Source organism: Microcoleus sp. D2_18a_B4, assembly GCF_036702475.1.
Classification (GTDB): Bacteria; Cyanobacteriota; Cyanobacteriia; order Cyanobacteriales; family Microcoleaceae; genus Microcoleus.
The window spans coordinates 29660-87330 of record NZ_JAUBTL010000019.1 but is presented as its reverse complement, the minus strand read 5'-3'; the positions used below and the strand labels follow the sequence as shown (position 1 = coordinate 87330).

The window sequence follows — 57671 nt, the reverse complement described above, 5'->3', positions numbered from 1 at the left end:
GCTAATTTGCATTCCCCCAGCCTGCACTTGCTGTTGGAACTGCCTAATGTCAAGGGATTGAGCAACTTGCTCGACCATAAAAACGAACCCAATGAAATTATCCAACGATCGCATCTAGCAGATAATCTTTTTGTATTAACTGCCGGTCTCCCGAATCCTGGTACTGCCAGACGGCTGGCATCATCTCAGATGCAGTATTTAATGGAAGAACTTCAGGCAAAATTTGACTTAGTTATCTACGATACGCCGCCGCTGGCGGACAGTAAAGATACGAATTTTTTAGCGGCGCGCACCGATGGCATACTGATGGTTGTAGCAATTCACCAAGTCCCCTTTTCTGTAGTCAAAAAAGTTTTCAGTCAATTAGAAAATTTTGGCATACCATGCTTGGGCACAGTTGCGAATCATGCCCCTAAACGCAAGAAGTATCCAGCATCGAGATCGTCAGTTGTTGAAGATAAAAATGAATATTTGAATTTGACACCAGCACCGTCTCGTATCCGCAAACTAGCTCCTAAAAAAGAGTGATACCCAACAAAGATGACCTCCAAAAAAAAGGATACAAGCCCCCGACAGGAGTCATGGAAATCCCAAAATTTTAGACTCTTGTTCAATCTCCCAGATTCGTCTGTGGAGTAAATCGAAAATCTAAAATCTTTCGACTGAGCGCGACTTGACGATCGCGCTCGCCGAACCTCTTAGGCCGAAGTCTAAAATCTAAAATCTAAAATCTCAAATTGACTGATGGCGGACTAATTTCCATCGGGATTGGTAGGAAATGTGACGGTAAAATTAGTCCAGCCATTCCTGCTTTCAACCTCAATTTTTCCTTGCAACTGTTCGACAAGTTTTTGAACTAAAGCTAAACCCAAACCTGTACCTCCTTGTTTCCAAGGATCGGCGTTGGGAACTCGATAAAATTTCTCAAAAATTCGAGGCAATTCCTCTATGGAAATGGACGATTGATTGCTGAGTGTAAATTGGATTTCTGAAGCCACAGCACTTGCTTGTCGGGAATTTGTCCTTTGTCCTCCTGGTTCCCCCTCTCCGTTTTTGCACTCAACTTTCAGAAAAATTTCGCCGTCATTGGCAGTATATTTGCAGGCATTGTTGAGGAGTTCGGCTAAAATTCTTCCCAAACTAGCGCGGTTGGAACTGATCGTGGGGAGGTGGCGATCGCACTCTACTCGCAAATCCTGGTGGCGGTCGTGGGCCCGGGTGTAAAACGGGTCGATAATAGTAGGCAGCCAGACTTCTAAGTTTACTGGTTCGAGGTCGATCGGACAAGTTGCAGCTTCGAGCCGCTGCAAATCTAGCAAAGCATTAATCAAATCTGTTTCTCTAGTACATTCTGTTTCTAAAATTTCTAGATAAATCTGGCGCCGATCTGGTGTGGGAGAAATTCGCAGCATATGAATAGCCATTTTTATATTAGCTAAAGGCGTCCGCAGTTCGTGAGAAACTGTGCTGAGAAATTCATCCTTGAGGACGTTTAAATGCTGGAGTTCGTGAACTTTTTGCTGCAATTCGGCGGTGCGTTCTTGGACTTGGCGTTCGAGGTCGGTGTTGAGATTCTGGACTTGCTGATAGAGTTGGGCTTGCTGAATGGCGATCGCGATTTGAGTTGCCAGTTGCAGCAGCAAATCCACTTCCGAAGGCTGCCACTGACGGGATTGGGAACACTGATGAACACACATCATCCCCCACAAATTGCCGTCTTGCAAAATTGGTACAATCAAATAAGCTTTGATTTGCGCTTGCTGGAACCGGGCATATTTTTCGGCGCTCAAACTGGCTTGGTCGAGGTCTGGAACCGCATAAATTTCCTGTTCGACCACCGAAGCAGATTCTTGCCAAATATTATCCGGCATGATTTCTCCCAAGATTGAAGGCCAATTTTCGGCAACGGATTCTGCCACTACAATGCCGTAATTGCTGGACTCTAAATGCAGGATGGCTACTCGGTCAGCTTGCAAAACTTGGCGGACTTCATCGACGCTGGCGTTGAGAATTTCTTCGAGGTTTAAGGATTGGTGAATCCGCAAGGAAATGTGAGTTAACAGCCGATCGCGCTGCAATTGTTCGTGGAGTTTTGCAGTCCGTTCCCGCACCTGCTGTTCCAGTTTGGCATTGCGGCTTTGCAACAGTTCCACTTTTTCGGCTTGCAATTGATAAACCGACTGCTGCAACTGTTTGACAACTCGGTACATTTCGGTGGGGTCGAGGACTCTGAGCAAGCTGGTCTGAGTAATAATTCCCAACAGTTCTCCGCGCCCCCCGCACACGACCAACCGCTGCACTTGTTGCTGCTGCATTTCTTTGTGCGCCGTCCATAGGGAATCGGAAGGTTGAAGAAATTGCAGGGGAGTTCTCATGACTTTTTGAGCTGGGGTTTGCTTGAAATTTAGTTCGAGAAACTGTGCCTGCACAATGTCATATTCGGTAATAATTCCCAGGGGTTGGTGAAAGGAATAGTGAAAAATGGAGGTATAGTCATCTTTGGGCTTCTCCATTGTTAATTCTTTGTTTTTTGTAATCACTACGCAACTGACTTGATGCTCTGACATCAGTTCGGTTATGCTCAGCAGCGAGGCGGTGTGGGGCGCTGTAATTGGCGTAGTCATTAATTCTGCTACCCGCCGCAATTTAAGAATGTTTGAAGGCTGCAATACTTGGCGAATTCTTTCCCGTGTCAGCACTCCTACCAAGTGGCGAAATTGATTGACGATCGGCAAATAGCGAATCTTGTGCTGGCGAAATAAGGATAAAGCGGTAAACACGTCCTGGTCATCGGATTCTGTGAGGGAGACCGACACCGGGGACATCACTTCGGAAATTGGTATTTTGTGCAGGGCTACTTTGTGCTGGTTGTCTATTGTGCCAGAAGCTATCAGCCTCACTAGGTCGGCGGGAGTTAATATGCCGATTAACAGTCCGCGGCTGGGGTTGTCGGATAAGTTGCCTGTGGTAATAGTCTGCTGGTTCTGCACGACGAACACGCAGCGGGCCCGCACCTTTTCCGGCGCGGCTGTTTCGGTCATCGCCCCCCGGTCTGAGGGTACAGGTGTTTTGACTAGGGGACAACTGTTTTGCAACTGACTCATCAGCGCGATCGCCACTGCTAAGGAAGTTTCTGGCCCGGCAGTGAGGGGGTAGCGATCGATCGCTTGTTCTAAGGCTGAGGAGTAAAAGGGTGGGTGGTAGAACGGCATAGTGGATTGCAGGTTGTCAGAGGGCGGCTAACGATCGGGCAAAGCCTTAGGGAACGGCAGAAACAGTTCACAAAAAACCGGGCAATACTTGACATTACCGGATTTTTTGTGGCTCTTTTCGTACAGGTGAAACCCGTACAGGTGAAACTGCAAACACCTCTATACGGTTGCTGCACTCCTCAAAGGGTGAGTTTCCGTTTACTTTTATAATCATATTTAATGCTGCATTCACATCAGCATTAATCAGCGTTTCATTCCCCGACCGAAACAACCCACGTTTAACTCTCTTACCCTGGTAAGACTCTTGCTTACCGACAGGCTCTAAATCCAAAAAGCTGCACTTCCTTGTATAAGATTCTTCTGTAACTGTTACCTTTATCCCCACTAACTCAGCTTTGTAAGTAATCATTTCTATGAGCTTGGCGTGAGTAATTGCTACAAACGTCGGATTCGTTTTTTTTCCTAATTGTAAATTTTGTTTCCACCCCACATTTTTGCCAATAACTAACTGCCCGATTTGAGCGTTCACCAACTGCTTGACTATCAAACTGCTGGTTTGATGAAGATAGTTTTCAACTCGCTTGTTTCGCTTAAAGGTGATTTGCTGGATTTGAGGTGTGGTATATTTCCCTTTCTCAAGTTTTGACTGTAAAAATGCTCGGCGCTTATTGAAACCTTGATTGATTGATTTGAGATGTTTTCCATCATAGAGAGTAGGAGTAAATGTTGGCTTATTTGATGCTAAAGCGACGAGGTTATCAATCCCTAAATCTATACCTGCTATGAGTTGAGGGTTTAAATCCACCAACGTTACAGGCTTTTCATAAACAACCTCAACAACGTAGGTCGCTGTGGCAGGAACTATCCTTACCTCTATGACATCTTGGGCTTTTGTAGCAATTATTATGTCACTTTGAGATAAATGAAGTAGCCCATTATTTTTATTTTTTCCCCTTTGTCCTATCGATTGGTTATCATAAATTAACAAGTTACGTCCACAGGTTTTATGTTTGTATTTGGGAATTCGGGGGGGGGATAAAAATTGATGGATATCTCGGTAATAAGCCTTTATTGACTTTTTCCAAGCCTCCCAATCGTGAATAACTTGTTTGAGAACTTGATTGCTAATTTTAGCAGGTAAGGATTTATAGTCGGCTGTGGGTTTTAGGATGGCATATAACTGTTTTAGACTCCTGGCAGCGCCAACTTTTGACCCAGAGTTAAAAAAGTTTTGCCTCATGTAATAGTTACCATGATTGTAGAGATTTTTGGACAGGAAAGATAAGTCATCAAACTGTTTAAAAAACTGATGCTGCCGGTCTATGTAATGCCTTTCAACGACAATCATATTTTTGGGGGGGGGAGAAACGAAAAGTTTTTTGTTGCTTTGTTAAGCACTGTACAATAAAGTCTAGGGATTATCCGATATAGTGTAACACCTCGCCTGTGCTTGCGACTTAAATAATAGACTTTCTAATTGATTATTTCCATTAATCTGAGCTTCAGATTAATGGAAATAATCCGCAATCTCATTCATCTCAAATACGCAGGGCGGTTTTTACGGCCTGCTTTTACCCTGAGACTCCCCTATAATCAAAATAACCCGAATGTAAAGTTTTACTACAAGATTTATCCATAATGACAACTTTAAGCTTAGAGCAAATTGCAGCCAAGTTAGAAAGCCAAAATTCCGCCGATCGAATGGTGGCTTTGGCCAACTTGCGGAATGTGCCTGCTGCTGAGGCGGTGCCTTTGATTAAAAAGGTGTTGAACGACGAAAGTTTGCAAGTGCGATCGATGGCTGTGTTTGCTCTTGGGGTCAAACCGACAGCAGAGTGCTATCCCATTCTAGTCAAATTGCTAGAAACTGACCCGGATTACGGCATTCGCGCTGACGCTGCGGGTGCTTTGGGCTATCTCGAAGATATCAGAGCTTTTGATGCTTTGGTGCGCGCTTTTTACGAAGATACTCAATGGCTGGTGCGGTTCAGCGCTGCTGTTTCTCTGGGGAATCTCAAAGATCCCCGGGCTCGCGATGTGCTGCTGAAAGCTCTCGACAGCGAGCAAGTGGTGATCCAGCAGGCGGCAATTTCGGCTTTGGGGGAAATTAAGGAAATTGGGGCGATCGATCGCATCCTCAATTTTGCTCAGTCGGAAGATTGGCTGATTCGCCAGAGGCTGGCTGAAGCTTTGGGCAATTTGCCGAGTGTTAAGAGCGTTTCGGCTTTAAAATACTTAGAAAAAGACAGCAATTCTCAAGTATCTCAAGCGGCAACAATTTCTCTCGATCGTTTGTCAAAAGCAGAACTGTAAAAATTTGTAGAGGCGGGTTCACCTAAAATCTGTAATTTAAGTAGTAGAATCAGATCAACCCGCCCCGGCTGCGATGTTTGAAAAAATTATTGTTTTGAGAGAGGGAGTTAAATGCCCTACAGTCAATTTAGCATAGAACAAATTAAGGCAACTTTCGGCATCGCCTTTTCGAGCAAGATGGGCTTGTTTGCTGACATTCCCGCAATAGAACCAAGCAGTTTTTTGCAAGAAACTTTGCAATTCAATCTGCCTTTAGCACTAGAAATTAATTCCGAGAAAGCTCGCTCCGAGCTAATTGTCGCGCCAATATTAGTTGAGATAAAAAAACGGCTGCCACAACGGATGAGTTTATTTTCCGGTCGAGAATTCAATGTAGACGCTGCTAGGGGTTTGAGCGGTTATTGCGATTTTCTAATTAGCAGATCGCCGGAACAGCTAGTCATTGAATCCCCAGTTATCGCCTTGGTTGAAGCCAAAAATGACAACATCCAATCCGGCTTAGGACAGTGCATGGCAGAAACGATCGCAGCACAAATATTTAACCAGCGTCAAGAAAATGACATTCAGACAATTTATGGAGTTGTCACAACTGGTAGTATCTGGAAATTTTTCAAGTTAGAAGGAATTGCGATCGAGATTGACACCAGCGAATATTTTATTAATAATGTTGGTAAAATTCTCGGTATCTTAATAAATTTTATAGAGTCTTGAGTGAAACCAGAATGTATTATTTAAACTGCTGCGTGCAAATCGCAAGTTAATATAGTTGTAGATATCCTTTAACCAAAGCCAGCCATGAATCAAGCGCCCAATCCCTTTAACTCAAATCCCTCCAATCCGCTAGACCCCTTGGAGCAAGAAGTTGACGAGCAAGGTGAAGCATTGCCGAAACAGTACCACCCGGCAACTAAAAAAACTCTGCAAAAAGTCTTTATCATCCTCGTAGTTGTCGGGGCAATTATTGGGGGAATTCTATCTATAGGGGTGATTTCGCTGATGCAGAAGGCGGGACTGACAGATGTGCCGGCAAGGGTACAGAATCCTAAGTAATCAAGTCCGAAGAATCTGTCGATGCTGAATGCACTGATTTTCTGGGATGAAGCTTGAGAAACTATGATGTTTTGTATGGATGTTTTCTAAATAATTGATGCTTAAAAATTCTACGGCTGCGCCCGATCGCATTTCACAGCGACAGATTTCGGAAAAACTTGTCTCCGCAGGCTTTCACGCTCTTTCTGACCCCCTGCGGATTCAGATTCTGGAGTTGCTGCGAGAACAGGAGTTGTGCGTTTGCGATTTGTGCGATCGACTTTCTGTCCCTCAGCCTAAACTCTCTTTCCACCTCAAAACCCTAAAAGAAGCCGGTTTAGTCCGCAGCCGCCAAGAAGGCCGCTGGATTTACTACAGCCTCAATTTAGCTCAGTTTGTCGCCCTCGAACAGTACCTCGCCGAATACCGCCGCTTCAGCCAGATCCTGCCGGCGCGCCCTTGTTCCGACGCGGGTTAACCCATCAACATTTCTTAATCACTCAAATACTGATATGGCTGTTTTGAGGATTGACATATCAAATTTTATTGATATGATGGGAGGGAAAAAATTACTTGAGAGCGATGGATGCAACAGCTCATCGGTTAGCTTGTGCTCGGCCCGATTGCAGGCGAGAGGCGATCGCCGAATTTTTAGGTACATTTATTTTGGTTTTTGCAGGCACGGGTGCGGTGATGGTTAACAAAACTAGCGCTGGTTCCGTAACTCATTTAGGGATCAGTTTTGTATTTGGGGGAGTAGTAACTGCGATGATTTACGCCCTAGGACACATCAGCGGTGCACACTTTAATCCGGCCGTAACTTTAGGATTTTGGGCGAGCGGCTTTTTCCCAAAATACAAAGTTTTGCCTTACGTTTTAGGGCAGTGTGCGGGTGCAATCGCAGCTTCTAAAGTGCTGCTAATTACTTTAGGTGAAGTAGCAAATCTCGGTGCAACTATCCCTCTCAATGGTCACTGGTTGCAGTCTCTAATTTTAGAAACTGTTTTGACCTTTATCTTAATGTTGGTTATCCTAGGTTCGGGATTAGATAGACGCGCTCACATCGGCTTTGCCGGGATAGCAATTGGGTTAACTGTAGGACTGGAAGCCGCATTTATGGGGCCGATTACCGGAGCTAGCATGAATCCGGCGCGCTCTCTCGGCCCGGCTTTAGTTGGCGGCATTTGGGAACACCACTGGGTTTACTGGGTGGCTCCTATTTGGGGAGCACAATTAGCAGTCGCAGTTTATCGGGAAATATCTAACGGATTTCGGGATTTTAATTGAAAGTATCATGGCAAATTTTACGCACAAACCGAGAATTTTGTTTTTATACGGCTCGTTAAGAGAGCGTTCTTACAGCCGCTTGTTGGCGGAAGAAGCGGCGAGAATCATTGAGGATTTCGGTGCAGAAGTTAGGTTCTTTAATCCTCTAGAATTGCCGATTTATGGTAGCGTTCCCGATACGCATCCGAAGGTTCAAGAATTACGGGAATTGAGCCTGTGGTCGGAGGGTCAAGTGTGGTCTAGTCCAGAAATGCACGGCAATATTACTGGCATTATGAAAAATCAAATTGACTGGATTCCTTTAAGCATTGGGGCTGTCAGACCGACTCAAGGCCGAACTTTGGCGGTGATGCAGGTCAGCGGCGGTTCCCAGTCTTTTAATGCTGTCAATACTTTGAGAATTTTGGGCCGCTGGATGCGGATGTTTACGATTCCGAATCAGTCTTCGGTTGCTAAGGCTTATCAGGAGTTTAATGAAGATGGGACGATGAAGGATTCGCCTTATCGCGATCGCGCGATCGACGTGATGGAGGAACTGTACAAGTTTACCTTGCTGTTGCGGGAGCAAACCGACTATTTGACCGATCGCTACAGCGAACGCAAGGAACAAGCCGCTAAAGAGGCGATCGCACTAGCAAATCGCGCCCTTGAAACATCTAACTAACAACCACCAACTAACAACTAACAACCAACAAAAACCATGAAAAAAGTAATGTTTGTTTGCAAAAGAAACTCCTGCAGATCGCAAATGGCAGAAGGATTTGCTAAAACCATCGGAGCCGGCAAGATTGGAGTCACCAGTTCCGGGTTAGAATCAAGCAGAGTTCATCCGACAGCAATTCAAGTCATGTCAGAAATTGGCATTGACATCACCGATCAAACCTCCAACCCATTAAACGAATTCAATGCAGAAGACTACGATGCAGTAATTTCTCTCTGTGGCTGCGGCGTGAATTTACCCGAAGCGTGGGTATTGCGAGAAGTGTTTGAAGATTGGCAACTCGACGATCCCGACGGACAACCCATCGAAACTTTTCACCGCGTTCGAGATGAAATTAAAGCACGAGTTGAGAAATTAGTGGACTCTCTAAAGTAAGATTAGTGTCAAAATTAGAATTCTTGCCTTGTCGGTTTTAACTCAGCTCTTGCAGTATTGTCAATAAGCCTTTTCTGAACAGGCAAGATGCCTGTTCCACAACAAAATTCCTCTCCTGTGGAACAGGCATCTTGCCTGTTAATCGAGAATGGTGCAAGATGTCAGCTTTAACTGAGTTGTAGTATTGTCAATAAGCCTTTTCTGAACAGGCAAGATGCCTGTTCCACAACAAAATTCCTCTCCGGTGGAACAGGCATTTTGCCTGTTAATCGAGAATGGTGCAAGATGTCAGCTTTAACTGAGTTGTAGTATTGTCAATAAGGCTTTTCTGAACAGGCAAGATGCCTGTTCCACAACAACAAAATTCCTCTTTTGTGGAACAGGCATCTTGCCTGTTATTAAAAAGAGTGCAAGATGTGAGTTTCAATTAACTTTGTAGCGACCTGTTAAAATTTGGATCTGTCGCATCCAAAGAATTAGTGCTAAATTATGAGAGGCGTTCCGCCGGAACGCCTCTACATTCGTTGCGAGCACAGACCAAAAGGTTAGCACATGATTCAGACAGCAGTCACCCCTTTCAAAAACAAAATTAACTCAGCTTTAACTAAAAAGCAGATTACAGTTTTACAAATTAATCTCGGCAAACGCTGCAACCTCGCTTGCACTCACTGCCACGTAGAAGCTAGCCCGACACGAACAGAAGAACTTTCCCCGGAAATTTGCGACCAATTAATTGAAATAATTCGCCGCTTTCCTCAAATTCAAACTGTTGACCTCACCGGCGGTGCTCCCGAAATGCTTTACGGTTTTAAACCGCTAGCGGAAGCTGCCAGGGCGGCAGGTAAAGAGGTAATTGTTCGTTCTAATTTGACGATTTACTTTGAAAAAGGTTTTGAAGATATTCCCGACTATTGCGCGCAGCACCAACTCAGGATTGTGGCGTCGCTTCCCTGCTACCAAGCTGACAATGTGGACAAAATGCGCGGCAACGGTGTTTTTGACAGTTCAATTCGGGCGCTGCAAAAGCTAAATCAGTTGGGATACGGGAAAAACCCAAATTTAACTCTGGATTTGGTGTACAATCCACAAGTGCCGGCAACAGACAAGTTTTCGCTAACACCGGAACAAGGTAAGTTAGAGCAAGATTACAAGCTTTATTTAGCGGAACATTTTGGGATTTGTTTTAATCAATTGTTCGCGATTACCAATTTGCCGGTGGGACGAACTAAGTTCCATTTGGAACATAAGAAACTTCACAAGCCTTATCTGGGGTTTTTGGAGGATAATTTTAATCCCGGTACTCTGGAACATTTAATGTGCCGTAACGAATTGTCGATCGACTATTTGGGCAATGTCTACGACTGCGATTTTAACCAGATGGAAAATCTGCCGGCGAAAACTGGCAGCGGGGAAAAGATAACTGCTGCTAAATTGCTGGAATCTGGCAGTTTAGATGTGATTCAAGAGGTGCAAACGGCTGCTTATTGTTATGGATGTACGGCAGGTTCAGGTTCTAGCTGCGGCGGTACTTTGATTTGAGCAATACAGTAGGGACACTCCAAGAGCCCATAGGTGTCAAGTTAAGGTAGAACCCATAGTCCGGCAGGGGTTTAAACCCCTGCCTCAAAGCTAAAGTCCTCTAAAAGAGGACTGAAGAAGTTATTAGTCCTCTTGAGAGGACTTTCGCTATTAGACAGGGGTTTCAACCCCTGGCGGACTGGCGGGTGGGCGGATGGACTTGGCGGGCTAACAGCTTAAGTTGAGACTAATGGGCACGGCGCCGTGTCCCTACCCTGGAAACGACGGTATATGCAATGAATGAATGGGGAGTTTAAGTAATGAATGATTCGCGATCGCCCGGTGAAGATCCGCCGGCATCAAATAGGTGGAAACTGATTTTAGGGATTGGTTTAGCTGTGGCTTTAATTGCAGCGACCAGGTTTTTTAACTTCCAAGGAATTCTGAAAAATGCCTTGGAGTCGATCGCGAGTCTCGGCCCGTGGGGCCCGGCAGCTTTTATTTTAATTTACATTGTCGCAACGGTTCTATTTATCCCCGGTTCTTTGCTGACTCTCGGTTCTGGCGTTTTGTTCGGAGTCGTTGGCGGTTCGGTTTGTGTTTCCATCGGCTCGGTTTTAGGCGCAACTGGCGCTTTTTTGGTAGGGCGGTATTTAACTCGCGACTGGGTTTCCAAACAGATAGAGGGCAATCAAAAATTTAAGGCGATCGACTCCGCAGTTGCCTCTGAAGGATGGAAAATTGTACTGCTGACGCGGCTTTCTCCAATTTTTCCGTTTAATTTGCTTAACTATGCTTTTGGAGTCACGCAAGTATCTCTAAAAGACTATTTTTTCGCATCTTGGATCGGCATGATTCCCGGAACTGTCATGTATGTTTATATCGGTTCCCTGGCCGGGAGTTTGGCTGCACTTGGATCGCAAGGGCGATCGCGCACTGCTGCTGAGTGGACTCTCTACGGGATTGGTTTGCTAGCAACGATCGCCCTCACCGTTTATGCAACCCGCTTGGCTAAAAAAGCTTTAGACGAAAAAATTTCCCCTTGACACCACAGCGCAAATTAGTAAAATTGTCAATAAGTATTTACCTCTCCCTTAGAATACATTGCTAATTTAAAAAAGTCCGTATTTTCTCTGTGTTATTTACAATTATTTTGTTATACAAACGAGATAGAGATTAAAGATATCGTAAAGCAGTTACCTCAAGTAGGTAAACCGAAGGTCAAAATATAAAGCTGATGCCAAAATAGAAGGCAAGGGTGCGATCGGAATAAGAATTTTTTGCAGCCAGGAATGCAAGTCATACCATTTTAGATTTTAGATTTTAGATTGCGAATGACTGATGCCTAGCAGGGTTGGGATCACCGGCCTACAGTTGCATTATTTTCTGAAACTCGTCTCACGACTTGACTGATATTAATTCTGCCGCATGACCAATACCGTTTGATGAATTTGATTCGGAGAGAACATTTGATGATGCAAAACCCAGCAAATCAAGCCGGATCAGTGTCTGCGCCGCGGCCACACCAAGCAAAAAAGCTGCGCCAATTTTGGGCAAACATCAGCAATTCTGCTCAATCGCAGTGGCAGCAAGCGCACAGTCTTTGGCAACACAGACGGCAGCGCCGCCATTTGCTGACCCTGCTAATTCTGGCCACCACGGCTTTAACGATTAGCACAACTGCTTGCATCAGCTATTTTTTTGTGCGGGGGCTAATCCTTGACAATTTAAAGCAAATAGCACTATTAAAACTAGAAAAAGGCACCGATGAAATCGACCGCTGGCTCAGCAGCCGCAAAGCAGAAATAGAAACCATTGCTTACGATCCTACGGTGGGCACTCTCAATTGGCAATTAGTCGAGCCCCGGTTGCAAGGAGAAATATACAGATTAAAAGAGTATTTCATCCTGTCATTAACTCAACCAGACGGCTCATTTATAAACACTTTAGGCAACCGCGCGAACAGCAAAGACCGCCAACACTTTCAAAAAGCAATGGCCGGACAGCTCAACGTTTCCGACCCGCTGATCGGCCGCAGTACAAAAGTTTCTACGATCATCATTTCAGCTCCTATTTGGGCTTTGCCCCCCGCTCCAAATCAAGTAATTGGAGTCCTATCGGGCAGCATTAAATTAGACCGAGTAACATCTGTCGCTAACAGCTTGCTGTACGGTTCTGACAGTTATGCTTTTGCGCTCAATTCACAAGGAGTGCCAATTGTTCATCCCAACAATAACTTAATCGGAAATATCGACCTGCCGACCCCAAGCTTTTTACAGTCAAAAGACCCCGCACTCTCCACAATTGCGCGACAGATGATCGACCGCCAGACGAACATCGAACTGGTAAAAATAGATAACAAATGGGTGTATGTGGCCTATGCTCCCCTCAAGGAAGTTAACTGGTCGATGGCTTTAGTAATTCCCCGCGAAAATATTGAATCCCAACTGCAAGCATTAAATTTGCTGACATCCGTAGTCGCCGGACTGCTCATCCCGGCAATGCTAGCAGCCATTTGGCTAATTTACTCCTCCGAAAACAATCGCGCTCAAGCGGAGCGAGAAGCCATGCTCAACCGGATTGCTGGACGCATTCGCGCTTCCCTGGAATTAGACAAAATTGTGCAAAGTACAGTCGAAGAAATAGTAAGTTTGCTGCACCTAGAACGGGCGGCTTTTGGTTGGTACAAACCGCAAGAAAACAGGTTACAAATCCTGTGGGAATGTTGCCCATCGGATTCTCCCACAGAAGCGATAAAGTTTGAGTCTTACTTTCTCGAAAATGTGTTAGTACGGAGTGGTCAAGGCGAACCAATTATTCTTTCGAGCGACACTTGGGCGAAGGGTGTAACTCAACCGCCGGAACTTAAAGCTAATAGCTATTTAGCCGTACCTGTCCAGACTCAGAACCAGCCGCAGGGTTATTTAATTTGCAGCCACGCTACTCATTGGCTTTGGAGCCGGGAGGAAATCCAACTGTTAAAAGCAGTAGCAGACCAATTGGCGATCGCAATTACTCAAGCTCACCTTTACAGTCAAACCCAAGACCAAGTAAAACTGCTTAATAGTGCCTTAAATGAACTGAAAAAAACTCAAACTCATTTAGTGCAGAGCGAAAAAATGTCATCCCTAGGTCAAATGGTGGCTGGAATAGCGCACGAAATCAACAACCCCGTTAACTTCATTTCGGCTAATTTGCCTCACACCAGCAAATATACTAAAGATTTATTAGAGTTGGTGAGTTTATACAAAGAAGCCTTCCCAGAGGTTCCCCAGGAAATCGTAGATTTTACCGAAGAAATAGAGTTAGAATTTATCGAGGAGGATTTGCCGCATATATTGAATTCTATGAAAATAGGAAGCGAACGCATTCGCAGCATAGTTCTTTCTTTACGAAACTTTTCTCGCCTGGATGAATCTGACAAAAAGCTGGCGGACATTCACGAAGGTATAGAAAATACCTTGCTGCTGCTCTCCAACCGCATCAAGAATAGAATTTATATAGTCAAAAAATACGGAAAAGTGCCTTCAGTCGAGTGCTATCCGTCTCAGCTCAATCAGGTGTTTATGAACTTGCTGAGCAATGCGATCGATGCCTTGAACGAGATCGATCGCCTGGATAAAATTATTACTATTTCCACGGGAGTAGTTCGCGAACATGGCGCTAAATTTCTGAAAGTGGCGATCGCCGACAACGGCCCCGGCATTCCCGACAGCGTTAAAGACCAAATTTTTAACCCATTTTTTACTACTAAAGAGGTGGGAAAAGGTACTGGTTTGGGGTTAGCAATTAGCTACAAAATTGTAGTGGATGGACACGGCGGCAGCATCAAAATTTCTCAGCCTCCGGGCGGAGGCACGGAACTTTTGGTAAAAATTCCTATTAGTAACGGAAAGTAATACCATTGTAGATTTTAGATTTTAGATTTTAAATTTTAAATTTTAGATTTTAAATTTGGGAATGACTGATGAAATAAGAGTTGGGAGATTGTCTATAGTTGCATTATTTTTGAAAAAGGGTATAAGAAGGAAGTGGAAAGGAAGTCCACGGATTTTGTAACGTTGTAACGGAGGTAAGGGAGAGAAGGAAGAGAGAAGAGCGGCTCAACAGTTTTAATTAATGCTAAGTTGACGGCCGTTGGCTAAAATTAGAAGAGTTTTTGTTAAAGGTGTTTTATGGCTGTTGGCAAGGATACAATTTTCGAGCGCTTTTTGTCGCCCCTGATTCGACTGGCGATCGACGAAGAAGCACTGAAACGACTCTACGAAGGTATCGACTGGGAAACAGCGGGCGATCGCTACCGACAACCCGACTTAGTTTATCCCGAATATTACACCAGCCAAAACTTTCACGGCATTAAACGCGGCTACCTCAACCCCAGTGCCGCCGTTTCCTACGATCCAATCACGCAATATGTTTTGCCTCCCCACGAAACCGTCGTCAGGCAAGGCTTAATTGACGCTGTGCGGGTGAAACCGCGCCGAATCATCGATTTGGGATGCGGCACCGGTTCGACAACGCTCATGCTCAAGCAGGCTTTTCCCGAAGCGGAAGTTGTCGGGCTGGACTTGTCGCCTTATATGCTGGTAGTTGCCGACATGAAAGCGCAAAAAGCCGGATTAAATATCCAGTGGTTGCACGGAAATGCCGAAAGCGTTGCTTTTGGCGATGCCAGCTTCGATTTAGTCGCAGCTTCCTTGCTGTTTCACGAGACGCCACCTGCTGTATCGCGGGCAATTTTGCGAGAAAGCTTCCGACTGCTGAAGGTTGGGGGACAAGTGGCAATTTTGGACGGAAACCAAAAAACTTTGCGGCAGACAGAGTGGCTGACTGATATCTTTGAAGAGCCTTATATTAAGTCTTACGCTGCTGGCAGCCTCGATGCTTGGGCGGGGGCGGCTGGATTCGCGGCGGTGCAAACTCACGAACACTGGTGGGTGAATCAGGTGACGCAGGGTGTGAAACCTTTGCCGGGGGAAGATTTGGAACAGGCCAAGGTGGCGAGGGGGTGGAATTGGGGCGATCGAACTCCTGATGTTGATGGCGATTTACCGGGCATTCCAGCTCCTGCTTGATGTATTGTTGAGGTGTATTTTTCGCCCTTTGGGGGCGGGTTTCATAGATGGTTAGTTTTAGGTTGAGATGGTTGGTAAAACCCGCCCCTACTAACTTGCTAATGACTGATGATTAATGACTAATGATTAATGACTAATGACTAATGACTAATGACTAATGACTAATGACTCTAAAAGCAGTTTTATTTGATTTTAATGGCGTGATTGTTAATGACGAGCCAATTCACGAGAAAATAATCGCACAATTGATGCTCGATGAAAATCTCCAGCTCAAACGTGGGGAGTTTCGAGAAATTTGTTTGGGAAGGAGCGATCGCGCTTGCATTACCGAACTACTCCAGCGCCGAGGACGATTTCTGACAGAAACATATCTCGATCGACTGCTGCAGCGCAAGGCCCAAGCTTACAAAGCTCAAATAGATACTTTGGAGAAACTGCCGATTTATCCGGGTTTGGCAGAATTTATTGACAAAATTCGGGTTGCCGGACTGAAAATGGTCGTAGTTAGCGGGGCAATGCGATCGGATATAGAATTGGTGTTAGATCGGGCCGGTTTGGCAGCAAACTTTGAGTTAATTGTCGCAGGCGACGACTTGACGGCGAGCAAACCAGCACCCGACGGCTATCTATTGGCTGTGGAACTTCTCAACCAGAAATATCCCGACTTTAACCTGCAACCGATCGAGTGTTTGGCGATAGAAGATACTTTTGCTGGGATTGAATCGGCGAAAAAAGCGGGGATTCAGGTGGCGGGCGTAACTCACACTTACCCGTTTCACATGATCCAGCGCCAAGCTAATTGGACGGTGGACTATTTTGCTGATTTAGAGTTGGATAGAGTGGCGGCACTTTGCTCGATCGCCCCCACTGAGCAGGCTGCAGAAAACACTTGACCTTTTTAGCAGTTACGTGCTAGTGTAAGTGACGGTCTGCGAACGTGAGAGCAAGCAAAACCTGTCAGCCTTTTAGATTCGGCAATCCGGCATCTAAAATGCTAAATTAAAACTCAATCAGGGGAATTAGCTCAGTTGGTAGAGCGCTGCGATCGCACCGCAGAGGCCAGCGGTTCGAGTCCGCTATTCTCCATAAATCAGGGGCATTTCTACAGGTGACGATCGTACTCCAAGCGAAGTGCGATCGTCACTTGCTTTGATACTCGCCTATGCAAGTGCGATCGACCCGGTTGCTGCCTAACTGGTAGCATCTCACATTTGTAAAAACACTTCTTCTGGCTCCTTCCTTCTTCCTTCTTCCTCTTTTCTCCTCGCTCCTGACTCCTGACTCCTAACTCCAATTGCTAGCTGGGCTGCTTTCATTAAGATGCTCCCCTGCCTAACTGGTAGCATCAATAAGATAATTTCTGTAAAGAAACCGGGTTTCTAATGTCACACTAATTGCTGAAAAGACGTATTTTGGTGTCTAAACCCGGTTTCCCAAAAAAATCCGCTAAGCCCGCGATCCCAACCCTGATGTCATCAGTCAATCTAAAATCTAACAAGGTATCAGCCCGGTTTCTGCCGCAGTTGCCCTCAATCCCCACAAAACATTCATTTTGTCAAAAACAATAAGTTTTGTAGCTAAAAATACAACAGTCTGCTGGCGCGAGTCTTAATATCAAGTCACTATGTGTTATTATTCTCAATCATCAGACTCATCTGTTCAAGAGTAACAAGAAAAAATGACAAAGCGATTCGATCGGCGGAAATTTCTTTTATACGGTTCTGCTACCCTAACATCAAGTTTATTTCTAAAAGCTTGTAGAACTCCAACTCCAACAGCAACTCCCGCCGCTTCTCCTTCTCCAACTTCAACAGGAACACCAGCAGCAGCAGGTGGCGGAAACACGATCAAAGTAGGAATTTTGCATTCCTTGAGCGGCACGATGTCAATCAGCGAAAAAAGCGTTGTCGATGCCGAACAATTAGCGATAGAAGAAATTAATAAAGCTGGTGGCGTCCTCGGAAAACAAATCGAAGCAGTAGTAGAAGATGGCAACTCAGACTGGCCGACTTTTGCCGAAAAAGCCAAAAAATTGATCGACCAAGATAAAGTTGTCACCGTCTTCGGATGCTGGACTTCCGCCAGTCGCAAAGCAGTATTGCCGGTATTTGAAGAAAAAAATCATATGCTCTGGTATCCCGTACAATACGAGGGTCAAGAGTGTTCCAAGAACATCTTTTATACCGGCGCGGCACCAAACCAACAAATCGAACCAGCAGTTGACTGGCTGCTAGAAAATAAAGGCAAAAAATTCTTCTTAGTCGGGTCTGACTACGTTTTCCCCCGCACGGCAAATACCATTATCAAGGCACAGCTAGCAGCCAAAGGCGGCGAATTAGTTGGGGAAGATTACATTCCTTTGGGCGGGACAGAAGTCACGCCAATTATTACTAAAATTAAGGCCGCTTTGCCAGACGGAGGCGTCATTTTCAATTCCCTCAACGGCGACAGCAACGTAGCATTTTTCAAACAGTTGCAGGGTGCAGGTTTGGGCCCGGACAAATATCCGTCAATGTCGGTCAGTATTGCGGAAGAAGAAGTAAAGGCGATCGGCGTAGAATATCTTAAAGGTCATTACGCCGCCTGGAATTACTTCATGACTGTGGAATCTCCGGCTAATACAAAATTTGTGGAAGCTTTCAAGGCAAAATACGGCAAAGATAGAGTGACCAATGACCCGATGGAAGCAGCTTACATCATGGTTTACCTGTGGAAGCAAGCTGTCGAAAAAGCAGGGACAGCCGACGATTTGGAAAAAGTGCGGGCAGCCGCTTTGGGTCAAACCTTTGAGGCGCCGGGGGGCACAGTAACGATGGATGTTAACCATCACCTTTCTAAATTTGTGCGGTTGGGCGAAGTTAGAGACGACGGTTTATTTAACATCGCTTTTGCTACACCACAAGCAGTGAAGCCGGTGCCTTGGAATCAATTTGTCGCTGAAACAAAAGGCTTTGCTTGCGATTGGTCAGACCCCGCAAAAGGTGGCAAATTCAAAGCTTCATAAGTAGCTAATACCAATTTGGTTAACGTTGGTAACGTATCTTTTATCCCCCTAGGGTGTGTCTTTAAACCCGGAGATCCCCCCAGCCCCCCTTAATAAGGGGGGAGTAAGAGCATTCAAAGTCAATCTCTACTTCCTTAATAAGGGAAAACAGGAGTCTCCTGGCGTCACCCCCTACTCCCCTTAAGAAGGGGGAACTGGACTCTTCAAAGTCAACCCCTACTCCCCTTCTTAAGGGGGATTTAGGGGGATCTAGACTCGGCTACAAGCGAAATATACAGAGGGTTTTAGTTCTAAGTTGACACCAATAGGGTAAAACCAGCCCCTAATTATCCACAAACGAAGTTAACCGACTTGATGCAGGAGTAACAAAATTGGCGATATTAGATGGTTTATTTAACGGCATTAGCATCGGCGCTGTTTTACTAATTGCAGCCCTAGGATTAGCGATTATTTTCGGGCTTATGGGCGTGATTAATATGGCTCATGGCGAGTTGATGATGCTAGGGGCTTATACAACTTTCGTCGTGCAAAATGTCTTCAAAGGTATCGGAGGATTTGCTTTTGAAACCTATATTTTATTTGCGATTCCCCTAGCTTTTTTAGTAGCTGCATTGGTAGGATTAATTCTCGAACGCGGAGTGATTCGCTATCTTTACGGGCGGCCGCTAGAAACTCTGCTGGCAACTTGGGGCGTAAGTTTAATTTTGCAGCAGTTTGTCCGCAGCGTAAGTTGGGTTCTGGTAATTGGGATTGCGGTGTTTTGTTTGCTGTTTTTTGGCGGTTTGCGGGTGCTGAAATCTCGCCTTGATTTCGATCGCATTCGCAGCAAAGTTATCGCCCTAATTTTGCCTTTATCTTTGGGTATTTCCTGGGCAGTGAGCGCCTTTTTAGGGCAAACTTACAAACTGGCAGTAACTCAACCTTGGTTTGGCGCTCAAAATGTGGACGTGACTGCACCGAAATGGTTGCGGGGCGGGATACCGCTGGGCAATTTTCAGTTGCCCTACGCGCGAATTTTTATTATTGTCCTCACCGGAATTTGTTTGGCGGGAATTTACCTATTTTTGCAAAAGTCTGTGTGGGGATTGCGGATTAGATCCGTGACACAAAATCGCAGCATGAGTGCGTGTTTGGGAATTCCTACCGAACAAGTAGACGCGCTGACTTTTGCTTTGGGTTCGGGGCTGGCAGGTGTTGCTGGCTGCGCGATTAGTTTGATTGGTTCGGTAGGGTCAAATACCGGACAAAATTATATAGTCGATACGTTTATGGTGGTGGTTGTGGGCGGTGTCGGCAAGATTGTGGGGAGTGTAGTTGCTGCGATCGCGATCGGCACTGCAAATTACCTGATCGGTTCGGGAACATTAGCATTAATGTTCGCTCCTGTCAAGCCTTTAGCCGACTTCTTCACATTTTTCGCCACAACCAGCATGGCAAAAGTAATGGTATTCGCCTTAATTATGGCTTTTCTGCAAGTGAAGCCGGGAGGGATTTTCCCGCAAAAAGGGCGGACGGTAGAAAATTAAAAATTACAACTGCGAGTGTAGCGAAAAATGCAGAAAACACATCAGAAACCCTGGCTAAAAGAAGCGGCAATTGTCAGCGCGATCGCCCTCACATTCATCTTACTCCTCCCAGGAATACTCCCCGACGTTCGGCTCAATCAATTGGGGCGGTTTTTAGCACTAGCAATTGCAGCCCTCGGCATAGACTTGATTTGGGGATACACCGGTTTACTTAGTTTAGGGCATGGGGTGTTTTTTGCGATCGGCGGCTACGCTTTCGCCATGCACCTAAAACTGCAAATTCCCCCAACCGCCAGCAGTCAATTGCCAGAATTTATGAACCTCTACGGCGTTACCGAACTCCCCTGGTTTTGGCAACCATTTTATTCATTTCCTTTTTCAGCATTAGCAGTAGTTCTCATCCCCGCCATCTTGGGCGCACTTTTAGGTTATTTAGTATTCCGCAATCGAATTCGAGGCGTTTACTTTTCAATTCTTACCCAAGCAGCAACCATTGTATTTTTCAACTTCTTTAACGGTCAGCAAAAACTGATTAACGGAACCAACGGACTTACAGACTTTAAAACCTTGTTCGGAGCCACAGTAAATGACCGAGATACTCAATATATTTTCTACATTCTCACCATACTATTTCTAGCAGCAACTTACGCCCTCTGCCGATGGCTGACCAGCGGGCGTTTCGGCCGCCTGCTAGTAGCAATTCGCGACGACGAAGTGCGCCTGCGTTTCTCTGGTTACAATCCCACAGGATATAAAGTTTTAGTCTTTGCAATTTCCGCCGGTTTAGCCGGGATTGCAGGCGCATTATTTACCGTACAAACCGGAATCATTTCGCCAAAAGCAATGGATATTGCCTTTTCAATTGAAATGGTAATCTGGGTCGCAGTGGGAGGTCGCGCCACATTATCTGGAGCAATATTGGGAGCGCTGCTAGTCAACTTTGGTAAAAGTTTCTTGAGCGAACAATTCCCCGAAGTTTGGCTGTTTTTCCAAGGTGCGCTATTCCTCATAGTAGTCACAGTGCTGCCCGACGGCTTAGTCGGATGGCTGCAACATCAAGGTTTCGGTCAAATCCGCAGGTTGTTCAGAAGACCTAAGTACGCATCTACTTACCCCAGCCTGGAACAAGACCCCCAAGTGCAGCTCGAAAAAGAAGAACTTGAACATTGAGTAAAAAAATATCGTGTAATTTAGAAGGAGGCTGACATAAATAAATGTCACCTACAACAGACAAACAAAGCAATCGCCATAGACTTGGCAAAGGCTGCGTTTATCTCTGTCTGAGGAAACGCAATATATATGTCCACCTACTTAGATATCCGTAGCAAGTAGCTTCGTTCTTTAACTTGAGGGGCAACATATGGCAGATATTATTGACTACAAAATCTACGGCGACGATTTGCAACTTATCGAGATTGAACTCGACCCCAAAGAAGGTGTTAGGGCTGAAGCTGGAACCATGACATACATGGAAGGCGACATCCAAATGCAAACATCCACAGGCGGCGGCTTATTTCAAGGTTTCAAACGAATGCTGACAGGAGCTGGTTTTTTCATTACCACCTTTGTCAACGCCGGAAATCGTAAAGCCCGCGTAGCTTTTGCCGCCCCCTATCCGGGTAAAGTAATTCCCCTTGATTTAGGCCAACTTGGCGGTAAATTTTTGTGTCAAAAAGACTCATTTCTCTGTGCGGCCAACGGCATTGACATTGAGGTAGCATTCACCAAGCGGCTCGGTGCCGGTTTCTTTGGCGGAGAAGGTTTTATTCTGCAAAAATTGCAGGGTGACGGGCTAGCTTTTGTTCATGCGGGAGGAACAATAGTTGAGAAAAATTTGGGAGTTGGCGAAGTGTTGCGAGCGGACACTGGTTGTTTGGTAGCTTTTGCGCCGACTGTAGATTACGATATTCAGTTTGTGGGCGGGTTTAAAAATGCTCTATTTGGCGGCGAAGGCTTGTTTTTGGTCAAGCTAACCGGGCCTGGAAAAGTGTATTTGCAAAGTCTGCCGCTCTCGAAGTTAGCTGAGCGAATTATGGCTGCTTCTCCACCTCCAGTGTCGAGCAGTTCGAGCAGTTTTACTTGAGAGTCAAATAACTATTTATGTGCTTGTGTAGGGTGCGTCAGCCCGCAGATTTCCTGGCTTACCCAGAGACTGTTAACTGACGCACCTTCTAAGAGAAAATCAGCGCTGTCAGGTGCGTCAGCCAACAGATTTTCCGGCTTACCCAGAGACTGTTAACTGACGCACCCTACCCGGAGAAATCACCTATGAATGGAAAAGTATTAGAAATCGAAAACTTGACTGTGAGTTTTGATGGTTTTAAAGCCATCAACGGTTTAAATTTTAGTATGGATGCGGGGGAACTGCGAGTTATTATTGGCCCCAATGGTGCGGGAAAAACAACTTTTCTCGATTCAATTACCGGGAAGGTGCAGCCGACAGAGGGCAGGGTGTTATTTAAGGGACAAAATTTACGCAAGTTGTCGGAAGATAGGATTTCGCGCTTGGGAATTGGTCGCAAGTTTCAGACGCCGCGAGTTTACTTGAATTTAACGCCACGCGAAAATTTGGAATTGTCTTGCAGCCGCCATAAAAATGTTTTTTCGACTTTGTTCAAGCCTGCTTCTGCTGCTGAAAAACGCACGGTGGCGGGTTTGTTAGAAACAATTGGTTTAGTTGCTAAAGCTGATATTTCGGCGGGTTTGCTTTCTCACGGGGAAAAGCAATGGTTGGAAATTGGAATGTTGGTGGCTCAATCTCCTGATTTGTTGTTGGTAGATGAACCTGTGGCGGGTTTGACGGATGAGGAAACGATGTTAACTGGAGAGTTGCTAATTTCGCTGGCGGAAAGTCATTCGGTGTTGGTAATTGAACACGATATGGAGTTTGTGCGGCAAATTGCGCGGCAGGTGACGGTGTTGCATCAGGGTGCGGTTTTGTGTGAGGGGACTATGGATGAGGTGCAAAATGACGATCGGGTAATTGAGGTATATTTGGGAAAACCTGAAGAATAGTTATTAGTCAACAGTCAACAGTGAACAGTGAACAGTCAAAAGTCAACAGTCAACAGTCAACAGTCAACAATTATGCTACAAGTCTCTAATTTGAATGTTTACTACGGCGAAAGTCACATTTTGCGCGATGTCGATTTAAGCGTAAATGCTGGGCAAATGGTTTGCTTGATCGGCCGCAATGGTGTGGGCAAAACTACTATGCTAAAAACGATTATGGGGTTGCTGCAACCGCGCAGTGGCACTATTGCTTTTGGCGGAGAATCTATTGCTTCTAAGTTGACTTACCAGCGGGCTAGATTAGGCATTGGTTATGTGCCTCAAGGGCGTGAAATTATTCCACGTTTGACGGTAAAAGAAAATCTTTTGTTAGGTTTGGAAGCGAAACCAACCAAAACCAAAAATCCTGAAGTTCCTGATGAAATTTTTGAGTTATTTCCGGTTTTGAAAACTATGCTCGATCGCCTGGGAGGTGATTTGAGCGGGGGACAGCAGCAGCAGTTAGCTATTGCTAGGGCTTTGATGGGTGAGCCGCAGTTGCTGGTTTTGGATGAGCCTACGGAGGGGATTCAACCATCTATTATTTTAGATATTGAAGCTGCTGTGCGCCGTGTGGTTGCGACTAGGGGAATTTCTGTTTTGTTGGTGGAGCAACATTTGCATTTTGTGCGGCAAGCTGACTGGTATTATGCTATGCAAAAAGGCGGGATTGTGGCTTCTGGAAGCACTAGCGAGTTAAGTGATGAGGTGATTCAGAGGTTTTTGGCTGTTTGAATAGAATTGAAGGAAGGCACGACACGGATTTTGACGATGACAGCGAGCGCCTCAAAGAGCAAGAAGGGCAAGCGTTTAGATTTGAAAAATGGCTTATTCGTCTGGGTTCGCTTGGTATTCTGCGATCGCAGTTTGGATTTCCTCGGCGGAGACATTTGCTTGTTCTGATTTCGAGTAAATCAGGTGTAAAACAACTTGAGTCGGTGATTCAACTTGATAAATCAAGCGATAACCGCCGCTCTTACCAACTTGGGAATCACTGTTTTTAGCCCGGACTTTGTAAACGGTGTATTGAGTCCCTGTAATCTGGTTTCCTATGAAGTTTCCTTGGATAAGCTCATCAAGGACTGGCTGAATATCGGTTTGAATTTGGCGATACTTTTTAGCGAGTCCTTTGAGGCGACGTTTGAAAAGTACCGTGAACGTGACTTGGACTGACATATCAGACATTGATACCGTCCCAGAGTTCCGATATGGGAAAGGTTTGTCCCGCTTTGGCTTGGTGGAGGGAGGCTTTCAGATCGGCGAGGATTTGCTCGTTGGAGTCGGTATCTGAGTCAAAATCTGAGTCGAAGTCTGGGGCGATCGCGGATTGTTTCCGACTGGTCAAAAATTCCAGAAATGCCAGCGTTTGCTCTAAAAGTGGCTCAGGAGTCCGTTCGATCGCTTCGAGAAGGCGTTGTTTAATCGGCGACATAAGACTACCTCTATTATTAATTATTTTTTCTGCCGTCTGGCATTGTGGTGCCGGCCATGCTTGCTCGATCGATACTAGCGCCATCTATATTAGCATTGCGGAGGTTGGCCTCGGAAAGATTGGCATCTCTCAAGTCCGAAAATCGCAAGTCTGCACCGTCTAGATTTGTCTTTGTCAAGTTAGCTTTTCTAAGGTTAGCGTTGCTGATTCTCGCTCCTACTAATTCGGCTCCGCTTAAGTTTGTGCGAGCTAGATTGGTGTTGACAAAATCTGATATCTCGAAGCGACTACCGCTGAGGTTGGCATCTGATAAATCTGCTCCTGTAAGGATGGGATTTTTTAAGTTAAGGTTAACTAATTTTACTGCTCGGAGGTCGCAGCGGGAGCAGCTTTGAGTTAGCAGCAGCGTTTCGACGTTGGCGTTGATTTGGTCGATTTGTTGCTGGGAGAAATTTTCGGCAAATTCTGGGGAGACGTAGCCGAGGTTTTTGGGGTCGGCTGGTTTTGGTTGGGGTGTTTGTATTGGGGGTGTTTGGATTTGTTGGGGTGTTTGGATGGGTTGGGGTGTTTGTGGTTGGGGTGTTGGGATTGGTTGGGGTGTTGGGATTGTTTGGGGTGTTGGGATGGGTTGGGGTGTTGGGATTGTTTGGGGTGTTGGGATGGGTTGGGGTGTTTCTATTTGCCCGATCGCACTTAGTTGCAGCCCCACCTTCGGCAAATCGAGAGTTGCTGCAAAAATTAGTAGGGCGATCGACATTATTGTGAGTTTTTTCATAAATCTCTAACTTTTTGTTTGCCAAAATATCATTTATATGGTATGATACCTCGAAAAGTGAACCCCCTACATTTCGCTAAATAAATCAAAATTTAGATAAAAAACTTCGGAACCATCAGGTGCGCGAATTAACTTTTCTATTACCGGAGGCAGTTGCTGTTGACGGTACAATTCGGGAATCTCGCAGAAGCTTTCTTCGGTAATTTCCAAAATTTTTGGCATATCAGGAAGGGGAATCCCCAACCGATCGCTTTTATTTAAGGTACAAATAATCAGGTATTTGCAGTCAGCCATGCTCGGACTGCTGGGAAATATTGTGGATAAATTAATTATGGTAATCAGTTCTTCTTGATGCCGCAGTAAACTATTACCGTTAGGTAAAATGCCGTAGGCATTAAAGTTTTTAACAATGCGCTCCACTCGTTCAATAGCAACAGCATAATAAATTTTTCCTATTTCAAAGGAAACAAATTTTTTAGGGGCAATTCTAACAGTGGCTTGTTTCTGGCTCCGAAATCGGCGATTGTAATTGGCGTGAGTCATTCGATTTTAGATTTTAGATTTTAGATTTTAGATTGAGGATTATTGGATTTTAGATTGAAGATTATTGATTTTATCTCAACTCCCTTGGCATCTGAATTATTCATCTCTCTCTTCCCTTTCTCTGTATCCTCTGCGTCCTCTGCGGTTTAATCATTCCGATACAACCGGAATTGATATTAGGTTTTAGATTGAAAAATATTGGATTTTAGTAGGTGAGTCGGCTGCGTAGCTTCCCACTATAATTAGCGTACTCAATTACCTTTGAGCTAAGTTTTGTTTGAGATTAGGGATTATTTGAGTGGAGATTTGAGATTTTGGCTTAAATTATTGAGTGGTGGATTAATTTGGGGATAGCTTGTAAAAGTTGGGCTTCGCTGTAAGGTTTGGTGAAGTATTGATTTGCGCCTAATTCCATTGCCATTTGCCGATGTTTTGCCCCGCTACGGGATGTCAGCATGGCTACGGGAATCTTAGCAAACCGTTCGGTCGATCTGATCGATCGCAACAATTCAAATCCATCCATCCGGGGCATTTCAATATCCACGATCGCCAAACTGCAATCAAGACCATTTTGCAACTTTTCCAGGGCATCCACGCCGTCTTTAGCCTGTACCACCCGGTAGCGAGCACGAGTCAGCGTCAGAGACAGCAACTGGCGAATTGTATAGGAATCATCCACTACCAAAATCTGCGGTGACCGACTCACACTCGCCGGTATCTCCTGCACTTTACCGGAGATAGCGGCGATCGAACTATTTACCACAGGTTGCCGCACCAAATCGTCCACATCCAGAATATTCACCACGCGCCCGTCCCCCAAAATCGTAGTCCCCAAAACGCCGCGAGGCTTGGATAGAGGCGGTGGCAAAGGTTTAACCACAATTTCCTGCTGACCGATCAGCCGTTCCACGGCCACCGCCAGCATTCCTTCGGTAGAAGCCAAAACCAGGACAGGAATTTCGTCTTGGGTCAAAGGGTCAGGAGAGGGGGCATCCGGCCCGACGACGCTGTATTCGAGCAAATCTTGCATTCTCACCAAACGAATAAATTCCTCCCGCCACCACAGCATCGGCTGATTGCCGGCAATGTGAACTTCCGAGGCTTTAATGTGCAGAATTTCCTCGACTGCATCAAGCGGCACTGCTATTTTATTGTGATCGGTCTTCACCATCAAAGCATCAGTAATCGACAACAGCAGTGGCAGTTTAATGATAAAACTCGTACCTTTTCCCAGGCGAGAGTCTATTTTCACAGTCCCCCGCACAGTCCGCAAATTTGTTCGCACCACGTCGAGTCCGACTCCCCGCCCCGAAAGGTCGCTGACCCCTTCTGTAGTGCTGAAACCCGGCCAGAACAGAAAATCGTAGAGTTCGGCAATGGAAAATTCTTGAGCTTGTTCCTCCGTAGCCAAACCCTTTGTGACAATTTTACGGCGAATCATTTCCGGGTCAATGCCTTTGCCATCATCGGCGACAGTAATAATAGTTTGGCCGCCTTGGTGGCGGGCTTCTATTTCTATTTGACCGCTGGCCGGCTTGCCGCTTGCTTTCCGAACTTCGGGCATTTCGATGCCGTGGTCGAAAGCGTTTCTCACTAAGTGTATTAAGGGGTCGCGCAAAGCATCGAGCAAACTTTCGTCAATTTTGGTATCTCTTCCCACTAGCAGCAAGTTGACATCCTTATCGTATGTGAGACACATCTCCCGGAGCGCTCTGGGCAAGTGATCCACGGCGCGACTGAAACTCACGACTCGCAACTGCATGACGCGGCTGCGTAGTTGTTCGGTAATGCGGCGCAGTTGGTCGGTACTGCGCTCGAATTTCATGGCTAAGGTGTCTAATTTGGTGGCGGATTGAGAAATTGCTTGGGCAGTTTCGATGACTTCTGCGGCTGTCGAGTGGAACTCTGTATAACGATCCATCTCTAAGATATCGAAGTGAGCATGAACCGGAGAGGATTTGCCGTTAGCAATCATGGGGAATTCTGTTTCAGCAGCAGCAAGTTTTCCCAATCCAGAGTTCCCGTTTCCCCCTCTCCACTCTGCAAAGCTCAGTCTGTCGTATTCTTCTCGCAACTGGCCGCCGAATTGGTTCAAATCTACGATGTTGCGGCGGATGCGCTTGACTTCGCCGCGCAGTTCGGATTCTTGAAGTTCTAAATTTGTACGGTTGATGACTAATTCCCCGACTAGATTCACCAATTCAGTTAAGCGTTCTAAGTCTACCCGGATTGTCGGCCTTTGCGGGTTGGGGACTGGGAGAGTGGGGGAGGGGGAGATTTCGGGGGGAGTGGGAGAGGGGGAGATTTCGGGGGGAGTGGGAGAGGGGGAGAGTGGGAGAGGGGGAGAGGGGGAGTGGGGGGGAGTGGGAGAGATTTCGGGGATGTCGATCGCCCTTCCTTCCAATATTTGTTGGCGTGCGGTTTGCAAGTTTTGGGCGATCGCCCAACCGTCGGATTGCAACCGTTGTACAGTCAAGTCTGGAGAGTCAATCAAATCTCGGAGGGCTGCGGCGACTTTCCCAAAATCAGGCAACTGCAGCATTCCAGCCAAACCGGAGAGTTGGTAGTAAACCTGGTTGAGGGTGGTGACGCTTGTTGCCAAATCTGCTTCGGAAGCTTGGGAAAGCTCGGTTTCGAGGCGATTGAAGAGTGCCGGCACTTGCTGTTCAAAAATCAGTTTCAGGGTTTCGGGGGCGGGCCCTTGGCTGGCTGCGAGGACTGGCTGCTGTTCTGACTTGCCGTACTTGGCCTGGAACTGGGCGAAAATTTGGGCGATCGCCTCCAAGTTTTCCGTTTGATCCGGAGTTGTAATATCGGAGTGTTGAACTGATTCGATCGTAATCTTTTTGAGAGCATCCACCCCCTGCAGCAAAACACTCACAGTAGTCGGTTCCAGGGCCGCCAAGTCTGTGCGATCGCGCAAAATGACAAAACAGTCCTCCAGCGTGTGAGCCGCCGCCGATACGTTTTGAAAGCCCAACATCGAACCCGCACCTTTAATCGAGTGAGCCGCCCGAAACATTTCTTTAACTGCCGCTTGTCGCTCTTTCAAACCCGCAGCTTCCATCGCCAGCAGATTTGTTTCCATTGACTGGAGAAACTCTTCGCATTCTGCGGTAAAAGCATCTATTAATTCGTTTAAATCGTCATCATTCATATGAGCGGCCAAGATAAGCAGCCAGTAGTTTTGAACTCTTACCGATAACCTCGGTTCTTTGCTAATCGTTTGAACTCAAGGAATTTTCTAAGGAATTTTCTTTCGTTATTTCCGATCGCAAGCCAAGTTGTTGCCGCACTGCTTGCAATGATTTTCCTCTTTTTGCCTTCGGGCGATCGCTTGGAGGTGGCACATCGTCAGCCGAAATAACAGGTTTTTTTAGAGCAGCAAGGAGTTGGTTTAATTCTTCTTGAAGTTCTTCCACTGATTCTCCAAAAGGTGCGGTTTCTTTTTCAGAGCAGGCTGCGATCGCACCCTTATCGTCATAATACACCGTGCGAATTGTGTACCCGCCATCCTCAAAAAATACTCGATAATCCCAGTTCATCATAGTTCTTCCTCTGCTCCTTGAAATATGTATCTATTCCCCTGCTTGCCAGCGATGCGCTCTATAGCTGGTAAAAGTATAGTCATTTATAGACATGGGAGGCTTCAAGTCCCTCCCCTTTCACTTTTACTTTGAGCGGATTAACCCGCCTTGGCTGAACTACGCAGCTCCCTATCCCATCGCTGAAAGCATTTGGGATTGCTTTTCTGAGGATATTGTACGCTGCATTCACATCGGAATTAATTAACCGACCAGCCGATGTTTTGTACAAACCTCTTTTAATCCGCTTGCCAGTGAACACAGGCTCTTTATCAGTTTTTCCGTAAACAGGAATTGGGTCTAAACACAGAAAGTTGGCCCGTGAACTATAGGATTCTTCCTGCACAATTACCTTGATTCCCACCAGCCGAGCTTTGTATTCTAACATCTCAATTAATCTAGAGTGAGGAATACTGACAAAATTTTGGTTGGTTTGTTTACCTAGATTGATATCGGTTTTCCACTGTGCATTTTTGCCGATTACCAGCGTTCCAATTTGGTTCACTACCAAATGGTCAACAATCACACGACTAGCATGATGCAAATAATTATCAACTTTCTGGTTGCGACAGCGAGTTAATCGCTGAATCCTGGGTGAAGTTTTGCGATTCCCTTTCAATTGGGATTGTAATCGGGATTTGCGTTTGTTGTAGAACTGGTTAATCGATTTTAATGGTCGCCCGTTAATCAACAAAGGGATAAATCCCGGTTGATTTGAAGTTAACGCCACTAAATTATCCAGTCCTAAATCAATACTAGCTACAGAGTTGGCATTGCTGAGGGTGGACTCCGGTTCATCATAAATCACCTCAATTACATAGGAATCACATTTCGGAACCAGTCTAACTTGACAAATCTGGTTGGGATTGAGTTGGGTTTTAATTAAAAGTTCTGTACCCGAAAGTTTAATGATTCCTTTATTCAACTGTTTGCTACTAATTGCTTGAATCGTGTAGACGAGAAGGTTTCGCCCTTTAGTCTTATCTTTGTACTTTGGCAATTTTGGGCTACCCGTGAATTTTGAAGAGTCAGCTTTGTAAGCTTTAACGGCTTCAAAAAACGATTTCCAATTCTTGTCTAAAACCATTAAGATTTGCTGACTTACTTTAGCAGGCAAAGCCTTGTAGGCTTCATGAGATTTCATCAATCGGTTCATTTCGTTGTAATTGACATAGCCCCATCCATAAATAAAGTTCTGACGAATGACGTAATTGGCGGCATTGTAGAGGTTTTTGGATTTAAAGGCTAGTTCGTCAATTTGGGCGAAACGATGTTCCGTGGATTTAATGATGTGCCTCTCTGTTAATTGCATTTGAGATTTCCTTTCTTCAGGCTGTGCGTCTTCCTTATTCAACACTCACAACATAATACCATTATTGTTTATAATTGATTATAAACTCAATGAAGTTTTACAATACCGTCAACAATTACATTCTGTTCGTGTTTCTTAAACCACTGCAAATCCTCAATCGCTTGGTCTGTAAACTCAATCTCAAACACTATAGCCCCAACCTAAAAGTATTTCAAATACTCATCCATCTTACCATTCATCGCACACTGCCACAATACCCAGAACCCCGACTTCTTCAATAAGTCGGGGTTCTAAAATTACGAACGGAAATTCGCCACCGACTTTTGCAATTGGCCCAGAGAACCAGACAACTCGTCCAAAGATGCTTTTACATCCGCACCTTTTTGTGCGGTAGTATTCGCAATCTCGTTGACTTGCTGCATACTGTTAGCAATTCCCTCAGCCGAAACAGTTTGCTTGGCAGATGCGCTAGTAATATTCTGTACCAAAGCATTCATTTCTCGACTAACTTCGATGATGGCATTGAGGTGAGTTTTAGCTTCGCTTGCCAGCTTAGTGCCTTCCACTACCTCCAGCGTCCCGGATTCCATTGCCTTCATCACGCGGCTGATTTCTTCTTGAATTGTACCGACAATTTCCGAGATTTCCTCAGTAGCGCCGGCGGATCTTTCTGCTAATTTCCGCACTTCTTCGGCAACAACTGCAAAGCCTAAACCTTGTTCGCCGGCTCGCGCCGCCTCAATAGTAGCATTCAGAGCTAATAAATTAGTTTGCGAAGCAAGTTGAGAAATCGAAGTCACAATTTTGCCAATTTGCTGCGAAGATTCGCCCAAACGCTTCATCATTTTCGAGGTAGAGGCGATCGTCAACCGGAGCCCGTTAATACCTTCGACAGCTCGATCGACTGCCATACCGCCGACTTCAGCCGTTTGAGAAGACTGCTGAGCCACTGTTTCTGCCCGCACCGAAACATCTCGCACGTCGCGGATCGAATTCACAATCCGCTCGATTTCGCGCATGATGGCAGATATTTTTGCTGCTTGAATTTCTGCCTGTTGGGTGAGTTGACTGGTATTGTTAATTGACTCGGCGGTGGCAGATGTTACCTGTTCGGCTAAAGTTTGAATTCCCGTTACCACTTTCCGCAGAGAACCGATTAAGAAGTTGAAAGAGTCGGCGACAGCACCTAAAACGTCGTTAGTCACTTCCGCCCTGACTGTCAAGTCGCCTTGAGCCGCGCCTTTAATTTCTCCCAACAATTTAAGGACTTGCTGCGTCAGAGAATCAGCTTCAGCTTTACGTTCTGCTGCCAATTTTTCTAGTCGTTCTTCTGCCTCTTTGCGCTCGGTGATGTCAAAGCGAATGGCGATATATTTGACTATTTTGCCGCTGGTATCAAAGATGGGGGAGATCGTCGAATTAACCCAGTAAAACGAGCCATCTTTGCGTCGGTTTTTGATTTCCCCTTTCCACACCAAACCGCGAGAAAGTGTCACCCACATTTCTTCAAAAAATGATTTGGGATGGTAGCCGGAATTGACGAGGCGGTGGTTGCGGTGCAGGAGTTCTCCCATGCTGTAACCGGAGATTTCAATGAATCCGTCGTTGACGTAGGTAATCATGCCTTGGAGATCGGTCTCGCTGACGATCGCCGATTCGTCTAGGGCATTTTGCCGCGTTTTGAGTTCTTGCAGCAAGCGTTCCTGTGCCTCGGCCAACTGCTGCATTTGCTGCTGGGATGCTCTTTGTTCGGTGACGTTGCGGCAAACCACTACGCCGCCTTTAAGCGCCCCCGTTTCGTCTTTGAGCGGCCGGCCGTTAATTTTCACCCACAGGCCTTCTGGCTTCCCTCGGTGGCGGGTGAAAAGCTCTACTTCGTCACAGGCTTCTCCTCGAACCGCGCGCGATAAAGGTATGTCCGCTGGGGGATAGGGAGTTACGGTATCGGGCAAGAATAAACCGTATCTTGCCGACCATTCGTCGGGAAGAGTATCTGTCGAACCCGTGCCAAAGATATCTTGGGCGGCGGGGTTGAACAACACAAAATTGCTATTTTCGTCGGCAGCAATTATGCCGTCGCCAATGCTGTTTATTAGCAGTTGCAAGAGATTGCTTTGCTGCCGAAATTGGTCTTCGGAACGGGCTAATTGGGCTGTTGTTTTTTCCAGTTGCACCATCGCCTGTTTGCTTTCGGTAATGTCGCGAGCCACTGCATATATGAACTTTTGTTCGGCTTCAGGTCGCGCTTTCCACGACAGCCACTTGTAGGAACCGTCTTTGCAGCGGTAGCGATTTTCAAAAGCGATTGTTTCGATGCCGCTGGATAATTTGCCGGTTTCGGCTACTGTTTGTTCGCGATCGTCTGGATGGACGAAATTGAGAAAAGGTTGGTCTTCCAGTTCTTCTAGGGTGTAGCCGAGGCTGTTTACCCAAGCGGGATTGACGCGCTTGAATTTGCCTTCAAAATCTGCAATACAAAGCAAGTCGAGAGACAGGGTGAAAAATCGATCGCGCTCTAGTTCTGCTTTTTTGCGATCGGTAATTTCGATCGCCACACCGCCGACACCGATGGGTTTGCCGTCAGATCCGGGCAAAGGAAAATATGACGCCAGCCAATCTCGCATGACGCCCGGTTCGTTGACGGTTGTGCCCGACACCTCAACGTTTAAAAACGGTTGGTTGGTGACAAGAACTTGCTGCAACATCGGCTGTAGGGTATCGATCATTTCGGGTACAACTTCCCTCACCGTCTTGCCGAGGTGTTCGGCAACTGAGACGGCGGTGGTTTCCGCTAATTTCTCGTTGACTTGCACGAAGCGCAACTGCTCGTCAAAAATAAACATTGAGGCCGGGGCGGCTGCGAAAAATGCGTCAAAGCGACTTTGACGCAAAACTAATTCTCGTTCTAGCGCTTTGCGATCGCTGATGTCGCGGCCTTCTGGAATTAGCAGCACGACTTTGCCGCTGTCGTCTACGATCGGCTTGAGGGAGAAGTCCACAGTTATCACAGCACCCCCAGCAACGAGCACGTCGGCTTCGTAGCGGACTACCTCGCCGGCTGCAGCTTTTGTGAGCGCTGCTTGCACTTTTTGCTTGGCTTCTGGGGAAATTTGCCACCACAAATTATCTACAAACTGCGTGCCTACGAAGTCTTCGCGCTCCATTCCGGCGACGGCGAGGGCTGTTTGGTTGACTTCCAAAACGGTTCCGTCTGGTTTTAGCAGCCCCACTAATTGGAACGATTGGTCAAAAATGGCTCGGAACAGTCTTTCGCGATCGCGCACCATCTCTTCTGCGCGTTTGCGATCGCTGATGTCGCGAGTAACTGTTGCGAACCCCATAGGCTCATCGGTTTCTGGGTGTTTGACTGTAAATAGGGTGAAGTCAACCGGAAAGTCTTCGCCGGTTTGAAAGTTCCTCAAGCGGAATTCACCCTGCCAAAAACCGTCTCGCACAGTAGCCGGCACGATTTCTTCTTTGAAAATCTTACCATTTTCTACTGAGAAGAAGTCATACATACTTTTGCTTTTGACTTCTTCAATATTTCGCAATCCTGCTAGTTTCATTCCCGCGACATTCAGGTATGTTGCCTCTCCCTCCAGGGTGGCCGTGCCGATAAAATCCGAGCTGCTTTCTACGAGCGAAATCAATCTTTGCTTTTCGATTTCGGCTTGCTTGCGCTCCGTGATGTCGTTGTTAGTTTCTAAAATTGCTTTCGGTTTTCCCTGTTCGTCTCGCTGCAAATTCCAGCGACTGAATACGGTAATTTTGGTAGCATAATTGGTGGTGTGAATTACTTCTCCTTCCCAATAATCCTGCTCTTCTAACTGTGCCGAAATAGCGGCTAAAGGCTGGGGGAAAATGGTGTGCAATAGAGTATGGGTGATTTTCCCCAAGGCTTCTTTTTTTGTCCAGCCGTACATCCGTTCGGCTCCCTGACTCCAATAATTAATCGTGCCGTCCATATCCCGAACGATCAAGCCATCGCTGGCAAGATCGAGCATTTGCAAGTTCTGCTGCAATGCTTCTTCGGCGCGCTTGCGTTCTGTAATGTTGCGGGCGATCGTTGAGATAAATTCAACTTCTGAATTCTCGGATTTGTGGGCAACAATTACTTGAGAAACTGGTATTTCTTCGCCGTCTAAACTCTGCCAAACTGTCTCACCGCTCCACACCCCGTCCCGGCAAGCTGCAGGGATGCCGACGTTCACAAGAGTGTCGATACTTTTGGGGGATGTCAGGTCAGAAATGCGGATTCCGGTTAAATCGGCGTCAGAGCCAACTCCTAACATTTCTCTGGCTGCGCGATTGATATAAATGGTGCGCTGTTGGGTGTCGGCGATGCCTACCCAGTCTGTTGTGGTTTCTAAAATTGCTTTGAACCGCAATAGTTCTTGTTCAGATTTGCGGCGTTCTGTGATGTCGCGCGCGAAGCAGAGGATTCCTAAAATGTTGCCTTCTGCATCTTGGAGGGGCAATTTCTGGGTGTCGAAGGTGTGTACTTTGCCGTCGGCTAAGGTGGCTAGGTCGTTGGAGGCCGGCGCGAGGTGGTTGCCGGCCCGGAAGTTTTGGATTTGGTTCTGGGAATCGGTTTCGGGCTGGAAGTTGGCGAAGATTCGATCGACCGATATGCCGATTTCTGCGTCGTCTTTGCCGATAATTTCTGCTTGAGTTTTGCCGAATGCGGCGGCGAAACCTGCATTGACTAGGGTGTAGCGCAAGTTTCGATCTTTGACAAAAATGCAGTCTGGCGTAGCGTCAATGACTGTTCGCAGCAAGTTTTGGGAGCTTTCTACTTCTGCCAGTGTCTGCCGCAGTTGTTCTTCCATTTCCACGCGATTGGTGATATCTCTAATCGCGCAAACGAGAAATTTCCTGCCGTCGGCATCTACAAAGGTACATTTTTTGGCGGAGACAAAGCGGGTATTTCCTGCAGGATCTGTGAGGGTTTTTTGGATTTCGGTGCTGGTGTTTGTCAAGAAAACTAATTCGTCTTTTTCGCGATATGTCTCTGCTTCCTGTTTGGGCAAAAACTGGTCGTAGCATTGGCCAATTAGTTCTTCTCTGCTGTGACCTAGGTATTGACAAAAAGCATCGTTTAATATTATCCAGCGGTGCTGTTGGTCTTTGACGTAAATCGGGTCGGGGATGCTGTTGAGGATGTTGTTTAAGAATTGTTCTGAGGCTTTTAATTGCTCTTGTACAGCGGTGCGATCGCGAATTTCCTGTTCCAATTGTGCGTTAGTTTGCAGGAGCTGCTCGGTTCTTTCATTCACTCGCTGCTCTAGTTCTGCCGTTAGCTGCTGCAATGCGGATTCTGTCTGTTTGCGCTGGGTAATGTCGCGGCCTTCGGCGATGATTTGAAATACTTCTCCTGTTTCATTTAACAGCGGCTTAAACGACACGTCAATTACTGTCACCTGGTTGTTGAAGCCGGTGATTTCGTATTCTTCCCGGACAAACTTGCCGGCCGAGACTTGTTTAATGTTCATTTTTAGGCGCTGCTGGTTGGTTGGAGATGATGCCCACCCTGGTGTCAGCCAAAATTTCAGCCCCAGCACTTCTGATGCTTGGAAATCGCCCAATTCTAGCGCTGTCTGATTTGCTTCGATCAGAGTACCGTCGGGCTCCAATAATGCGATCGCTTGAAAAGCTTGGTCGAAGATTGCGTGAAATCGCTGGGTAGTTTCGCTCAGTGCTTGTTCTGTTTCTTTTTTAGAGTTAAGGATTTGGGTGGAACCTACTAAGAAGGTGTAGCGGTTGGACAAACTCAAAAAAGCGATCGCCGCAATTACAGTTATCCAATCCGACACTGTTTGCGCCACCGGAGAGTGTGGCAGTCCTAGGTATTCGGCTGCGTGGCCGCTATGGCCGAAAGCGCAGGTCCAAAATATGCAGGCTGTGACTGTGGCGAAGATGTCGAACCCGAATTGACGGTTTCGCCACAAAGCTAAGCTGATTAGCCAGGCGATGGCAAAGTAACACCCAGAAATGATGACATTAGCAGCCCCAGCTACCACCGATGAGGACAAGTCAGGCAATGTCAGGGTGAAAGTCGTTGCGATCCAGGTATAGAGAATTTCGATCATAAAATTAAGGATGGGCAAATAGGATGCGGGCGATCGTTAGTTAAAATTATTGATTGAAAGCGGTTGCAGACTTATCTGTATTGTTGATTTTTACCAGCGTTCGGAATGGGCGATCGCTTCTACATCGACAATCATTAGCAAGCGTCCTTCGGAATTGTATAAACCTTTTAAGAATGGAGCTAGGTCGGGACTGACATCTAGTGCTGAGACAATGCGATCGGGATGGAGAGGTAAAACTCCTTCGACGCGGGAGACGGCTAATCCCAGGCGCATTTTGGACAACAATCTTACGTCTCGTGGATCGGGCGCTTCTACCACTAAGATGCGACTGTTTGGGTGGTAGGTGTCAACCGACTCAATACCGACAAACAGTCCGAAGTCTGCTGCTGCTAAGATTTCGCCCCGCAAGTTGGTTAATCCCAGCAAAAATGGCTGGGTGTTGGGAACCAGGGAAATCGGTTGTTCCTTGAGGGAAAGGACTTCCCGCACTGCCTCTAATTCTATGCCGAACAGACTGCCTCCTTGACCGAACAGGAGAAATTGCTTTGTTGCACTTGTCTGATGCCCCCCAGCGGGGGGAGCCGTTATTTTCATGGCTTATTTTTAGTTTCTAGTGTACCTTACAAATTAGAGTTTTGCTTTGACCCTAAAGCCGATCGCCGATCGAGTTTTTCAGCATCAGTTTGGGTGGCTCAAAAGTTTCCGTTAAATAAATCTGGGCGGCGGCAAATAAGCAGGTTTCTATCATTAAAGATAAAGTTTTATGGGATTCCAAAACCCAGTTTATTAAAAAAAACGGGGTTTGTCGGTATAAGGTTTTTTGGGAAGTGGCCGATCGCTTTATATTCGGTTTACGCTGAAAGCAAGCGCTGCACTATGTGGACGAGTTGCTGAGGTTCAAACGGTTTGCTGACGTAAGCGTCGGCCCCTAAATCAGTTCCCCAAGCTTTATCGATCTCGGTGTTTTTATGAGTACAAAATACTACGGGCAATTTTGCAGTTGCGCGATCGCCCCGCAATTCTCTGATCACTTCAAACCCGTTCATTCGCGGCATCACTACATCTAAAACGACCAAAGCCGGAGGGGTTCTGCGGATCATGGCGATCGCCTCTTCGCCGTCGCCCGCCCGGAGCACCTCCAATCCGGCATCTTGAAGAATGCGGCAGATTATTTCTAGTTCGCTCTTTACGTCGTCCACTACTAAAATTTTGGACATGATTCCACACTTCCTTGCTGTTATTGACAGCGGACTATGTTTATTCAGAAGCTGACGCGATCGGCGGCGATGAGACTAGACCGCTTTCCCGACAAATTAATGTACTTCCAAATACAATATAGCCGATCGTATGGCTCAAGGTTAGCTGTCAGCGATAAAAAGCGATAAAAATTTACTTTGGTCACGGAATCGCTCTGAATAAATTAATCGGCAATTAGTAATTGATTCTTGGTAATTCGCTGTTTTGAAACCAACTGCTCTTAGTATAGCAATCCTTGCAGGAGTCGTAAATTTTAACCCCACCCCAACCCTCCCCTTAGCAAGGGAAGGGAGTAAGAAATTTACCAATAATTTAGGAGGGGGGATATAAAGACATATGCGAAAAAAAGCTGGTTTTTATACTTTTGTTTAGCTTTAATTTCAATAATTAACTTTGATGTATTGCCTAAATTGTGCTATATAAATTATTTAGCTAACGCCATAAAGCGCAATTAAAAACCAGCTCCAGCGGTGCTAGTCTGGAAAAAAAAGGTTGTTTTTAGGCCAGATACAGCACGCTATCGCTTAGGAATGAGAATTAAATAACTTGCATTTTTTGTAGGTTGGGTTGAGGAACGAAACCCAACAATCAAGCGTGGCGTTGGGCGGAGTGAAACGGAGGGTTGGTTCCACGGGCTCAACCTACGGAAGTTATTTAATCCACGATCCTTAGTAATCGCTATTACTGTATTAATTAAACCAGTTAAACTTGACTGATTTTCCAATGACATTTAATGAATCTTCTTGTGTGGATCTTATAATTAATTGCAAATCAATATCAATTCAGCTAGCATCGAAATAGTAAAATACCGTCAACAGTCAACAATCTAATTCATCAGCGTTAATTTGTGTTAATCTGCCTGTATCTGCGGTCAAAAAAAAGATAATTTTTTCACCGCAGATGACAAGAGATTGATGCAGATTAACGCCGATGAAAAGAATAGAGATAGGAATAATTCCGATGCTAACAGATTTGATATCAATGGGCCGCGCGACAGTCCCATTTTAGCCAGTAGAGGAGTGTTGGGTTCACCAAAACTGCTACCAGCAGGCAATCGCCATCCTTGAGCTTGATTGTGAACCCAGCCGCAAAGACTGCTGCAAGATGCGGTCAATCGATTTTAGATTTTAGAATAGAAGAAAGCGCTCCCACTGATAAATCCGGGGGCTGGTGATGAGCAGTCGGAGCTTTTTTCTGGCTTCACGGATGAATCCGGTGGCCCCGGACGAAATTGCTTGATTGTCAAATTAGTCGGTGAGGGAGAGACGGCGATCGGCTATAATAAAGGGCTAGAGGAAAAGAACACGCTCAGACCCGAAAATATGGTTGCCATCCAAAGAAATCTCAACATTGCCGCCCTAGAAGCAGAATACAGTCAAAAAACACCGCGAGAAATTCTCAAATTTGCCCTAGAAAATTTTGACAACATCTCAATTTCTTTCAGCGGTGCAGAAGATGTAGTTCTGATCGATATTGCCTCAAAAATTACCAAAAATTTCCGCGTTTTTACCCTAGACACCGGACGACTGCACTCAGAAACCTATCAGTTTTTGGATCAAGTCAGAAAACATTACGGCATTAAATTAGAAGTAATGTTTCCCGATGCAGCAGAAGTACAAGCCCTAGTTGAAGAAAAGGGATTGTTTAGTTTTTATCAAGACGGTCACAAAGAATGCTGTGGCGTGCGGAAAGTCAAGCCGCTGCGCCGCAAACTGAATACTCTCGATGCTTGGATCACTGGTCAGCGGAAAGACCAAAGTCCCAGTACCCGCAACGGTATTCCGGTCATTGAAGTTGACACTGCATTCTCAACTCCTGACCATGAATTAATTAAATTCAACCCGTTAGCAAACTGGTCTTCGGCAGAGGTTTGGGAATACATTCGCGCTTTGGATGTGCCTTACAACAAGTTGCACGAACGCGGTTTTGTAAGTATTGGTTGTGAACCTTGTACAAAGCCGGTATTGCCGAACCAACACGAACGCGAAGGTCGCTGGTGGTGGGAAGAAGCGACCGTAAAAGAATGCGGTTTGCACGCTGGTAACGCACAAACATAGTAAATCACTCAAGGAGTAAGGTGCGCTAGGCTCACCAAACAAATAGTAGGGTGCGCTAGGCGCACCTTACCCAAGAATAAATGCACTTCACATAAATCGTCGCCGAAGAATTCGCAATTAAAATAAACACAAATTAAGCTGAGCTTGCCCTAGAACTTTGATAGAATGATCGACATTCAGAAAAGTTTTTAAAGTAGGTACTATATGCTCGCGTCAACTAGCGAATTGCTGAACACGGCCTTGAGAAATGGTTATGCGATCGGCGCTTTTAACGTCTACAACCTCGAAGGAGTAAAAGCCGTGATCAATGCGGCCGAAGCGCTGCACAGTCCTGCTATACTGCAAATTCACCCCAGCGCCCTCCAATACGGACAATCGCCTTTAGTCGCGCTGTGCATCAAAGCGGCCGGCAAATCTTTAATGCCGATCGCAGTACACTTAGATCACGGCCCCTCAGAAAAAGACATTCACCTCGCCCTAGCCGCCGGTATCAAATCAATTATGGCAGACGGTTCTTTTTTGCCATACGAACAAAACTTAATATTTAGCCGGGAAATGACTAAATTAGCCCACGCTAACGGTGCGGCAGTTGAAGCAGAAATCGGCAGAATGAGTGGCAGGGAAGAAGGTTTGACAAGCGAGGAGAAAGCCGCAAGGATGACCGATCCCGTAGCAGCAGTAGAGTTTATCAAAGAAACTAAGGTGGATTTTTTAGCCGTAACAATTGGTAACGTTCACGGCAAATATTTGAGCGAACCGAAACTCGATTTTCCGCGTCTGGCAAAAATCCGGGCTGCTGTTTCAGTGCCGTTAGTGATGCACGGTGCTAGCGGTTTGCCGGAGTCAATGATTCATCAATGTATTAAACTCGGAGTATCTAAATTTAATGTGAATACGGAAGTTCGCGAAGCTTATATGGACGTGTTAAAAAGTAGCATTTCTGAGCCACATCCAGATTTGTTGGAAATAATGGAAAAAGCTATCGATGCCATGCGATGGGTCATTTCTGACAAACTGCAACTTTTCGGTTCTGTCGGTCAAGCTTATTTGCATCATTCTCCCTACAGGGATGACTTGACCGCAAAGAGTAGCAGCAACCAACAAACAAGCCGCAAGCAATCAAGTTGCGATCAAATCTTAAAGCCTGTGCGTAGTGAGGCCTTGAGTCTTATGTTGAAGTAAAAACAAACTACAGTCCTGACTGCGAACCAGTTTTTATATCATGTCCGATCCAGTGACCGCGATTAAAATGGCGGGTTTTTGAGATTGTCAATTATTGGTAGATATTTTTCGTGAACCCGCCCCTACCGTATTAGGGGTAATCAACCGGACATACTATTAGTCAGGACTTCAGTCCTCTCTAACCATTTAAAAATCGATCGGGATCGATGCCAGATTCCCGCAGCCGCAGAATTAAAGACTGCAATTGAGCTTCGGCTTGTTGAGCCCTAGATTCCGCTGACTCGGCCCGCTGCCGTTGCTGTTCCGCTTCAGTGAGAATCCAATTGCCATCAACATCATACCAGCGCAACCACAGTCGATCGATTCCCTGAAACTCTCCTTGCCACAAACCCAACCCCAAACTTAGGTCAGGAATCCACACTCGCGACTCCGGCAATTCTAATTCTTGATAGTGTCCGCCCTTCAATTCAAACACTCGCAATTTGTTAGTATAGCGACTGAAAACGGCATAAATAGGAACCCGCAAAATTTGCTCGTAAACCTCCCATTTTCTAGGCGGTTCCTCCTTCGTCTCCCGATCCAAAACTTGCCCGTTACCCGCAGCGTTTCCCGACTGAGGTGGCAACTTTTCTTCATCGGTATTGTCGCCTAAATCTTCTTTTTCTGTTCCCGGCGAAAGCAGTTCTACAATTACAAAAGGATTCACACCTTCCTGCCAAGTAACATAACTCATCCGCAGTTCAGAGCGATCGTAAAGTCGGGGAACTCCCACAACTCCAAACCAATCCGGCCGCTTGTGCCACAAAGTGTGATGCACGTCATAATAAAGGTTCATGTCGGTGCCGCTAAATATCTCAGAAGCCGGATAATTCCGAGGCCGAAACGTCAGGCTCAACAACTGCGGCTGTAAATCGTGAAATTCGTCAGGCAAACCAGGTTCCTCCGGGTCTTCGCTGGGTAAATCGTACATCGTCGGCAGCGTTTCTCTGGGCGATCGCGGCGGATCGGTTTGCGGCACAGGATATTTAAAAGGCAACATATAATATTGAGAAATGACTGCATTTATGCTAACATCATTTTAATACTTGCAGGACGAGCGCCAACACCCTGTAAAACGTTTATTTCAAATTTTTCTTCCTGTCTTTTGTGAAGTCAATCTCACCTCTCAAATCTCAAATCGACTGATCCGAAATTCTGCACTATGATCGACATTCCTCAACTGATTGCTCAAGAACTTTCCATTAATCTGTCTCAAGTCAATAATGCTCTGGAACTTTTCGCCGAGGGAGCCACTATTCCGTTTATTGCCCGCTACCGCAAAGAACGCACGGATTTGCTGAATGAAATTCAGTTGCGGGATATCTCCGATCGCTTCACCTATCTGACGGAAATTGAAGAACGCAAAAAGTCGATTTTAGAGACGATTAGCTCTCAGGGGAAACTCACTGAAGAACTGCAAGCCAAAATCGAATCGTGTTTGCAAAAAAACGAACTAGAAGACCTTTATCTGCCTTACAAACCGAAGCGGCGGACGCGAGCGACAATTGCTAGGGAAAAAGGTTTGGAACCGTTGGCAGAATTTATCAAGTCTCTGAACTTACCGACGGCTAAACCAGCAGACTTTGAGGCGGAAGCAGCTAAATACATTTCGGAAGAAAAGGGAGTGAAAACAGCAGAAGAAGCTCTCAAAGGTGCTGCGGATATTTTGGCCGAAGCGGTTTCGGAAAAAGCAGAATTGCGGGCTTATTTACGAGAGTTTTTGATGAAAACAGGAGTTTTTGTCTCGAAAATTAAAGAGGATTTCCCGGAAGGAAGCACTAAATTTGAAATGTACCGCAATTATCAAGTGGCAGCGAGAAGCGTTCAGTCGCACAATATGTTAGCGCTGTTTCGCGGGGAAACAGAAGGGGTTTTAGATTTGGAACTAGCTTTTGATGAATCCGCAGTGATGGCTTATTTGGAAGGTCAGGAAATTAGAACTAGGATACCGGAAGTTAAAGAGTTTTATCGATCGACTTTGAAGGATGCCTTCAACCGACTGATGAAGACTTCGTTAATCACGGAAGTGCGATCGCACAACAAAGCCGTCGCTGATATCGAGTCGATCGCCACTTTTGAAACCAACCTCCGCGAGTTGCTGCTGTCGGCACCGGCGGGAATGAAACCCACATTGGCGATCGATCCGGGATTTCGCACAGGGTGCAAAGTTTCCGCCCTCGATGAAACCGGGCAATTTTTAGAATATCAAGCAATTTTCCCCCACCAAGCGGCCGCTCAGCGACAACAAGCTGGTAAAATTGTCAAGCATTTAATTGAAAAATATAAAATTGAATTAATCGCGATCGGCAACGGTACAGCTTCCCGCGAAACAGACGAATTTGTTTCGGAAGTTTTGGCCCAAATGGACAGGAAACCGATTAAAGTCATGGTGAATGAATCCGGTGCATCGATTTATTCCGCAAGCGAGGTGGCGATCGCCGAATTTCCAGATCTGGACATCACCGTCCGCGGCGCAGTCAGCATCGGACGGCGCTTGCAAGACCCCCTCGCCGAACTCGTGAAAATCGACCCGAAATCAATAGGAGTCGGTCAATACCAGCACGATGTTGACCAAAAACTGCTCAAAAAGAAACTCGACGAAACAGTCGAAAGCTGCGTTAACTATGTCGGAGTTGACTTAAACACAGCCTCCAAAGAATTGCTGACATTTGTGTCAGGAATGACGGCAACAGTTGCCAAAAATATCGTTAATTACCGCAACGAAAACGGCGCATTTAAAAATCGTCGCCAACTCCTGAAAGTTCCCAAACTCGGCCCAAAAGCTTTTGAACAAGCAGCCGGATTTCTCCGCATTCGCGGCGGCGAAAACCCCCTGGACAATACAGCAGTTCATCCAGAAAGTTATCCTGTAGTGCAGGCGATCGCCAAGGATTTAGACTTGCCGCTGACAGGAATAACACAAATATCGGAAAAAATCAAGACTGTAAATATTAAGAAATATGTCACCGAAAAAGTCGGAGAACCAACACTCCGAGACATTATTTCCGAACTAGAAAAACCGGGAAGAGACCCGCGAGCCGAGTTTAAATATGCCACTTTCCAAGCAGGAATTAAAGAAATCTCCGATTTGCAAGTTGGGATGGAATTAGAAGGCATAATCACGAATGTAGCTAACTTTGGAGCCTTTGTTGATGTGGGAGTGCACCAAGATGGTTTGGTTCACGTTTCTCAATTAGCCGATCGATTCGTGGAAGATCCGAAACAGATTGTTAAAGTCGGACAAGTTGTGAAAGTGCGGGTTTTGGAGGTGAATGAGAAGTTAAAGCGGGTTAGTTTGACGATGAAGCTGCAAGAAAAACCGCAACCGCAAAATGGCAATAGTGCGAGGCTTCCTGCCCCGCGCCGACGTTAAAACTTTGCGGGAAAGCTCGATTTTTAGGCAATCTCAGCGGATTTAGGGGCTAAGGGGGATCGGCTTTGATATGATTGAACCGCGAGCCGTTCCCGTTCCCCGCAGGGGTTCCCGAAGGGTAGGGTAGGACACGAAGGAAGAGAAAAGAAGAAGAATAAGCTTATTTTAATGCTGTTCTGGGGCAGATTGGGAACAGCGATCGGTACGCCTCTAATCGATTAAAAACTAGACAGTGGTGCGACATTGCGGGCATAAATGTAACCATCAAAACGATGAATTACGTGGCAGTGCTTCCAACGAATGCTCTGCAATCGAACCTTTCCCACAGTCAAATCAAATGCACCGGATTTCCTGACGGTGACTTTACCAACGTGAGTACCAGCGTATTTCCCAGTAGGAACAATAGCTTTAACCATGTCACCAGTCTGAAAACCAAAGTAGTTTTTCTGTCGGGAGCGCTTAATCAGCTTACCTTCCTTACCACGCTTTGGAAAGCCAAATTTGTCAACTTGACACATTTGACGGTTGCCATAACCAACAGCCCTGATTGACAGCGGAATTACCCTTGAAACTTGGAGTTTGAGGGGTGTAGATGCCCCAACACAGGCAGCATCGAGCCAGTGAGTTTTAGGTAGGTTTTGACGACATCGGTTAAATTTTGTCCTCCCACCACTCCCAACTTCCACGGATAATCCAGTCTCTTTGAGTTGATTAAATAATGCCCAACGGGTAGAATTAACAGCCCCAGTGTCGGCTTTCTGTTGTTTTACTTGTCTCAGAATGCGCTGCAACAAGTCTGGTTTTTTGGCTAAAAACTCCCGAAGGTCTTGATTGCCTTTTCTTTGGTTGCAGTTCGTACAAGCAATGCCTAAATTACTAATTCTATTTGAACCGCCTTTAGACTTTGGTAAAAGATGTTCAATCTCCAGAGGAGTATTTTTATCCCCACAGTACATACAGGTACGATCGAATTTGAAAAGGAGAAATTCTCGGACTTCATAGCCCGCTAATTCCCCTTGTTGGTATTCGACTCCACTGATGTCTGGATTTTCCATGAGTTGAGTATCAAACTTGACTAATTCCTGAGAAATATCAGAAATTGACGCTAGCTTTTGTAACCGACTCACCCAAGTTACGATATTCTCAACTCGGCTTTGCAGACTGGGTGGGAGCCAGCCTGTAGGACGTTTACGGTTATTAAAGCGAGGTTGACGATACCGGGTTTGGCGATTGCGTCTCCCTCTTCTTAACTGGCGACGTTTGGTTAAAGCATCGCGGATTTGAAAGCCTCTATGTTCTAGTTCGGCGGCAACCGCTACTTCTCCTGTTGCATCATCTACCAATGCTAGCCCAGTGAATTTAGCACCGGGATCGATTTTTAATCGCAATGGTGCAACCTCAGCATTTGGTAATAAATCTTTCAGGATAATGGTAAACGGGTAGCGTTTCCAAACAGCGGCTTTTCCTTCTTTAAGAAGCATTCTAGCTCGGCCTGGATGGACAGGATTTAGAGGATTCTTGTTCGTGTTTACAACAAATATTTTGCTGATAAAAAGCCTCCGAATAATCGGGTTATTTTTGCCTTGGTAATGTTAAAAAGGCTTTTGAGGCTAGCAGCACTTCCTTAGCGAAATAAAGATGTTTAACTACTAGCGACAGAGCCTGGAGCTGGCAAGCACTCACAGGGTGTCGTGACCTTCTTAACGTAGTCTGTGGTTAGACTTAACCGGGCTATCTCTACCAAGGATTTGTCTGAATAGTCCAGGTTTGTCCAGTGGTTCGCGGATAGCAATATTTGATTCTGATTGCCCTGGCCATTGTTACTCAGTTTTAAACAATAACGGATTCTTGAGGGCGGGCGAATATCATGCGGCCGGCGCTTGTTTGCAGGGCGCTGGTGACTACGACTCTGGCTTCGCCGCCGACGTAACTGCTGCCTGCTTCTACGACAACCATTGTGCCGTCATCCAAGTAACCGATTCCCTGAGAGGGTTCTTTGCCTTCTTTGCGGATTTTTAGTTCGATCGTATCTCCCGGCAAATAAGTCGGCCGCACGGCATGAGTCAAATCGTTGATATTCAAAACCGGCAGTTTTTGGACGGTAGCTACTTTTGACAAGTTGTAATCGTTGGTGAGCAAAATGCCGTCGATATCCAAAGCAAAACGGACTAATTTCGCATCGACTGTGGCAATATCTTCGTAATCAGCCGAGTGAATTTGAATTCGTTCTGGATATGTTTCTTTGATGCGGTTGAGTACATCTAAGCCGCGGCGTCCGCGCACTCGCTTTTGATCGTTGGCGGAATCAGCTACCAGTTGCAGTTCTTGGAGCACGAATTGCGGCACGATAATTTGACCTTCGAGGAAACCTGTTTCTAGCAAGTTTTCAATTCGGCCGTCAATAATGCAGCTAGTATCGACAACTTTGGCAGTTGCTGGTTTGAAAGTACCTTCGGCTACCAACACCGTGTCAAAGCTTTTGGGGTTGATCAGCCGCAAGAAAGCGCGGCCGTGGGTGTCGGTCAAACTGACGCCTGTGAAGCCGAACATGACGCTTCCCAAGACTGCGACTAGAGGTTTGATGAAGCCGAACTCGCGCGGAATTGGCAGTAGGAAAAGCGGAGCCAGCATTAAATTCGCTACTAGCAGTCCGATGATTAAGCCGATCGCCCGCGTCAGCAACATCTCCACTGGCATATCGCGGACTTGTTTTTCCAGGCGCCGATAGGTTGTTTGAGCCACTAATCCCATCACGAAGCCGATTAATGCTCCAAACGAACCTAGTACAGAACTTAAACCTTGTATATTTGTAACTTGCTCCAGCAGCTCGGTCGGCAGGAGTTCGACTCCGTAATAGCCAATGCCTCCGCCTGCGATTACGAATGAGATTATTATGATTGCGTCTAGCATTAGTTCTAGGTTAATGAATTTATTCCCATTATATCTTTGCAGTGCTGATACTTGTTTTCATGCTTTGGTCGGATATCGCTATATTTACTCAGGAATTTTCATAAACTTATATTTCGCGGTTGTACCCTTTGGGGGATGTGCCAGGGAGTCGCTCGGAATTGACCACGCCCCACCGCAAGCAGGCACGAGGTGCGAATAGACCGCCCTGCGGGATGTCCGGGAATTGTGGCCGATCGAAACCGGTACGACGTTAAATTAAAAGAGCAGATCGTTCGCAGCGCTTTTTTGGTAAGGAAATGTCATAATATACATAATTATTCATGATTGTTTAATTAAAACTTTAGATTTGAAGTTGCGCTTTCGGCTTGATATGTAATGAACCCTCCCACAGATTATTTAACATTTGAATTAAAAAAAAGTGTGCAAGCGGCAAATTCCGGGATTCCTAGTTCGGCTTACCTGCACATACCTTTTTGTCGCCGCCGCTGTTACTACTGCGATTTTCCGGTTTTTGTGGTGGGCGATCGCAAAAATGGCGATAATTCCGGCACAATCGTGCAATACGTTGCTGTACTGTGTCAAGAAATTCAAGAAACTAAAAATTTAGGCGCATCTCTGAAAACAGTTTTTTTTGGTGGCGGCACGCCTTCGCTGCTTTCTGTCAGTCAGTTGAGCAATATTTTAGAGACTCTCGACGGCCAATTTGGGATTGATGCTGGGGCGGAAATTTCTATAGAAATAGATCCGGGTACGTTTACTTTAGAACAGTTGCGGGGATATGCAGCGGCGGGAGTAAATCGAGTTAGTTTGGGAGTGCAAGCTTTTCAGGATGAATTGCTGCAAGCTTGCGGGCGATCGCACTCTGTCGCTGATATTTTTGAAGCAGTGGAAATAGTGCGATCGGCTGGTATTGTCAATTTCAGTTTAGACCTAATTTCGGGACTGCCGCACCAAACTTTAGAAAACTGGGAAGCTTCCCTGAAATCGGCGGTGGAAATTTCCCCGACTCACCTGTCGAGTTACGACTTAATTGTTGAGCAGGGAACTGCTTTCGGGCGCTACTTTGAAGCAGGCGCGCAGCCGCTACCAGCAGATGAAACCGCTGCTGGAATGTACCGTTTAGCGCGGGAAATTCTGACGGGGGCTGGCTACGAACATTACGAAATTTCTAATTACGCTCGCGATGGCTATCAGTGCCGCCACAACCGCGTTTATTGGGAAAATCGCCCTTATTACGGTTTGGGAATGGGGGCGGCGAGTTACGTGGAAGGCCGGAGGTTGACAAGGCCGCGCAAAACTCAAGAATATTATCAGTGGGTGCGATCGATCTCTGGCCTCAATTCCCCAGCAACTCCTCAAATTGGGGGGGAAACCCAGCAGGATATTTACCCAGCAATTGAGCAAAATTTTCCAGTCTCAGAAAATGACGTTTTGTTAGAAACGCTGATGCTAGGTTTGCGTTTAGCAGAAGGAGTTAGCCTGTCGGCGCTGAGTCAAAAGTTTAGTCAGCAAACGGTTGATAAAATTTGGCGTTGTTTGCAGCCCTACTGGCGGCAAGGATGGGTGGAAATTATGACGGAGGATAGGGCGATTCCCTACGGGATAGCTCCGCTTCACGCAACTTTAGGCGATGCCGCGAAACTGCCGCTTGCGGGCAATTTGAGGTTGAGCGATCCCGAAGGTTTTTTATTTTCTAATACAATTTTAGCCGATTTGTTCAGCCAGTTAGGCGAGGATAATTAGCTCTCTCTGAGGAAGTATACCCCCCGGCAAGCGCGATCGGCCCTAAAGCCGGGGCCGCCAATGCGATCGGAAGCAAATTAAATTGCTCCCTCGCTTTATACTGTCAAAAATAATATATTTTCTATCGATCCCTCAACAAAACTTAAGGCGAACTAAGCCTTCAGATAGAGGCCACGACTGCACTTCAGCCGTCATACTTAAGACTGAACATTTAAAAAGTAATTTAATGAACACTATAACTATCGATCGCAACCAAACCCAAAACCAGCCCAGCCTTGTAATTAGCGAGCGCGGTTGCAATCCGGCTTCCAAGTGTAATTTTTGCGGTCACTACCAACAGGCAAGAGGTTCAGTCGGTCACTGTCAATTGTTGAATGCACCTGTTAAGGGAGGATGGAAATCTTGCACTTTAGCAATGCCGGCTTTTGCACCTTCTTGGGAATAGGGGGAAGGCGCTGATGTTTCCCCGGAGAAATTTATTAATTAACCCAAAGAATGTAAAAAAAATGTATAAAAAATTCTGTTTTAACTGGGAATCTGCTATAATAAGCTTAGGCCTTTCGCCACTCGCTCGCACCATTGCACAAACAAGTTAAAAAGATGAATTTGACACTAAATCAGGTAATTTCCGAAGGTCATACGCGCATTTTGTGTTGGTATCTAAATAATACTAGCAAAGTGCAAATCGCTCGCATTACAAATATTCCTAATTGGTATTTTGAGCGGACAGTGTTTCCGGGGGAACGTTTTTTGTTTGAAGCGCTGCCGGAAGCTCAGTTAGAAGTTTGCAGGAGTGCGGATACGGGTGGTATAGTGTGCGAGCGAATTTTGTGCGATCGGCTGCGAGTTGAAGAATTAAGCACGGCTGATTGAAGATAATTCCCCAGACTTACCAACGAGAGGTAGAAACCCGGTTTTTTTTCAGAAACCGGGTTTCTCTGTATGATTATAAAAACTCGGTTCGCGATCGCACTTGCGACATCATAAACCCGGTTTCTTCGTAGATTTCTCGTTACTTATACCAATTAACTAGGAAGTTGCACTTACATATAGCCTCAAGAAGATAATCCCAACCACAAAGAGATAAAACATCTTCGATTATCAGAGATTTGATAATTACATCCACCTTTTGTTTAAGTTTATCTAAACTAGAATAGTTTTCCCATGTTATGTCTCGTTTTACATATTCCCACAATCTCTCAATTGGATTTAAATCGGGACTATAGGCCGGCAGATATAGAGAGTATTTGACATCGGGTAATTCAGGACTTATGCAGCTTGCAAACCATAACACTACCTATGGAGATGCTGCGTAAGTCCCGAAGAGAAAGGTTTAGGCCCAGAGATTAGGCTTCCATTGATTGTCGATAGCTTTAAACAAAAGTCCTTCGGGGCTCCGCACCGTTCCCCGCTGCTGATTTTCTGCAACAACCGCCATTGCATCCCGTACCACCTCAACGCTGGTATTGAAAAGCAACTTTTTGAGCGAGGGATTCAATTGGAATCCGGCTGCTTTTACTTCTTGCAAAATGGTATTATGGCGATCGCTTGCGGGAACTGGTTGAGTCTTGGGAGAATTCGGATCGGCCTGAGCTAAGGTCATTAGATGATCCAGGCGATCGACACCGTAAGAATCAGCAAAGTCTTTAGCTACCTGTATGCAGTCAATCAGTGATGTCATATTTAAACCCTCTTGGTTCTTTAACTTACTGAACCCAGAGTAATCTCCACTTAGTACCCCAAGCCTAGAGGGGCTCAATAAAGCCTGAAAGTCCTATCAAATCAGGCTATGTAGCTTGGGAAGCGTTTGGGTCTACCCCAAACGTTTTTTGTATAAATTCCTTAGAATGGGTATATGCAGTTTGGGGTAGGCTTGGGTTAACCCAAACCAGTTCAGAAAACTTCTGTAAGTAATTAAATCTATGGGGCGGACGGATAACTGGGGAGACGAGCCGCTAAAGCGGGCGAAGGATCTAATAAAGTTTCTAGTGTCTTATAACAATCACAGTCGCAGCAATTTGTCCGCAGATTGGCGAAATGAAAACAGCGATCGCCCGGAGTTAGAGGTAAGGACAACTCTGTTGGATCTGGCATGGCTGCTTTACCCTGAACGCATCAATTCAAATCGTGACCCCAAGGCAAAGGAAGAAAAATCTGAAATTCAGAGTACAATTGACCGCCTCAAAGAATTAGAAATTGTGCGGGAGAACAGCTCGCCTGGTGAAAAAAGCAAGGGGATACGGAGATTCACGTTTATCCTTTGGCACGCAAGTAATGTAGAGCATAATCGGAGACAGTTGGAGTTAGCCTGGGGAAACCGCCCCAAATCAGAAAAGTCTAAAACTGACAAAACCGCATCAGTAAGCATTCCACCGAAATCTGATGTTGCTAAAAAAGAACTACCTCCACAACTTGAGTCCACGATAAAAACTTATCTTTCTAAATCTTTTAGTGCTGATAAATTTGCTGAATTAGATCAAGCTGGGGAACCGGAAACAGGTGGAGAGCGTCGCACAGAACTAAAACAAGTTTTTATTGACCTTGAGGTTAAAATTTGTGAGAGGATAAACCCCCGTGATTGGAGTATAGAAAAATTTGCACAGTCAGGGAGTAGAGGTTATTTACTTGATGATGATGACTTCTTTGTTGAGGAAAGTGATAATTATTCTGCAATGAAATGTCTCCTTAAGGAGAAATGGCTTAAAGTTGTAATTATTGGTGGCCCTGGTCAGGGGAAGTCCACTTTAGGACAGCAAGTTGCTCAAGTCTATCGTGCCAAATGGCTCCGTACATCTTATGATTTTGCGGATCAGATTAAGGTTGAACGCATTCCTTTTCGAGTTGTACTGAAGTATTTTGCCCAGTGGCTTGCTAACAAACCTGATTCTGATAACATCGAGGCTTACCTCGCTAAGAATATAGGCGATGTAGCTTTGCGACCTGGAGAGATATCTTCTAAAAATATCCAGGAGATTTTTGAGTGTCAAAAATGCCTCGTAATTTTAGATGGATTGGATGAAGTTGTAGACCCTCATTTACAAGAGCGAATGCTTTCAAGCATTTATAGTTTTCTAGATTGGACAGAACACTCAAATATTAATCTAAAAGTTGTAGCTACTTCTCGCCCCAATAGATACGAAGACCAATTTGACCCCAAAAGCTTTCTACATTTGGAATTATTACCTCTGTCCTCGGAGCAGGTCGAAAAATATGCTAACAAGTGGGTAGCTAGAAGAGATTTGCGGAAAGAAGAACAAGACAGGATTCTTCGGACACTTGAAGAATGTCAGCAAGATGAAAGGATATCCACTTTATTAAAAACCCCTTTACAAGTAACTATAATTTTACTAATTATCAAAAATGGAGGACGACCACCTGGAGAAAGAGAAGCTTTATTTGATGAGTATTGGAATACAATCCTTAAGCGAGAAAAAAGTAAAGACAAAGATATTATTAAGGTTGATGATACTACCTTGCTAGACCTTAATGCTTACGTTGGCTATTTACTACACTGTCGAGCTTCTAATGAAACCGTTGAATCTCTTTTATCAGAAGAAGAATTTAAGACCTCACTAATTAAATTTTTACAAAAACAAGACAATCAATCTTCTCAAGAAGATATTAATTTAAGAGTAGATCAGTTTGTCAGTGATGCCAAAGACAGACTGGTATTAATTGTTTCACCAAGACCAGGTTTTTTTGGCTTTGAATTGCGATCTTTTCAAGAATTCTTTGCTTCAGTTTACCTATTCAAGAAACGAGAACGTTTTGAACTTTTGACTTCTATTGTGGGTTCAGAACACTGGCACTATGTGGCTTTATTCCTAGCAGGTCGCATTATCCGTGTGTTGGGTGAGGAGGCAGATTCTATTGTTAGATTGGGCTGTCGTCAAGTAGATAAACCTAGAGATGAAGAAGTTGCAAATGATTACTTACGGCCTGGAGCGTGGTTTGCTCTGGAAGTTGCAGCAGATGGGTCTCTCAGTAAGCAATACCGCAATCTTCAGCGAGAAGCTATCGACTATGGTCTAGAGGTTTTGGAAACAGGGCTAACAGAGGGACAGCAGCATAAACTAAGTTCCTTGACAGCGCAACTGTCTGAAAGAGACAAGCGCGACCTTCTGTGCCCCGCTCTAGAAGGTAAACTTAGCTCGAAGAATTTACCAGAAACCTGTTGGGAAGTTTCTTTGAATCTCTATGGTCAGCATTTTGGGTCAACACAATTCTTTCAGAATAAAATTGATGCTTGGCTTGAATTTCAACAGAAAAATTTTGTGCTTTCTGCATTGAACCTTGCGCTGCGCTATGAATCTGAGCCTTCATGGATGGTGGAGCGACTGCAAAGTCACTGGTCATACTGGAAAAAAGACCTACCTTCGGTATTTTTCCGTTCACAAAAATATGCTGAAAAATTGTTGAAGGCTTGGGATATTTCTAAAGCTGAAGCTACAGAACTAGCTCAAACAATTTTTGATAGTCGTTGGAGATATGAGCCTTTTCATTCTACTAAGGAACTTGTATGGGATTGGCCAGAACCAAAGACACTTTCGGAGCAATTAATACTAATGTTGAGGTGTCTCCGTATAATAGCCCTCCTTAAAATGCAAGTACGTAGTAACCGCTTAGACACGAGGATAGATGAGGGCGATTCTGTTTTTTCATCGGCAATACGTAGGCAAACAAAAGAGAACCATCAATCATCTGTTCCTGATGATACTGCTGAAACTGTGGAGCGTCTGTTGCAGCATTCGGACTTAATACCAGAACTTCGAGTAAGTTTGGAAACAATTTTATGGCTAATTAATCAGCCTAATCAAGCAAATGGATCTAGGTTTATTGAGAGTATCCGTTCTATTGAACAAAGCGTAGGACATTTAAGAAAATTTTTGTTCTATTCTGGCTTAAGAGAAACCTGGCCTCTTTTAGCTCTAGCTGTCGAGCGACAAAAAGTTAAAGGGCAGGATGCTGTGAATCGGTTGCTACCCTTCTTGGATCGGGATACTCAGATATCTATTGCTCACCAGGTACTAGAGACAATTCAAGAGTATTTGCAACAATCAGATGAGACGCAAAAACAACTATTTTTCATGGCACTACGAGAGCAAATTGGATTAGATGAAATCTTACCTGGATTAAAGCAGTTTGCCGAACCTATGGACCTAACCGTTGACGATTTGGTAGGAGCATACATTACCGTTTACCCTGACTATGGGTATCCAGGTTCTCGGCAAAATGAATATACCATTGACCAAATTAAAAATTTACTGACTACTGCCACAGATGCCATAAAACAGGGTGATAAACCAAAGAGACCGTTGTGGTTTATCTTTGAATTCCCGTGGCCGTCTGATTTAGCTGTAATAGGACAGGCACGACAACTCTTAGAAGTAATTCTTGACAATTACTCGGAATCTTCAGAATTTCCCCTTACCGATCTAAGTGCGACTCTCTTCCTCAAGTTGTTGGTTTATGACACTCATATACAAGAAATAGCACCTCGTTTGTTTACAATTCTGCCACTTACTAAACTTTGCAAAATTAGAATACCTTGGCTTATTGGTGCTATTTCCGGTGAAATTGCGCCCGAATATCTATCCGTACTGCAATCGTTAACGCAGCACGAGGAAGAAGCTGTGCGTGTAGGAAGCGCACTTCTTTTGAAAGCTGTTAGAGACTCAATAGATCACTATCCTGGCTCTAGAAGAGACGAATTTAGAGGGTTAAACTCTATTTGGATAAATTCAAGTTTAGGAATGAGTTTTATTAATGACGGCGACAGCAAACGTCGTCTGATAGGTATTACTCTTCTTACTTTGTCCTCAAATTATCCGGTTGAGGATGTCAATTACCGAAATCTAATCTGGGATAACTTAAAGCAACCCAAAACAGATGAAGAAGAGGCGGCTTGGAATCAATTATTACAAGAAATTTTGATGCCCGACGAGAAATATCCTATGTGGCGTAAACTGCTAGAAGGAATTCTCGGAAAACCCTGGTTTTATAGCAGATCAGTATTAAGTGCAGCGATGGAGCGATATCAAGAGATTGCTAAGACTGCCGATCTTACAATTCCTGAGATTGAATAGAAAATATTGAGATTGTTGTAAGGACTTATAGGACTCATTTGGGATCTAGAGTGAGCTTAGGCGATCGCCGCTAATCTTTTCAGCATGAGCCTCACAAAACAAAGGTTAATTTTTGTTGTAGCATGAGCTAAAGTTATTTCAAAATTTTTAACGAGACTTTTACACCTTTTCATCCAAGAATTACTTCTTTCGATTCCCCATCTGGCTTTTACAGGTACAAACCCTGCCCAGCCTTTTTGGCTGGGGTGGTGACAACCCGCCTGAAACTCTGATGGAGTAAAGATTTAGTCAACTTATGCTAAAAAAAGATAGGTAGAAAGCGGGTTTCTCGCCACCCCATGCGTAAGCCCTGAAACTGTGGGAAATGTTGATCTAAGCTAAATTATAAAAAATCAAGCACTGTTTAATACTAAAAACCGATGTCCCTCACCGAACAAATCCTCTCCCAACTGCCAGGAGACGCCCTCGGAGGCCTGAGAAAAGTCGATCGACTCTGGGAAAACCTCAAACAAAACACCGCACCAGCACCCCAAGCAGTCAAACACAGCCAACAACCCCTCGAAACCCTCGACTTTGACATAGTTATCGGCGGCGGAACCCTAGGAATATTAATCGGTACAGCCTTAGCCGTGCGGGGTTGGCGAGTAGCCGTGCTTGAACGCGGCACCCTGCGAGGCCGCGAGCAAGAATGGAATATTTCTCGCAAAGAATTAGACGCATTCTTAGAACTAAATTTGCTATCTGTTGAAGAGATAGAAAAGGCGATCGCCACCGAATACAACCCAGCCCGCATCAGCTTTGCCAACACCCCAGACATTTGGGTGCGCGACGTACTCAACATCGGAATCGACCCAGTTTATCTCCTAGAAACCTTGAAACAGCGATTTCTCCAAGCTGGAGGAAAGCTATTTGAAAATACACCATTTAAAACAGCCACACTTCACCCAGATGGAGTGTTGGTAGAATCTGCAAATACCGATACGCAACCTGCTACAAATTTATTTAAAACCAGATTATTATTAGACGCAATGGGACATTTTTCGCCCATTGTCCGTCAAGCTAGACAAGGGAAAAAACCCGACGCCGTATGTTTAGTAGTCGGCAGTTGCGCTCAAGGATACCCCAAAAACGACACGGGCGACATATTTGCATCCTTCACCCCAATGCAAAATCAGTGCCAATATTTTTGGGAAGCATTTCCAGCCAGAGACGGCCGCACCACCTACTTATTTACCTACATAGACGCCGACACAGAAAGATTTAGTTTAGAAACATTATTTGAAGACTATTTGCGCTTGCTTCCCCAATATCAAAACGTCGAACTCGAACAGTTAAAATTCCAAAGAGCACTCTATGGATTCTTTCCCTGCTATCGCCAAAGTCCTCTCAAAACGCCTTGGAATCGCATACTCCCAGTCGGAGACAGCAGCGGTAGCCAATCTCCCCTCAGCTTTGGCGGTTTCGGGGCAATGGTGCGCCACCTCAAACGCTTGACTCTAGGAATTGAGGAAGCTTTGACAAGCGATAGTCTCAGCAAAAATTCCCTCGCACTTTTGCAACCCTACCAGCCGAATCTATCTGTCACCTGGTTGTTTCAGCGTTCGATGAGTGCTGCGATAAATCAAAAAATAGACCCCAATCAAATCAATCAACTTTTGGCGGCCGTCTTTCAGGTAATGGAAGAGTTGGGAGAACCGGTACTCAAACCGTTTCTTCAAGATATCGTGCTGTTTCCGGCTTTGTCCCAAACCCTTTTTAAAACAGCAATTACCCATCCCGGATTAGTTATGAAAATTATCCCGCAGGTGGGAATAGCTAATTTGCTAGATTGGATGGTTCATTATGTAAATTTAGGAATTTATACGGGATTGCAGCCTTTGGGAAAAGCCGTAGAACCGCAGGTGAAAAATTTAGCACCGGAACAGCAATACTATTTTCACCGATTAGTAGAAGCGTGGCAATATGGCGCTGGAGGCGATTATTAACTGATTAACTGTGGCACGGGCATCTTGCCCGTCGCTAATATATGAACAGGCAAGATGCCTGTTCCACAACACAATATAATTTATTGATTAATTGTGGCACGGGCATCTTGCCCGTGGCTAATATATGAACAGGCAAGATGCCTGTTCCACAACACAATATAATTTATTGATTAATTGTGGCACGGGCATCTTG

Annotated in this window: 45 protein-coding genes and 1 tRNA gene (1 of these 46 cut by a window edge); 28 read left to right on the top strand and 18 right to left on the bottom strand. The window is 45.5% G+C overall.

The features are described from left to right. On the top strand, window positions 1–528 hold the 3' portion of the coding sequence (locus QUB04_RS13735; protein ID WP_333284999.1) for a polysaccharide biosynthesis tyrosine autokinase. It extends 1830 nt beyond the left edge of the window; only the last 528 of its 2358 coding nucleotides appear in the window; its start codon lies beyond the left edge, outside the window; the stop codon is at window positions 526–528. 224 nt (window positions 529–752) lie between these two features. Here the strand turns inward: QUB04_RS13735 and QUB04_RS13730 are convergent, their stop codons facing one another. Beyond that, the gene (locus QUB04_RS13730) at window positions 753–3212 is read right to left on the bottom strand and encodes a CBS domain-containing protein (RefSeq protein WP_333284997.1); all 2460 of its coding nucleotides are present in this window, start codon (window positions 3210–3212) and stop codon (window positions 753–755) included. Window positions 3213–3306: 94 nt separating this feature from the next. Beyond that, window positions 3307–4560, bottom strand: coding sequence for a transposase (locus QUB04_RS13725; RefSeq protein WP_333284995.1), 1254 nt, complete (start codon window positions 4558–4560; stop codon window positions 3307–3309). Window positions 4561–4850: 290 nt separating this feature from the next. Here QUB04_RS13725 and QUB04_RS13720 point away from each other — a divergent pair, with 290 nt between their 5' ends. The 19 genes from QUB04_RS13720 (at window position 4851) to urtE (ending at window position 23846) form a co-directional block, all read left to right on the top strand. Further along, window positions 4851–5525, top strand: coding sequence for a HEAT repeat domain-containing protein (locus QUB04_RS13720; RefSeq protein WP_333284993.1), 675 nt, complete (start codon window positions 4851–4853; stop codon window positions 5523–5525). Window positions 5526–5636: 111 nt separating this feature from the next. Then, the gene (locus tag QUB04_RS13715; RefSeq protein WP_333284991.1) at window positions 5637–6236 is read left to right on the top strand and encodes a hypothetical protein; all 600 of its coding nucleotides are present in this window, start codon (window positions 5637–5639) and stop codon (window positions 6234–6236) included. Window positions 6237–6320: 84 nt separating this feature from the next. Continuing rightward, window positions 6321–6575, top strand: coding sequence for a hypothetical protein (locus tag QUB04_RS13710; protein ID WP_333075830.1), 255 nt, complete (start codon window positions 6321–6323; stop codon window positions 6573–6575). Between the two features lie 97 nt (window positions 6576–6672). After that, the gene (locus QUB04_RS13705) at window positions 6673–7032 is read left to right on the top strand and encodes a metalloregulator ArsR/SmtB family transcription factor (RefSeq protein WP_333284989.1); all 360 of its coding nucleotides are present in this window, start codon (window positions 6673–6675) and stop codon (window positions 7030–7032) included. Window positions 7033–7136: 104 nt separating this feature from the next. Then, the gene (locus QUB04_RS13700) at window positions 7137–7841 is read left to right on the top strand and encodes an MIP/aquaporin family protein (RefSeq protein WP_333284987.1); all 705 of its coding nucleotides are present in this window, start codon (window positions 7137–7139) and stop codon (window positions 7839–7841) included. Window positions 7842–7848: 7 nt separating this feature from the next. Further along, complete coding sequence (gene arsH / locus QUB04_RS13695; protein ID WP_333284986.1) at window positions 7849–8505, top strand: arsenical resistance protein ArsH; 657 nt, start codon at window positions 7849–7851, stop codon at window positions 8503–8505. Window positions 8506–8541: 36 nt separating this feature from the next. Then, the gene (arsC, locus tag QUB04_RS13690; protein ID WP_333145636.1) at window positions 8542–8937 is read left to right on the top strand and encodes an arsenate reductase, glutathione/glutaredoxin type; all 396 of its coding nucleotides are present in this window, start codon (window positions 8542–8544) and stop codon (window positions 8935–8937) included. Window positions 8938–9489: 552 nt separating this feature from the next. Beyond that, window positions 9490–10476 carry an arsenosugar biosynthesis radical SAM (seleno)protein ArsS gene (gene arsS / locus QUB04_RS13685; protein ID WP_333284984.1) on the top strand — a complete coding sequence of 329 codons (987 nt, stop codon included), beginning with the start codon at window positions 9490–9492 and terminating at the stop codon, window positions 10474–10476. A gap of 299 nt (window positions 10477–10775) precedes the next feature. Continuing rightward, window positions 10776–11501: a TVP38/TMEM64 family protein gene (locus QUB04_RS13680; RefSeq protein WP_333284982.1), complete on the top strand. Its 726-nt coding sequence runs from the start codon at window positions 10776–10778 to the stop codon at window positions 11499–11501. A gap of 426 nt (window positions 11502–11927) precedes the next feature. Beyond that, window positions 11928–14354: an ATP-binding protein gene (locus QUB04_RS13675; RefSeq protein ID WP_333284980.1), complete on the top strand. Its 2427-nt coding sequence runs from the start codon at window positions 11928–11930 to the stop codon at window positions 14352–14354. Between the two features lie 276 nt (window positions 14355–14630). After that, entirely contained in the window at window positions 14631–15530 is a 900-nt protein-coding gene (locus QUB04_RS13670; protein ID WP_333284978.1) for a methyltransferase domain-containing protein, read from the top strand. Between the two features lie 164 nt (window positions 15531–15694). Further along, window positions 15695–16423 (top strand): HAD family phosphatase, encoded by a 729-nt coding sequence (locus QUB04_RS13665; RefSeq protein WP_333284976.1) that lies wholly within the window; start codon window positions 15695–15697, stop codon window positions 16421–16423. A 120-nt stretch (window positions 16424–16543) separates the two neighbouring features. Further along, window positions 16544–16616: transfer RNA gene (locus tag QUB04_RS13660), tRNA-Ala, on the top strand. 592 nt (window positions 16617–17208) lie between these two features. After that, window positions 17209–18534 carry an urea ABC transporter substrate-binding protein gene (gene urtA / locus QUB04_RS13655; RefSeq protein ID WP_333284974.1) on the top strand — a complete coding sequence of 442 codons (1326 nt, stop codon included), beginning with the start codon at window positions 17209–17211 and terminating at the stop codon, window positions 18532–18534. Between the two features lie 371 nt (window positions 18535–18905). Then, window positions 18906–20060, top strand: a complete 1155-nt coding sequence (locus QUB04_RS13650) for an ABC transporter permease subunit (RefSeq protein ID WP_333284972.1) — start codon at window positions 18906–18908, stop codon at window positions 20058–20060. 27 nt (window positions 20061–20087) lie between these two features. Beyond that, window positions 20088–21230 carry an urea ABC transporter permease subunit UrtC gene (gene urtC / locus QUB04_RS13645; protein ID WP_333284970.1) on the top strand — a complete coding sequence of 381 codons (1143 nt, stop codon included), beginning with the start codon at window positions 20088–20090 and terminating at the stop codon, window positions 21228–21230. Between the two features lie 190 nt (window positions 21231–21420). After that, window positions 21421–22143 carry a TIGR00266 family protein gene (locus QUB04_RS13640; protein WP_333145656.1) on the top strand — a complete coding sequence of 241 codons (723 nt, stop codon included), beginning with the start codon at window positions 21421–21423 and terminating at the stop codon, window positions 22141–22143. A gap of 185 nt (window positions 22144–22328) precedes the next feature. Next, on the top strand, window positions 22329–23075 hold the full coding sequence (gene urtD, locus QUB04_RS13635; RefSeq protein WP_333101927.1) for an urea ABC transporter ATP-binding protein UrtD: 747 nt from the start codon (window positions 22329–22331) through the stop codon (window positions 23073–23075). A 72-nt stretch (window positions 23076–23147) separates the two neighbouring features. Next, on the top strand, window positions 23148–23846 hold the full coding sequence (gene urtE, locus QUB04_RS13630) for an urea ABC transporter ATP-binding subunit UrtE (RefSeq protein WP_333145659.1): 699 nt from the start codon (window positions 23148–23150) through the stop codon (window positions 23844–23846). A 93-nt stretch (window positions 23847–23939) separates the two neighbouring features. Here urtE and QUB04_RS13625 read toward each other — a convergent pair whose 3' ends face one another. From QUB04_RS13625 to QUB04_RS13575, 11 genes are all read right to left on the bottom strand, one after another. Continuing rightward, window positions 23940–24296 (bottom strand): type II toxin-antitoxin system mRNA interferase toxin, RelE/StbE family, encoded by a 357-nt coding sequence (locus QUB04_RS13625; protein WP_333145661.1) that lies wholly within the window; start codon window positions 24294–24296, stop codon window positions 23940–23942. Further along, on the bottom strand, window positions 24289–24543 hold the full coding sequence (locus tag QUB04_RS13620; RefSeq protein ID WP_333284967.1) for a hypothetical protein: 255 nt from the start codon (window positions 24541–24543) through the stop codon (window positions 24289–24291). Before QUB04_RS13620 ends, QUB04_RS13625 begins: the two co-directional genes overlap by 8 nt. 16 nt (window positions 24544–24559) lie before the next feature. Beyond that, the gene (locus QUB04_RS13615) at window positions 24560–25318 is read right to left on the bottom strand and encodes a pentapeptide repeat-containing protein (RefSeq protein ID WP_333284965.1); all 759 of its coding nucleotides are present in this window, start codon (window positions 25316–25318) and stop codon (window positions 24560–24562) included. Window positions 25319–25384: 66 nt separating this feature from the next. Continuing rightward, the gene (locus QUB04_RS13610) at window positions 25385–25861 is read right to left on the bottom strand and encodes a chemotaxis protein CheW (protein WP_333284963.1); all 477 of its coding nucleotides are present in this window, start codon (window positions 25859–25861) and stop codon (window positions 25385–25387) included. Window positions 25862–26180: 319 nt separating this feature from the next. Further along, a complete protein-coding gene (locus QUB04_RS13605; RefSeq protein ID WP_333284962.1) occupies window positions 26181–29018 on the bottom strand; it encodes a hybrid sensor histidine kinase/response regulator in 2838 nt (945 codons plus the stop codon). A 61-nt stretch (window positions 29019–29079) separates the two neighbouring features. Continuing rightward, window positions 29080–29409 (bottom strand): hypothetical protein, encoded by a 330-nt coding sequence (locus tag QUB04_RS13600; protein ID WP_333148424.1) that lies wholly within the window; start codon window positions 29407–29409, stop codon window positions 29080–29082. A gap of 79 nt (window positions 29410–29488) precedes the next feature. Next, a complete protein-coding gene (locus QUB04_RS13595; protein ID WP_333284960.1) occupies window positions 29489–30757 on the bottom strand; it encodes a transposase in 1269 nt (422 codons plus the stop codon). A 296-nt stretch (window positions 30758–31053) separates the two neighbouring features. Further along, entirely contained in the window at window positions 31054–36846 is a 5793-nt protein-coding gene (locus QUB04_RS13590; RefSeq protein WP_333284957.1) for a PAS domain S-box protein, read from the bottom strand. A gap of 90 nt (window positions 36847–36936) precedes the next feature. Beyond that, the gene (locus QUB04_RS13585) at window positions 36937–37440 is read right to left on the bottom strand and encodes a chemotaxis protein CheW (protein WP_333284955.1); all 504 of its coding nucleotides are present in this window, start codon (window positions 37438–37440) and stop codon (window positions 36937–36939) included. Between the two features lie 257 nt (window positions 37441–37697). Continuing rightward, window positions 37698–38063, bottom strand: coding sequence for a response regulator (locus QUB04_RS13580; protein ID WP_333284953.1), 366 nt, complete (start codon window positions 38061–38063; stop codon window positions 37698–37700). Window positions 38064–38107: 44 nt separating this feature from the next. Beyond that, window positions 38108–38248: a hypothetical protein gene (locus QUB04_RS13575; RefSeq protein ID WP_333143351.1), complete on the bottom strand. Its 141-nt coding sequence runs from the start codon at window positions 38246–38248 to the stop codon at window positions 38108–38110. A gap of 1090 nt (window positions 38249–39338) precedes the next feature. Between QUB04_RS13575 and QUB04_RS13570 the strand changes: the two genes are divergently transcribed. Further along, a complete protein-coding gene (locus tag QUB04_RS13570) occupies window positions 39339–40160 on the top strand; it encodes a phosphoadenylyl-sulfate reductase (RefSeq protein ID WP_333143353.1) in 822 nt (273 codons plus the stop codon). A gap of 204 nt (window positions 40161–40364) precedes the next feature. Continuing rightward, window positions 40365–41342: a class II fructose-bisphosphate aldolase gene (locus QUB04_RS13565; RefSeq protein WP_333143354.1), complete on the top strand. Its 978-nt coding sequence runs from the start codon at window positions 40365–40367 to the stop codon at window positions 41340–41342. A gap of 178 nt (window positions 41343–41520) precedes the next feature. On the opposite strand, the gene QUB04_RS13560 is transcribed toward QUB04_RS13565, so the two are convergent. After that, complete coding sequence (locus tag QUB04_RS13560) at window positions 41521–42381, bottom strand: Uma2 family endonuclease (RefSeq protein WP_333143355.1); 861 nt, start codon at window positions 42379–42381, stop codon at window positions 41521–41523. 162 nt (window positions 42382–42543) lie between these two features. Here QUB04_RS13560 and QUB04_RS13555 point away from each other — a divergent pair, with 162 nt between their 5' ends. Next, window positions 42544–44754, top strand: coding sequence for a Tex family protein (locus QUB04_RS13555; RefSeq protein WP_333143356.1), 2211 nt, complete (start codon window positions 42544–42546; stop codon window positions 44752–44754). 218 nt (window positions 44755–44972) lie between these two features. On the opposite strand, the gene iscB is transcribed toward QUB04_RS13555, so the two are convergent. Together iscB and QUB04_RS13545 are read right to left on the bottom strand one after the other, a co-directional pair. Beyond that, window positions 44973–46304, bottom strand: coding sequence for an RNA-guided endonuclease IscB (gene iscB, locus QUB04_RS13550; protein ID WP_333285044.1), 1332 nt, complete (start codon window positions 46302–46304; stop codon window positions 44973–44975). Window positions 46305–46584: 280 nt separating this feature from the next. Further along, window positions 46585–47664: a PIN/TRAM domain-containing protein gene (locus QUB04_RS13545; protein WP_333143359.1), complete on the bottom strand. Its 1080-nt coding sequence runs from the start codon at window positions 47662–47664 to the stop codon at window positions 46585–46587. Between the two features lie 375 nt (window positions 47665–48039). On the opposite strand from QUB04_RS13545, the gene hemW reads away from it, so the two are divergent. From hemW to QUB04_RS13530, 3 genes are all read left to right on the top strand, one after another. After that, entirely contained in the window at window positions 48040–49407 is a 1368-nt protein-coding gene (gene hemW / locus QUB04_RS13540) for a radical SAM family heme chaperone HemW (RefSeq protein WP_333284950.1), read from the top strand. A 226-nt stretch (window positions 49408–49633) separates the two neighbouring features. Beyond that, a complete protein-coding gene (locus QUB04_RS13535) occupies window positions 49634–49852 on the top strand; it encodes a hypothetical protein (protein WP_333284948.1) in 219 nt (72 codons plus the stop codon). A 155-nt stretch (window positions 49853–50007) separates the two neighbouring features. Further along, complete coding sequence (locus QUB04_RS13530; protein WP_333057596.1) at window positions 50008–50280, top strand: DUF1830 domain-containing protein; 273 nt, start codon at window positions 50008–50010, stop codon at window positions 50278–50280. A 139-nt stretch (window positions 50281–50419) separates the two neighbouring features. Here the strand turns inward: QUB04_RS13530 and QUB04_RS32525 are convergent, their stop codons facing one another. Both QUB04_RS32525 and QUB04_RS13525 read right to left on the bottom strand, forming a co-directional pair. Continuing rightward, entirely contained in the window at window positions 50420–50701 is a 282-nt protein-coding gene (locus tag QUB04_RS32525) for a transposase (protein ID WP_445301051.1), read from the bottom strand. A 39-nt stretch (window positions 50702–50740) separates the two neighbouring features. Then, window positions 50741–51088, bottom strand: coding sequence for a hypothetical protein (locus tag QUB04_RS13525; protein ID WP_333284946.1), 348 nt, complete (start codon window positions 51086–51088; stop codon window positions 50741–50743). 241 nt (window positions 51089–51329) lie between these two features. Here QUB04_RS13525 and QUB04_RS13520 point away from each other — a divergent pair, with 241 nt between their 5' ends. Beyond that, window positions 51330–55493: an NACHT domain-containing protein gene (locus tag QUB04_RS13520; protein WP_333284944.1), complete on the top strand. Its 4164-nt coding sequence runs from the start codon at window positions 51330–51332 to the stop codon at window positions 55491–55493. A gap of 419 nt (window positions 55494–55912) precedes the next feature. After that, window positions 55913–57478, top strand: coding sequence for an FAD-dependent oxidoreductase (locus QUB04_RS13515; protein WP_333284942.1), 1566 nt, complete (start codon window positions 55913–55915; stop codon window positions 57476–57478). Window positions 57479–57671: the final 193 nt, after the last annotated feature.

Excerpts from the sequence above, each read along its gene's own strand:
- QUB04_RS13535 (WP_333284948.1), top strand. The coding sequence starts at position 49,634 with ATGAACACTATAACTATCGATCGCAACCAAACCCAAAACCAGCCCAGC.
- QUB04_RS13555 (WP_333143356.1), top strand. The coding sequence starts at position 42,544 with ATGATCGACATTCCTCAACTGATTGCTCAAGAACTTTCCATTAATCTG.
- QUB04_RS13730 (WP_333284997.1), bottom strand. The coding sequence starts at position 3,212 with ATGCCGTTCTACCACCCACCCTTTTACTCCTCAGCCTTAGAACAAGCG.
- arsH (WP_333284986.1), top strand. The coding sequence starts at position 7,849 with ATGGCAAATTTTACGCACAAACCGAGAATTTTGTTTTTATACGGCTCG.
- arsC (WP_333145636.1), top strand. The coding sequence starts at position 8,542 with ATGAAAAAAGTAATGTTTGTTTGCAAAAGAAACTCCTGCAGATCGCAA.
- urtA (WP_333284974.1), top strand. The coding sequence starts at position 17,209 with ATGACAAAGCGATTCGATCGGCGGAAATTTCTTTTATACGGTTCTGCT.
- QUB04_RS13625 (WP_333145661.1), bottom strand. The coding sequence starts at position 24,296 with ATGTCTGATATGTCAGTCCAAGTCACGTTCACGGTACTTTTCAAACGT.
- QUB04_RS13545 (WP_333143359.1), bottom strand. The coding sequence starts at position 47,664 with ATGCTAGACGCAATCATAATAATCTCATTCGTAATCGCAGGCGGAGGC.
- QUB04_RS13675 (WP_333284980.1), top strand. The coding sequence starts at position 11,928 with ATGATGCAAAACCCAGCAAATCAAGCCGGATCAGTGTCTGCGCCGCGG.
- QUB04_RS13590 (WP_333284957.1), bottom strand. The coding sequence starts at position 36,846 with ATGATCGAAATTCTCTATACCTGGATCGCAACGACTTTCACCCTGACA.
- QUB04_RS13705 (WP_333284989.1), top strand. The coding sequence starts at position 6,673 with ATGCTTAAAAATTCTACGGCTGCGCCCGATCGCATTTCACAGCGACAG.
- QUB04_RS13615 (WP_333284965.1), bottom strand. The coding sequence starts at position 25,318 with ATGAAAAAACTCACAATAATGTCGATCGCCCTACTAATTTTTGCAGCA.
- QUB04_RS13580 (WP_333284953.1), bottom strand. The coding sequence starts at position 38,063 with ATGTCCAAAATTTTAGTAGTGGACGACGTAAAGAGCGAACTAGAAATA.
- QUB04_RS13515 (WP_333284942.1), top strand. The coding sequence starts at position 55,913 with ATGTCCCTCACCGAACAAATCCTCTCCCAACTGCCAGGAGACGCCCTC.
- QUB04_RS13700 (WP_333284987.1), top strand. The coding sequence starts at position 7,137 with ATGGATGCAACAGCTCATCGGTTAGCTTGTGCTCGGCCCGATTGCAGG.
- QUB04_RS13670 (WP_333284978.1), top strand. The coding sequence starts at position 14,631 with ATGGCTGTTGGCAAGGATACAATTTTCGAGCGCTTTTTGTCGCCCCTG.
- QUB04_RS13600 (WP_333148424.1), bottom strand. The coding sequence starts at position 29,409 with ATGATGAACTGGGATTATCGAGTATTTTTTGAGGATGGCGGGTACACA.
- hemW (WP_333284950.1), top strand. The coding sequence starts at position 48,040 with ATGAACCCTCCCACAGATTATTTAACATTTGAATTAAAAAAAAGTGTG.
- QUB04_RS13680 (WP_333284982.1), top strand. The coding sequence starts at position 10,776 with ATGAATGATTCGCGATCGCCCGGTGAAGATCCGCCGGCATCAAATAGG.
- QUB04_RS13595 (WP_333284960.1), bottom strand. The coding sequence starts at position 30,757 with ATGCAATTAACAGAGAGGCACATCATTAAATCCACGGAACATCGTTTC.
- urtC (WP_333284970.1), top strand. The coding sequence starts at position 20,088 with ATGCAGAAAACACATCAGAAACCCTGGCTAAAAGAAGCGGCAATTGTC.
- QUB04_RS13620 (WP_333284967.1), bottom strand. The coding sequence starts at position 24,543 with ATGTCGCCGATTAAACAACGCCTTCTCGAAGCGATCGAACGGACTCCT.
- arsS (WP_333284984.1), top strand. The coding sequence starts at position 9,490 with ATGATTCAGACAGCAGTCACCCCTTTCAAAAACAAAATTAACTCAGCT.
- QUB04_RS13610 (WP_333284963.1), bottom strand. The coding sequence starts at position 25,861 with ATGACTCACGCCAATTACAATCGCCGATTTCGGAGCCAGAAACAAGCC.
- QUB04_RS13710 (WP_333075830.1), top strand. The coding sequence starts at position 6,321 with ATGAATCAAGCGCCCAATCCCTTTAACTCAAATCCCTCCAATCCGCTA.
- QUB04_RS13720 (WP_333284993.1), top strand. The coding sequence starts at position 4,851 with ATGACAACTTTAAGCTTAGAGCAAATTGCAGCCAAGTTAGAAAGCCAA.
- QUB04_RS13520 (WP_333284944.1), top strand. The coding sequence starts at position 51,330 with ATGGGGCGGACGGATAACTGGGGAGACGAGCCGCTAAAGCGGGCGAAG.
- urtE (WP_333145659.1), top strand. The coding sequence starts at position 23,148 with ATGCTACAAGTCTCTAATTTGAATGTTTACTACGGCGAAAGTCACATT.
- QUB04_RS13715 (WP_333284991.1), top strand. The coding sequence starts at position 5,637 with ATGCCCTACAGTCAATTTAGCATAGAACAAATTAAGGCAACTTTCGGC.
- QUB04_RS13525 (WP_333284946.1), bottom strand. The coding sequence starts at position 51,088 with ATGACATCACTGATTGACTGCATACAGGTAGCTAAAGACTTTGCTGAT.
- QUB04_RS13530 (WP_333057596.1), top strand. The coding sequence starts at position 50,008 with ATGAATTTGACACTAAATCAGGTAATTTCCGAAGGTCATACGCGCATT.
- QUB04_RS13605 (WP_333284962.1), bottom strand. The coding sequence starts at position 29,018 with ATGAATGATGACGATTTAAACGAATTAATAGATGCTTTTACCGCAGAA.
- QUB04_RS13560 (WP_333143355.1), bottom strand. The coding sequence starts at position 42,381 with ATGTTGCCTTTTAAATATCCTGTGCCGCAAACCGATCCGCCGCGATCG.
- QUB04_RS13565 (WP_333143354.1), top strand. The coding sequence starts at position 40,365 with ATGCTCGCGTCAACTAGCGAATTGCTGAACACGGCCTTGAGAAATGGT.
- QUB04_RS13585 (WP_333284955.1), bottom strand. The coding sequence starts at position 37,440 with ATGAAAATAACGGCTCCCCCCGCTGGGGGGCATCAGACAAGTGCAACA.
- QUB04_RS13640 (WP_333145656.1), top strand. The coding sequence starts at position 21,421 with ATGGCAGATATTATTGACTACAAAATCTACGGCGACGATTTGCAACTT.
- QUB04_RS13665 (WP_333284976.1), top strand. The coding sequence starts at position 15,695 with ATGACTCTAAAAGCAGTTTTATTTGATTTTAATGGCGTGATTGTTAAT.
- urtD (WP_333101927.1), top strand. The coding sequence starts at position 22,329 with ATGAATGGAAAAGTATTAGAAATCGAAAACTTGACTGTGAGTTTTGAT.
- QUB04_RS13725 (WP_333284995.1), bottom strand. The coding sequence starts at position 4,560 with ATGATTGTCGTTGAAAGGCATTACATAGACCGGCAGCATCAGTTTTTT.